The sequence below is a fragment of the Hyphomonas polymorpha PS728 genome (assembly GCF_000685315.1).
Taxonomy (GTDB): Bacteria; Pseudomonadota; Alphaproteobacteria; order Caulobacterales; family Hyphomonadaceae; genus Hyphomonas; species Hyphomonas polymorpha.
Genome location: NZ_ARYM01000015.1, coordinates 55,397 through 97,913, shown reverse-complemented (window position 1 = coordinate 97,913; position 42,517 = coordinate 55,397). Strand labels below are relative to the sequence as shown.

The following is a 42,517-nucleotide window of genomic DNA, read 5'->3' as shown; positions in this document are numbered from 1 at the left end:
TGCGGTCAGGCCGGACGCTTACGGGCTACTCGCCCGCATCGCGCTTCGGGGCTGCCCTCACAGGTGGGCAGGGGTGGCAAGACGGCGTGCTGAAACGCGCGGCTCAAGGCGCGTGCTCTTCTGTCTCCTATGATGTTTGCAGAAGGCTTTGGCCGCCAGGGGTGTTTCTCCGGCCGGGGAAAGAGCCCCGCTGGCCAGTCATACCGGCAGGAGCTGAAGAAACAGCCAGACGATATACCCGCCCAGCGCGATCCATGGCCCGAAAGCGATCATGGAGTGCCCGGAGACAGCCTGGCGCTTGAGGGCCGCCCGGAGAACCACGCTCAGGATTGCGGCGAGCGATGCGATCAGCAGGACAGGGGGAATGCCTGTCAGCCCGGTCCACATGCCGATGGCGCCCAGCAGTTTGGCGTCGCCGCGGCCCAGCCCGTGTATGCCCCTCAGCCGCAGATAGCTGATCTCGACCAGCCAGAGCAGGCCAAAACCCGCCACTGCGCCGGCGAGATGCCAGACCCAGATCTCCTGCCGGAAGAGGGCGACCATGAGCCCGCCCAGAAGGAAGACCGCGAGGTTCAGCCCGTCGGGCAGCAGATAGCTGCGCAGGTCTATCAGCGCGAGCGCCAGAAGAAACCAGCCAAAAGTTATTGTAAAACAAAGAAATATAGGGCTTTCCGGTAATAGGAGTATGCTAGCGGCCGCCACTCCGGCGCCGCCAAGGCCGGCCAGGAACGGGCGCGGCCTGGCCACCGTCTCTCCGGGCGCGGCAGCCTTCCCAGCATATTTCACGGCCCATGCATCGAGGCCGGCGCCTGTCAGGAGGCCGGTGATCACGCCAGCCGGCAGAAGGAAAGGTTCAAGCCAGGTCATGGCCTGTCATAACCCGCCAATCCGGCCGCTGCCATTCCGGCAATCTCTCAGTTGGCGGCGCGGCCGGCATTGGCGGCAACCGGATCGAACGTGTCGGAACATTGCGACCCGGTATCGCCCGCTTTCAGATAGCTGATGCAGTAATACGCGGCGCGGGTGCCATCCTCGAAAGTGGGCAGGCCGTGCCATTGAAACTGTTCTTCCTGCCCGCTCCAGAGCTGGATGATGATCCGGCTGGGATGCTGCGGGATGGGGTGATCGTCATGCGTCGCCGTATGCATCAGCTCGCCGTCGACATACCAGCGGATCCGGTCGGGCTCCCAGTCAAAGGCATAAAGGTGAACTTCCTTGCTGGCATCGAAGGGCAGGGGAATCTCGAGATAGCGATAGGGCTCGCCATCGGTGAAATAGTTGGCGGTAACCATGTTGAGATCCTTGCCGAGGAATTCGATGTCGATCTCGTCATGCTGGGCGCCGAACTGTTCGGAGGTGTGGGTGAAAAGGGCGCTGACCGTGCCCGAGCCGGGCGCCGGCGTCATCACGACTTCGACCCGCCCGAAGGAATAGAGGCCGCGCCGCTGGTATTCGGCGCCGGCGAGCTTCTTGGCGCCCACGCGCATCCGGCGCAGCTCCAGCTCCACCCGGTCGTCGAAGAAATGAATATGCCGCGCCAGCCAGGCCGGATGCGGCGAGGGGTAGGTCATGTTGGCCTTGTACCAGCGGGTGGGATCGTGGCCGTCGCCGAAATTGTGAATGAAGGAGGCGCCCTCTGCAGCGTCGGACGCCATGGGCGGATAGCCCTCCGGAACGGGGATCTGTTCGGCGGGCAGGTGCGCCTCTTCATGCGGGTTAAGCGGAGCAACCACCCCCGGCGCAGACCCGACGGGCGCGGTCAGCACCGAGCCCGCCAGGAGCCCGGTCAGGATTATCCCAAACACAGCGCCAAGCCGGGCGGCGGTATCGTCGCTCAATTTCACCCAGCTACCCACGAACATCAGCCACTCAAAAACAGGCCCCGCCAAGAGCCTGTTCCCTCTAGATCCTGCTTCAAAAGGAAGTTGAAAAAGCGGCTCCCAGCAAGCCGCTTTTTTAGTCCCAGTTCTGTTACCAGGCGCCCTCGGATTTGAGCACTGCCGGGATAGTCTTGAGGATGATCATCACATCGCCCCAGGGGGGTGATGCGCGGGTCGTGCGTCAGCTTCTGTGTCAGTTCCCATTCGCGCTTGGCTTCCGGGTTGGAGTCCAGCAGCGCCTGCAGCCGTTCCGCCGCATCCGGCACCATGGAGCGCAGTTTGTAGCATTTGAACGTGCGGCCATGCTGGCCGTAGCGGGTGTGCGAGAAAATGGCTGCCTGACCGTCCTGAAGGCGGACCATCAGGGCAACGATCAAAAGCAACGGAGCGACAAAGATCAGGCCCAGCGAAGCGGCCATGATGTCGAGCGCGCGCTTCGCCGTGAACGAGTTGCGCGGGTTCGGCCGGCGCGGCTCGCTGATGACAAAGCCGTCCTCCTCGACACCGCCAGTCGTGTCGGTGATCCGGAATTCCATTGGTAGTCCCCTTTGTACTCTACGCCGCGTTACACTTGTTAATCCGCGCGACTGCTTTTCAGCCTTAGTCCCCATATGACCGGGCCGCGCGGAGCTCATGTATTGGCGTTTGCAATTCGTATACCACTTTCGCGTTTGCGAAATAAGGGCTTTCTTAAACTTTCTCCTCTCAGGCGAAGTATTCGTCAAATATTGGCACAGTCTGCCGCCCGGCGGGGCAGTTGCAATGGTTTATCGTTTGTTAAACATGAATGGATCGCAACGAGCTGTCCCATATTCGCTCAAGACACAAAAAAAGCGCCGCAATGAGCGGCGCTTTCTGTCCAGACTGTTGAGGGAATCGGTACTTAGAAAATCCGCTCACCGATTCGAATCGTGTCGCCGGGCTTCACCACCGTGGACGGGGTAAGATCGTAGGCGACCTCCTGATTGCCATCCATGCTCTTGATATACACGACGCGCTTGTTCGCCCGATAGGAGAACCCGCCCGCTGCTGCAACAGCGTTCTGAACTGTCAGACCGCTCGTATACGGATACTCACCGGGCCGGCCGACTTCACCAAGGATGTAATAGGGGCGGTAGTTGATCACTTCCACGCTCACGCGCGGGTCCAGCACATAGCCATCGGCGAGTTTGGTTGCGACGGCATTTTCCAGATCGACGGTCGAGAGGCCAACAGCGGCCACCTGGCCGATCAGAGGCAGCGAGATGGCGCCCGCGCCGTCCACTTCGAATTCACCCGACAGGGTGGGGTGGCCGAAGACGGTCACGCGCAGCCGATCGCTGGAACCCAGCGTGTAGGCTGTGGCGATCTGGGACTGGGTGGTTACGCCAGCGTCGCGGGCGCCGGCAGTGGGGCTGGTGGTGCCACAGGCAGAAACCATCAGTCCGAGGGCGAGGGCCATGGTGGCCAGAAAGGAGCGAAGCGTCAGCATGCTGCAGGGTCTCCTGAATTCGTTCACGGGATGACGGGGTCCCGGAAGCCATAATCACTAAATTTCAGGTATTAAGAAAAGCAACATCTGTGCCGAAAAGGCGCGCGGCCGAGAGCTTTCCGGTGAGGAACGCCCCTGTATCAAGGCCAATCCTGCGGTCATCTCTATGGATTGCGTCTTCCGGCGTGTGCCCGTGAACAATCAGGTGATCGAAGGGCAGTGCGTCGTCGAGGAACTCCTCGCGGATCCACAGCATGTCCCGCTGGCTCTGCTTTTCGAGGCTCAGTCCGGGCCGCAGGCCTGCATGGACGAACAGGTAATCGCCGGCGACATGATAGGGTTTCAGCGACTGGAAAAAGCTGAGATGGCTTTCTGGCAGACGTTCGCGGAAAGCTTCCCAGAGTTTGGTCCAGGCGTCGCGGACCTTGGCCATCTCTTCATGGGAATTCAGGCTGGCCCGGCTGTTGGGCGGGGCGAAGCCATAAGAATAGAGTGTCTCGCCGCCGCCAAAGCGCGTCCACTGGGTGCCGAAATTAACCTCCTGAAGGAAGCGGAGCAGCGCTTCTTCATGGTTCCCGAGCAGGAAAACGGGGTCATACCGGTCCAGGGCGCCGCTGGTGAAATACTCGATCACGTCGCGCGATTGCAGGCCGCGGTCGATATAGTCGCCCAGGAAAATGATCTGCGGCTTAACCCCTTCCGGGAGCTGCGCGGCATCAGCATCGATCTGCTCCACCAGGCGCAGCAGCAGGTCCATCCGGCCATGGATATCGCCCACTGCGTACAAGCACAGCCCTTCAGGAGCCTGGGTTATCCGCTGCAGGACGGGCGGAGCGCTGGGTGTTTCGCTGAAAGCGGCAACGTCTTCTTCGCGCGGGGATGTGCGAAATTGGGAAAGGATATTGCGACGCGCCGCGTCTGCCGAGCGGCTGAACTGGCCAAATCGGGCCCTCAAGGCATCCGCAAGCTTTCCTCTGGTCAAAACCATCATAGTAATCCCCGGTAGCGGGCAACTTATCCGATTAACCTTGTGAAACCAAGAAATCGGATGTGAGTTTTACCGCTTCCCGGCAACACTTTCCCAAGTAAATCCGGCCGCCCAGGCCAGATGCATTATGCCCGCAGCCACGCCTGAGAGCAGGCCGCAGAGCGATTTGTGCTTCCAGGCAATTGCCGCAGAGGCGCCAGCCAGCACGCTTAGATAGCCCGCAGGCAAGATGAATGCCTGCCACTGAAAGAGGCCCGCCACGAGGCCGGTCAGACAGAGTGCCAGTATCAAGATGGGCGCCGCTTGGCGCAGTTTCAATCTGGCCTTGTGTTTACGCAGGTTTTTCGCCCGGCCTTTACCATAGTTGAAATACTGCCGCGCCAGGGCTTTGACCGATCCGCGCGGTGTGTAGGCGATGCGGATATCGGCATCGAGCCACACCCTGCCGCCCCCCTTGCAGACGCGGTAATCGTATTCGGCGTCTTCATTGTGAGAGAAGGCTTCGTCATAGCCGCCCACGCTGCGGAACCAGACAATGTCAAAGCCGGCATGGTGGCCATGATCGACATATTGAGACTTGCGCCCGCCGCGATGGGCCGAGCCCCCCGAGCCGAGAAGTGTGTCGACGATCCAAGCGTTCGCCTTCTCGAAACAGGTCTCGCCGACAGCATCCATCGGGATCACGACGGAGGCGGCGCAGGTCCGCTTCAGCGCTTCGGCGACATGCAGGATGAAGTTTGGCGGATAAGTCGAATGGGCATCACACCGTATCAGCCAGCGCGTGCCGGGTGTGGCGTGCGCAGTGGCGGCAAGGTTGATCGCCGCAGATTGAAGCCGCTTCTCGTTTACCAACAGCCGCAGATTCGGGAACTCTGCCATCAGCCGCTTCACGATGGCGACCGTCTCATCCGTGCTGCCCCCATCGGCGACCGTCAGCGGGATAAGCCGGAGCAGGGGGCTGCCATTCATGAGAGAGCGAATGCATGTCTCAATATGGCGCGCTTCGTTAAGGGCAGGGATCACCGCGAGGATCGAGCTGGGGTCGACGCCTTGCGGTAGAGGTCTGAAAGTTGCCGTGTTTATGGAAGTCAGCATTGGTGTGTTGCCGGTTGATCGTTGCGTTCAAAAAAAACTAGAGCAAATTCCGTTCCACCCAACATAAGCAGGATAACAAATTCTCTAGATATCTGTAACTCCCGCAAGGCTCCGCCAGGCCGATCAAATCCTTGAGGGCTGACGCCGGGATAGGCTTGCCGCCGGGCGCGGACTCCATACTGTAGCGAAGAACGATAATTCGCGGAGGAACCTCATGATTGGCGTAGTCGCAAAGCTGAAAATCCAGGATGGCAAACAGGCTGAGTTTGAGCAGGTCGCCAAGGACCTGATGGCCAAGGTAAAGGCGAATGAGCCGGGCTGCCTGACCTACCAGCTCTACAAGACCAAAGGCTCGTCCACCGAATATATCTTCATGGAACAGTATGCTTCGGCCGACGCGCTGAAATCCCACGGCCAGACCGAGTATTTCAAGGCAGCTGGCCCCAAGCTGGGCGCTGTCCTCGCCGGCGCGCCCGACGTCCAGTATTACGACATCGTAGAATAACAGCCCAACCGGAGCCCCGCGCATGGACCTCTCGCTTTCGCCAGCCGATCAGAAGTTTCAGCAGGAAGTGCGCGACTGGATCGCGGAAAACTTCAATGCCGAACTGCGTGCGAAAATGGCGCTCACCAAGAATGGCTATGTCGACAAGGCAAGCCAGGTGGCCTGGCAGAAGAAGCTGGCGTCGAAAGGCTGGATCGCTCCCAACTGGCCGAAGGAATATGGCGGGCCCGGCCTCAGCGCCACCCAGCGTCATATCCTCCATGCCGAGCTTTCCGGCGCGGGCACGCCCAATGTCGCGCCTTTCGGGGTGTCGATGGTGGCCCCGGTCATCATGGCCTTCGGCAATGAGGCGCAGAAGAAGGAACACCTTCCGAAAATCCTGTCTTCCGATGTCTGGTGGTGTCAGGGCTATTCGGAGCCCGGCGCGGGGTCCGACCTTGCCGGCCTGCAGATGTCTGCGGTGCGCGATGGCGACGAATATGTGCTCAACGGCTCGAAGATCTGGACGACGCTGGCCCAGTGGGCCGACATGATCTTCTGCCTGGTGCGCACCGACAAAACCGGCAAGCCGCAGGAAGGCATCAGCTTCATCGTTTTCCCGATGACGCTGCCGGGGATCACCATCCGCCCGCTGCCCACGCTGGATGGGCCTGCCGAAGGCCAGCACGAGATCAATCAGGTTTTCTTCGAGAATGTCCGCGTCAAGATCAAGGACGCGCTGATCGGCGAAGAGAACAAGGGCTGGACCTATGCCAAATACCTGCTCGAGTTCGAGCGGGGCAATGCTTATGCCTCTGGCCTGCGCAACATGCTGCGCAAGGTGCGCAAGATCGCGTCCAAGGAAGTGGCCGGGGATGTGCCGGTCCTGCGCGACCCTGATTTTGCCCGCAAGCTGGCGCGCACCGAGATCCGTGTTGAAGCAATCGACGCCACCGAGCAGCGTGTGCTCTCGGCCCTGTCTGCGGGTCAGAATGTCGGCCCGGAAAGCTCGATGCTGAAATATCAGGGCTCCGAGGTTCAGCAGGAAATCACAGAGCTCGCGCTGGAGGCTGCCGGCATCTACGGCAATCCCTTCGTGCAGGATACGATTGCGCTGGCCGAGCCCGGCACCAATGCCGAATCTCCGACGCCGGAGCATCTCCTCACGGCGGCGCCGAGCTACTTCAATTACAGGAAGACCTCTATCTACGCAGGGTCCAACGAGATTCAGCGCAATATCATAGCGAAGATGGTGCTGGGCCTGTAACGGCTCAAGCAACACACTCTACATCGGGAGGAATTGAATGGCGGTTACCCAGGCTGGTAAGCCGGGCCTGTTCACGCGCTTGTCGTTTGGAATCGGCGGCGCGGCGGATGGCATCAAGAACAATGGCTTCGATTACGCGCTGTTGTTCTTCTACAGCAATATCATGGGCGTGGATGCCGGCCTGGTAGGCGTCGCCCTGCTGATTGCGCTGATCATCGATGCGGTGTCAGATCCCGTGGTCGGCTACTGGTCGGATAATATGCGCACCCGCTTCGGCCGCCGCCATCCATTCATGTATGCCGCGCTGATCCCGACGGCGATCACCTATTTCCTCACCTGGAACCCGCCGGAAGGCCTGACGGGCAATGATCTTTTCCCCTGGCTGGTGGCCACCACCATCCTCGTGCGGATCAGCTTCACCTTCTATGATGTGCCCAGTTCCGCCCTGTCTGCGGAACTCACCTCCGACTATGACGAGCGCACCTCGCTGATGTCGCTGCGTTACTTCTTCGGCTGGTTTGGCGGGCTGACGATCCAGATTCTGCTGTTCCGCTTCCTGCTTGTACCTACCGAGGAAATCCCGGTCGGGGTGTTCAACGTCGAGGGCTGGAACACCTATGGGCTCGTGTCGGCCATCTGTATTCTGACGGCCGTTGCCATCTGCGCCCTCGGCACGCACAGCCACATCCCCCGCCTGAAGGCGGCCCCGCCTGCGCGGAACCTGACGCTGGGCAAGATCTTTGGCGAAATCTTCGAGACGATCTCCAACCCGTCTTTCCGGGCGCTGTTCATCGCCACGCTTTGCGGCCTGATCGCCACCGGCATCTCCGCGACCCTCAACCAGTATATCAACACAATCTTCTGGGAGTTCGATAACACCCAGATCGCCAACCTCACCATGGGGGTCTATGTCTCAGCCATCCTTGCCCTGATCATCGCGCCGATCGTGGGCAAGACCTTCGGCAAGAAGCGCGGCGCCATGACCATTGGCGCGCTCGCCTTCACTATTGCGCCGCTCCCGGTCTTCCTGCGCCTCTTCGGCCTCCTGCCGCCGAACGGGTCGGACGAACTCTTCCTCATCATCATCTCGATCACGATCTTCGATCTCTCGCTGATCATTGCCACGCAGATGCTGCTCGGCTCGATGGTCGCAGACATCGTTGAGGATTCCGAGCTGCAGACCGGCCGGCGGTCGGAAGGCATCTTCTTTGCCGGCATCAGCTTCATCCGGAAGCTGTCGCAGGGGGCAGGGGTGATCACCGCCTCCATGGTGCTGGCGGTTGCCGGTCTTTCCCAGGGTGGGGGCGTTGACGCAGCCACACCGGAATCGATTCGCATGCTCGGCTGGGGCTATGGCATCTCGCTGCTCACCGCCTGGACCCTGATGCTCATCTGCATCAGCTTCTACCGCATCAGCCGCGAAAGCCATGCCGACAATCTCGAAAAGCTGAGACTGCGGCAGGCAGAACAGGATGCGCAGTAACCCGCCCATGCCGCCGCCGGGGACGTCCTTGCGTCCCTGCGGCGGTATGACCTGTCTGAAATGTCATGCGGGCGCGATTGCGCCATAATTCGCTCCGCAATAGAGCCATGATCATGACCCATCTCAAGATCATGACTCGACACGCTTCCAAGCTCCTCGCGGCCGCCTTCCTCGCCGTGATCATGGCCCTGACCATGGTAATCATGCCCGTCTTCGCGCAGGGCGCGCCGGCCGAGCGCGTGCCCGCCTCGACGGCCGAAATCAGCCTCACCTTCGCGCCCCTCGTGCGCCAGGCCTCGCCCGCCGTCGTCAACGTCTACACCGAGAAGAACGTCGCCCAGCGCGGCATGACGCTGGAACAGATGATGTTCGGCGTGGCCCCGCAAAGCCGGGTGCAGAATTCGCTCGGCTCCGGCGTCATCGTCGGCGCTGATGGCATCATCGTCACCAACAACCATGTCATCCAGGGCGCCGACACCTTCCGCGTCGTCCTCAGCGACCGGCGCGAATACGCTGCCGAACTGCTGCTGGGCGATGAGCGCACCGACCTTGCCGTGCTGCGCATCAACACCGAAGGCCAGCGCCTGCCGGTGCTGCCTTTCGCGGATACGCGTGACGCACAGGTCGGCGATCTCGTCCTCGCCATCGGCAACCCCTTCGGCGTCGGCCAGACGGTCACCAACGGTATCATCTCCGCCACCGCGCGGACGGACGTTGGCATCAACGACTACTCGTTCTTCATCCAGACCGATGCGGCCGTGAACCCCGGCAATTCCGGCGGCGCCCTCGTCAACACGCGCGGCGAACTTGTCGGCGTGAACACGGCGATCTTCTCGCGCACCGGCGGCTCGGTCGGCATCGGCTTCGCGATCCCGGCGGAGATGGTCAAGCGCGTGGTCGATGCTGCCGTCAACGGCGGCACCTTCGTGCGCCCCTGGCTCGGGCTGGCCGCCCAATCGGTCAGCTTTGACATTGCCAAGGCGCAGGGCCTCTCCCGCCCTGTCGGCGTGATGGTCACCGAAGTCTATCCCGATGGCCCGGCCGAGCGCGCCGGCCTGCGCCGCGGCGATCTCGTCACCGCGATTGATGACCGGGAAGTGTTCGACGAAAAAGGCCTGAAATTCCTCGCCGCCATCCGCAATCCGGGCGAGCAGGCAAAGCTTTCGATCCTGCGCGGCGGCAAGAACCAGACCATCAATGTGAGGGTCGAGCCCCCGCCGGGCGCCACCGAGGCCGATGTGGTCCTCCTCACCAACGGGTCGGTCTTCAACGGCGCCCGCGTGATCGAACTCTCGCCGCGCCTGGCTGAGGAAAATGGCCTGGATCCCTTCACGCGTGGCTCGGGCATCTACGTTCACTCCGTCACGCGCGGCACCATCTCGCGCAACTATTTCCGCCCCGGCGACATCATTCGCTCCGTGAACGGAAAGCAGACCAAGACAGTGAAGGAAATTCAGGAAGTCCTGAAACAGAACACCCGCGAATGGGACATCGAAATCGAACGCAACGGCCGCGTCGTACGGGGCACGGTCCGCACCTGATCCGCCCGCAAAGGGGCGTAACCTTCGACACGCGCGGCGGGCGCCAGTCCGTCTGAGGACAGGGCTCCTGCTGTGATCGCGGCCCGCCGTCTCCCCCACATCTTTATTTCAGCCCGTGTGCATCCAAAAGGCCTCCCGGCCGCATCTGCTCTCTGTGATAATGCGGGAGATCGCCATGAAATTCATCCAGGCCCTTGCAGCAGCGTCCCTGTTGCTGATTGCTCCGGCTTTTGCCGGCTCGCCGTCGGAAGCGTTCGATCCGCGCAGCCTGCAACAACGCCTGCATGGCGCGCCGGCACAGCTTCTGGTGTTGGGCACCCCCCACCTTTCCGGCGCGCCGGAGGATTTCGACCCCGCCGTGCTGGAGCCGCTGCTGCAGCGCCTTGCCGCTTTCGCGCCGGATGTGATCGCGATCGAAAACCTCTCTGGTGAGAGTATCCGCGCGCTCAAGGACTATGAGGCGATCTATCAGGAGACGGCTGATGTCTACAGTGGCCGCCTGCTCAAGGGTGCCGCGCTCGCCGCTGGGCAGATTGGTCTCGACCTGCCGGCCGCAGAAGCAGAGGTGCGCCGGACACTCGCAGAGTTTCCAGATGCGCCATCACCTGCGCAGCGGCGCCAACTGGCCGCGCTCTTTGCCGCTTCGGGCGATACGCATTCCGCCCTGGTCCAGTGGTGGCGCCTGCCGGAAGCGGAGCGGGTGGCTGCGGACGGAATTTCTCCGGAACTTGCCGCGTTCTTGGGCGAATATGATGCCCGCCGGAATGAAAGCCATCTGATCGGGGCGCGGCTCGCCGAGCGTCTCGGTCTGGAACGGGTCTATCCGGTAGACGATCATCACAGTGATGACCTGATCTATCCCATCATTCCACAGTTGAGCGAGTTCTTTGAAGCTCAGAACATCGGCGCCGTTTTTGAGATGCCTGAATATCAGCGGCTGATCCAGGCCACAGACCGGCTTCGGACGCCGGAGGAAGCGCTGGACACATATCGCTACCTCAATTCGCCGGAGGCGGGCCAGCTCGACGTCGCGCTGCAATGGGCGCTGCTGATCGACCGGCCCTCGCCGGATCATGCGGGCCGGGTGCGCATGGCCGAATGGGAGGCGCGCAATCTTCGGCAGGTGGCTCATATCCGCGAGGCGATGGCCCATGCGCCTGGAGGGCGCGTGCTCGTGATCATCGGCTCGGCGCACAAGCCCTGGCTCGACGCCTATCTCGCCATGATAAGCGACATCGAAGTGGTCGATGCGGCGGCCGTTCTCGGGGAGCCCTGACTGTTACGCCGCCCCGATCGTCGTGCGGTGCAGCAGCCGGTCATGGCCGGCATAGCCGCCGGTGGCCATGTGCAGCGTGCAGCGATTGTCCCACATCAGCAGCATGCCTTTCTGCCAGCGGTGGCGATACTGAAACTCCGGCCGCGTCTGCCAGCGGTAAACCTCCGTCACGATGTCCCAGCCTTCCTGCTGGTCCATGCCTTCCACGCCGACAATATAACCCGCGCAGCCAAACAGGCTCTCGCAGCCCGTTTCCGGATGTATACGGATGAAAGGGTGGGCGTAGGTTGCCTCGGCCTCGTCGGACGGGCGGATATCCATGCTGCGGCCCTTGTCGCCGGCGCCATACATGCCCTTTGACGAATAGGCATTGCGCGCTGAGTGGATCGCCTTCTTCCCCTCGATGCGGCGGCGCAGGTCTGTGGGCATTTCGGCCAGCGCCTTATACTGGTTCACGAACAGCGTATCGCCGCCCTCGGGCGGTATGGTGATGCCATAAAGGCAGGTGCCCTGCGGCGGCCTCTCCTGAAAGCTCCAGTCCGAATGCCAGCTTTCGGCAAAGATCGGCGAGGTTTCATCCGCCGCCCGTTTCACCGCGATGATATGCTGGCGCCCCGGTATCGGCGCGATGAACGGATCGTCGCCAAACGGACCGAAGGCTAGCGTGAAGCGTTCCAGATCATCCTCGCTCAGCTGCTGATCCGGAAAGCAGATCACCTGATGCCCGAGCCAGGCGCCACGGATATCCGCGGCAAGATCAGCGGAGATGGGCTGTGAAAGATCCACGCCGCGCACCTGGGCGCCGCAGGCCATATCGGATGGGATAACAGTCAGGGTCATTTTATATTTCCTCCCAATCCCCACCTTACCACGCCCCGCCCAAAGTCCTAGAACACACCCATGAGCGATCTTTTTTCCGCCGCCGGCCTCGAAGAAGGCGCGCCCCGCCCGCTGGCAGACCGGCTGCGCCCGAAGAAGCTGTCCGAAGTGGTCGGGCAGGGGCATCTGATCGGGCCGGATGGGCCCATCGGGGCCATGCTGCGCAATGGGCGCCTCGTTTCCATGATCCTCTGGGGCCCGCCCGGCGTCGGCAAGACGACGATAGCCCGGCTGCTGGCGCAGGAAACGGATCTTGAGTTTGAGGCCCTCTCGGCCATCTTCTCCGGCGTCAAGGATCTGCGCGCCGCCTTCGAAAAGGCCGAGGCCCGCCGCCGCATCGGCAAGGGCACGCTCCTCTTCGTAGACGAGATCCACCGCTTCAACCGCGCCCAGCAGGATGGCTTCCTGCCTTTCGTGGAAAGCGGCACGGTCACGCTGGTGGGCGCCACCACCGAGAACCCCAGCTTCGAGCTCAACGGCGCGCTGCTCTCCCGCTGCCAGGTCATGGTGCTCAAACGCCTTGAAGACACCGACCTGCGGGAGCTGATCACACGCGCCGAAAAGGCAATGGGCCGCCGCCTGCCGGCCGTGCCCGAAGCGCGCGAAGCGCTGATCCGCATGGCCGATGGCGACGGGCGCTACCTCCTGAACCTCGTCGAACAGGCCTACGCCATGCGCGGCGAGCCCGGTCTGCTGAGCTTGGAGGAAATCGCCACCGGCCTGCAGAAACGCGCTGCCGCCTATGACAAGGACAGGGAAGAGCACTATAACCTCATCTCTGCCCTGCACAAATCCGTGCGCGGATCAGATCCCGATGCGGCGCTCTACTGGTTCGCCCGCATGCTGGAAGGGGGCGAAGACCCGCTCTTCATCGCCCGCCGTCTCATCCGCATGGCAAGCGAGGATATCGGCCTTGCTGACCCCACCGCCCTGATGATCTGCGGCGAAGCGGCCCGCGCCTACGAACGTCTTGGCTCGCCGGAAGGCGAACTGATGCTCGCCCACGCCGTCATCCACCTGGCCACTGCGCCCAAATCCAACGCCGCTTACGTCGCCTACAAGGCCGCCCGCCGCGCCGCCGCCGAAACCGGCAGCCTGATACCGCCGAAACACATCCTCAACGCGCCCACCTCCATGATGAAAGATCAGGGCTACGGCTCCGGCTATGTCTATGATCACGATACGGAGGAAGGCTTCTCAGGCCAGGACTATTTCCCGGACGCCATGGGCCGCCAGGAATTCTACACCCCCAAAGGCGCAGGGCGCGAGAAGCCGATTGCAGATCAGCTTGCGCGGTTTGCAGAGATGCGGCACAGGCGCGGGGAAGGATGAGGCCTGGCCCGAAAGCGCCATTCCTGCAGATGTCGGAAGCCACCCCCCTCCAGCCCCTCGATGTGCAGACTGCGGCGGATCTGATCAACCGGCAGTTTCCGGAACTGGCGAGACTTGAAATCCGTTTGCAGCCTTCGCTGGGAACGGACAATACCATTGTTCGCATCGGCAGGGATCTTTGCGCCCGCTTCCCCAAAGCTGCGTGGGCCACCGGCACCGCGCAGCGGGAGACAGGTGTTCTGCCTCGCATGGGTCGCGCTCCGATTGCCGTTCCCGCGGTTTATGGTGCCGGTCAGCCGAGTGAAACCTACCCTCATTCCTGGTCTGTGCTGAGCTGGCTGCCTGGAATTCCGCTTACAGACGGCGCCCTTGCTGATCCTGCCGCCGCTGCGGGACAGCTTGCCGGATTTCGCGCGTTCCTGCGAAGCGTGCCACCCGATGATGCCTTCCGTTTTTGCCCCGGCAACAATTGGCGGGGCGCGCCGCTTTCGGTTCGCACCGGGTCATTTCAGGCCGCTCTTGCCCGGTTGCCGGACGTCGATGCTGCCTGGGCAAACCGGCTCTGGTCGCAGGCGCTCCGCGCAGAGGCGCCATTCTCGCCCGCCTGGTTGCACGGCGATATCCATCCTGGAAACATACTTGTCGAAAACGGCCAGTTATCCGGCGTTATCGACTGGGGGCTTTGCGGGGTGGGCGATGCGGCCTGCGACCTTCTCAGTGCCTGGGCGATGTTTGACGCGCCCGCGCGGGAAATTTTCCGCGCCGCGCTTGGCGCAAGCGAAGCAGAATGGCTGCGCGGCGCCGGATGGGCCTTATCAATGGCGGTGATCTTTCTACCATACGCCTATGAGAATGGCCTTCCCTGTGACATGTCGGAAAAGATGATAGAGCGCCTCATGGAAGATTTCGCATGACCCGCAACCGCGACATTCCCTCGCTCAGCGCCGAAGCTGCCGCCCTCGCGCGTAGCCTGCTGATCCATGAGGATGCGGCTGTCCTGGCGTTCAACAAGCCCTCCGGCATGGCGTCTCAGGGTGGGGGCGGGGTGGGCCAGTCGCTGGATGATCTGCTCTGGGCCTTTGCCAAGTCCAATGGCAAACGCCCGCGCCTTGTCCACCGGCTGGATCTTGGCACCTCCGGTGTCATCATCGCCGCGCGCACCCAGCCGGCCGCCGCATTCCTCTCTGCCGCCTTTGCCGGCCGCGATACACAGAAAACCTATCTGGCGCTGGTGAAAGGAAAAATTCCGCAGGCAGAGCATGGGGTGATCGACGCTGCCCTCGTCAAGGTCGAGGAAGGCGGGCGCCCGCGGATGATCCTCGCTCGCGAGGGCCGCAAGGGCGCCCAGAGCGCGCGGACGGGGTGGAAAATTCTCGCCCGCAATGGCGATCAGGCCCTCATGCAGCTCTCCCCGGAAACCGGCCGCATGCACCAGATCCGGGTGCATCTCATGTCGCTCGGCTGCCCCATCCTGGGCGATGGCCTCTATGGCGAAGGGCAGGCAACCGGCGCCCGCGTGATGCTGCATGCCGCCCGCCTGGAAGTGCCCCATCCCGAGGGCGGAACGCTGGCGCTCGAGGCGCCGGTGCCGGATGATTTTCGTCAGGCCGCCGCCCGCGCAGGCGTTCAGGCTGGCTTGTAATAGTCCCGGTACCAGTCGACGAAGCGGGCAATGCCCGTGCGATAGTCCGTGTCCGGCGTATATCCCGTGAGGGCCTGAAGCAGGCGCACATCGGCAAAGGTCTGCTTCACATCGCCCGGCTGCATGTCCAGCATGTTCTTTTCCGCCTTGCGGCCAATGGCTTCCTCAATCGCGTCGATATAGTCCATCAGGCGCACAGGATTGGCATTGCCAATGTTCACGAGCCGGTAGGGCGCCACGGGCGAAAGGGAATCCCCCCGGATAAGGTGATTGCCGATCTGTGGCGGAACATCCATCAGCCGGCGGATCGCCTCTACCAGATCATCGATATAGGTAAAGTCGCGCAAGAGGTCGCCATGATTGAACACGTCGATCGGCTGACCCTTGAAAATCTTGTCCGTGAACAGAAAGAACGCCATGTCCGGCCGGCCCCAGGGCCCATACACGCTGAAAAAGCGCAGCACCGTTGTGGGCACGCCATAAAGATGGGCATGGCTGTGCGCGATCAGTTCGCTCGCCAGCTTCGTCGCCGCATAGATGGTCAGCGGGTAGGGCGCCGAGTCGCGCTCTTCGAACGGGAACTTCTGGTTCGCCCCATAGGCCGAGCTGGTCGATGCCAGCACCAGATGCTGCGTGTTATAGCGGCGGGAAAATTCGATGACATTGAACGAGCCGACGATATTGGCGTCGATATAGTCGCGCGGATGATCGAGGCTGTAGCGCACGCCCGCCTGCGCCGCAAAATGCACCACCATGTCGGGCGTATCGCGCCGGAACACCGCTTCGAGCGCCTCGCTGTCCTCGATGCGGATACGCTCCAGCTGAAACCCTTCGAACGCGGTCAGGCGGGCGGCGCGGTCTTCCTTCAGCTGCGGGTCGTAATAAGGGGTGAAACAGTCCACGCCGGTCACGCTATGGCCTTCTTTGAGAAGCCGCAGCGCCATCTCGCTCCCGATGAAGCCGGCCGCGCCGGTTACGAGGATTTTCATGTCAGTCTCATCTCAAATCGCGCCCGGCGCACTAGCCACCACTTGCCCCGAATGTGCAACACCCCCGCCAGTTGGGCGAGGGTGCGCGGCAGGTCAATTGCAGCCAGCAATCAGCGTTCGCGGATGCGCGGCCCGATGGCCATGGCCTGTCCGGAGTTCATCGCTTCTGCGGTGGCGAGTTCTTCCAGCAGCACCTGGGTGCGCTCGTCGCCTGCGAAGGCGCTGATGACGGCGGCGGCGCGGGCAGTTTCTGCGGAGACGCCGAACAGGTCTTCCAGGGCTTCAAAGCCGGTCTTGCGGTAGGGGTAGAAGGCAAGGCGCGGTTTCACGTCAGCTTCGATACCGGCCAGGGATTTGGCCTTCTCGATGGCGTCCATGAAGGTGCCGATCTCGTCGACGAGGCCTTGCTGCTTGGCCGCTTCCCCGGTCCAGACGCGGCCGCGGGCCACTTCATGCACCTGGTCATAGGTCATGCCGCGGCCTTCGCCGACATGGGCAAGGAACCGGTCATAGCCGCGCTTCAGGCTGGCCTTCACTTCGGCTTCCTGGCTTTCGGTGAAGGGCGCGGTGCCCCAGGCGGAGGCAAAGTCGCCACCAACGGTCACGGTGTCGAAGGTGACGCCGATCTTGTTGAAGGTGCCATCAATGGCCAGCTTGCCGCCGAAGATGCCGATCGAGCCGGTCAGAGTGGCGCGGTTGGCGAGAATGGCGTCCGCGCCGGTCGACACATAATAGCCGCCCGATGCGGCCAGGCTGCCCATCGAGACGACGACCGGTTTGCCCGCTTCCTTGGCCCGCTCCACAGCGCGCCAGATCTGGTCAGATGCCGTCGGAGAGCCTCCGGGGCTGTCGACCCGGAAGACGATGGCTTTCACGTCCTCATCTTCAGCCGCGTCGAGAATCGCGCGGGCGATCACGTCCGAGGCAAACGCCGGCGGGTCGGAGAAGGGCGAGCTGCTGGTCGCGCCGCCGGTGACGATGGCGCCTTCGCCGCCGATCACCGCAATCAGCGGGGCTTTGCTGTTATACTTCGCAGGCGAAGTATAGGCGGCCAGGTCGATCAGTTCGGCATCGTCGCTGCCGGCACGTTCCTTGGCGGCTTCCTGCGCGTCTTCCGGCCAGCCGAGCTTGTCGATCAGTTTCAGCTCGACGGCGTTTTCAGCCGTTTTCGGGCCGCTTTCCAGAATCGTGCGCAGCTGTCCCGGCTCCAGGCCGCGATCTGCCGCGATGTCGCTCAGCGCGGTGGCCCAGATGGAATTGGCCAGCGCTTCCATCGCTTCGCGGTGGGGGCCGGTATAGCTCGTCTCATTATAAGAGTTGGGCGCGTTCTTGTATTCGTAGAGAGGATAGACCTGCGGCTCCAAGGCGATCTTGTCGAACAGGCCCTTGTAGAACTCGGTCTCGAACACGACGCCGGTGACCATCAGATCGGTGCCCGGCTGCATCCAGATTTCATCGGCTGCGGCGATCGAGTGAAACGCCGAAGGGCCGCTGGCCCCGAACATGCCCTGGGAATGGGCAATGACGAATTTGCCCGACCCCTGGAAGCTTTTCAGCGCCTGGCGCAGTTCTTCGGCGCGGCTCGTGCCAAAGCCCATATCGGCGCCGCGGATATAGATGCCTTTCACCGACTTGTCGGCTTCGGCCTCTTTCAGCTTCAGCAGCAGGTCGATGAAGCCGGGCGTGCCGGAAAGGGCGGCGAATCCGCCAGAGGGCGCCTGATCGGGATAGTTGGCGTTCAGGTCCAGCGTCAGGACAATATTGGCGGGGTGGGGCGGCTTGGCGCTGACGGCCATGCCGATAAGCGTGAAAAGAAAAAAGAAGCCTAGGACGATGAACAGGATCATCGCCGTGAAGGCGCCTGCCATGGACAGCAGAAAAGTTTTCATTTCCGGGAGGCCTTCCTTGAGGGCGCGCGGAGTGCGCAAACGGGTTCTGGAATGATATTGTTGATAATCGATAAAATGTAAAGACCTGCTATGCTGCGGGCGCTTGCCGCAGCCTTTCAGATGAAATCCGTGTGCAAAACGCTGGAAGCGGGTGTTGCCAGCGCAATAAAGGTTGGCTATCTGGCGCTTCCACTGTTGGGGTGTCGCCAAGTGGTAAGGCAGCGGTTTTTGGTACCGCCACCCTAGGTTCGAATCCTAGCACCCCAGCCACTCTCTCCTGCATCTGTCTCTTTCTTGGTGCCTTGTCCCGTTGTCTGGGCCGAAGGGGCGGCCTTGTTTCTTCTATTGCGTTTGATTGAAGCCGGGGTTTCTCTGGTTGCGCGCGCCGCTTGTTTTCAGGCTCGGGCACAAGGCCGGTGGGGGCGCGCAGGTTCGCCGATAACCGGCGAGGGGGGGCAATATGAAGAATCTCGCGAAACAGCGCCTGGCGTTTGCCGGCATTGCCGGGCTGATGCTCGGTGTTTTCGGCGCGCCGGTCATGGCGCAGGGGGAGGAAGCGCCCGCCCCCTGGATCCCGATGAAGACCACCAGCGGCTGCACCTTCTTTCTCTACGATTATGATGACCCGGCCGGCTCCTGGTACAAGGAAGCGGGCTGGACCTGGACGGGCGGCTGCGCAAACGGCGTTGCCTCCGGCTCAGGAGACCTGACCACACAGCGCATCGATAGTGGTGGGGGGAGTTATTCGACGGGCTATCGCGGCGCCTTGATCGGCGGATATATGAACGGGCGCATCGAAGAGATCCACAACGGCAAGATGCTGGCGAGCTATTACTGGCAGTCTTTCGACATGGGGTGCGGAGACGCAGCGCACTTTGTCTATTGCGTGCCTGCAACCCTCACGCCGGCATCTGCGCCAGCGCCGGCGGCTCCGACAGCGGCGTCATCCTCCTCGCGCCTGGGCACCGATACCGCCGCAATAAAGGCGGTCCTGTCCGGGGCCTCTGAAGACCGCGTATTCGCCATGCTGGCGGAGCTGATCGAGACCGGCCAGATGGATCTGGCGCGGGAGGCCGAGGTGCAACTGGCCCGGCGGTATCCGAACTCGCCGCTGATCTCTGTCGCGCGCCAGCTGCTGGACGCCTTGAAAACCGGGCCTTCGGTGCCCACCGGCGCCAGCGGGACAAGGGTGACCCATGATTTTCTGCGCCAGGCCGCTGAGGCGACCTACGGCAATGCGACGAATATCAGCTCAGGTGGATTGCCTGCCTATGAGGTGATGGTGGTCCGCGACGGGAACCGCCTTCCTGTTGTTGTCGAGCTTTCCGGCAACATGGAATATCTCTGGGTGTCCGTGCGCCTCACCGATCGTCCGGTGTCTCCGGAAGTCGCCTCGCGCGCCCTGCAGAGAGTGAAGGATTTGCAGCCCACAATGATGTGGGAATTCAACGGGCTGCGCATCGGGCGCGCGATCGCCAATGAGGGGCTCACGGCGGAAGAAGTCCGTCAGGCGATTGATCAGGTGACGGCTGACGCGCTCGCCACCGTTGACCTCTGGGGGAATTGAATCGCCGCGATAAGGTGAGTGGCTTGCCTTAAAAAAGATATATTCAGCCCGACTAATGCCCCCTTATGCGGCATCGCTGCCCCATTAAGCTGCATCTGACATGCCAGCGCATGTAAACTTGTCATGTTCGGTCGCTAGAGGGGCCCAGCCGGTGCTTTGAGTGGCGCCGGAAACGAACTGCGCGGGGCTGGTTGCGTTACAATGTGGTCAGGATATTTTCTAAGGAATGGTAAAGCCTGATTGATCCGAAATTAGAGGATTGTTACCGTCAGGGTTCACAGCTAAGGCCTTTCGGCGCTCCGCAGCAGAATGCCGCTGGGTCTATCAGACAAGAATAGAGGACGGACAGCGTCCCGTTACCATGCAGGGGAGGTGATTGGGTTTTGATTCTCCCATCCACTTCCGGGTTCACTTTGCGGCTCTGTGTGTGTGAGCCGGCATAAGATCGGGACGGCCTCGTGAGCAGGCTCGCCCGCAACCAGGATTTACGCGCCCCGGAGAGGGTGCGTCACCGTTTGTTTGGAGAGTTGAGAGGCTAACCTCATGAAGAAACTTCTTTCACCCGCTCGCAGCGTGATCGCTGCCGCGCTGATCGCCGGGCTGGCCATTCCAGCTCAGGCTCAATTCCGCGAGGCGCTGAACACGGGCGAGCAAGCGACCCGGAGAGCCGAACAGATCCAGGATCAGATCAACCAGCTGGATGATCAACGTTCGGATATGGTTCGCGAATACCGCACGCTCCTGCAGCGTCGCGACGCTGCTGAGCTCTTTGCAAAGCAGCAGGAACTCGTCGTGCAGAGCCAGCGGGAAGAGATTGCCTCGCTCACCGAACAGCTCGGCTCGATCGACGACATCACCGCGCAGACTGTCCCGATGCTGCTCGGCATGATCGAAGACCTGAAGCTCTTTGTTGCCGCCGACCTGCCTTTCAAGATGGAAGAGCGTAACGCCCGCCTTGAAGCGCTGGACGGCGTGATGCGCAGCCCGAACGTTTCTGCCTCCGAACAGTACCGCCTGATCATGGAAGCCTACCAGGCTGAGATGGAATACGGCCGCACGATCGACACCTGGCAGGAAGAGATCTCCATCGACGGCAACCCGACCACCGTGGACATGTTCCTCTATGGCCGTGTTTCTTACGTCTACCTGACGCCGAACGGCAGAGCTGCCCGCTTTGACCGCGCCACCGGTGAGTGGGTCAACCTGCCTGGCAGCTACGTGCCGGAAGTCCAGCGCGCCATCCGCGTCGCTCAGGGCAAGGCCCAGCAGGTCGTTCTGTTCGCCCCGGTCCAGAAGTTCTCGGTCCAGTAAACGGCCCGAACCGTCAGACACAAAGGTTTTCAAAACATGTTCAAGTTCAAATCCTCTCTGAAGGCTCTGGGTGTTTCTGTCCTCGTTGCGGCAACTGCTGCCACGATGGCGCCCCCGGCCGTCGCTCAGACCCTTTCTGAAGTGCTCGCTGCGGTTCGCCGCGACTCCGAGCAGATGTCCGCCGCTGACCAGGCTCGCCTGCGCGAATTCCAGCAGGACACCGCCAGCCAGTCCGCCCGTATGGCCGAAGCTCGCAACGCGCTCGCCGCTGCTGAAGGCCGCGCCGCAGCTCTCAGCCGCGAGTTCGATGCCAACGAAGCCCAGCTCGGCGCTCTGGAAGCAGAAGTTTCGGCTCAGGCCGGTGACTTCCAGGAACTGCTTGGCCAGTTCCGCTCGGCAGCCGGCGCCACGATGCCGGAAATCGCCAACTCGGTCGCCAACTTCGACTATAAAGACCGCGTGGAAGCCATCGCCGAGATCGCTGAAGCCCGCGTCCTGCCGACCCGCGCCCAGCTGGAGCGTCTGCCCAAGGCAATGCTGCAGGAAATGATCGCCCAGTCCGAAGTCAAGACCTTCACCGCGACGGTCAACGGCATCGGCGCTGACGGCTCGAATGGCGAAGCTGAACTGATCCGCGTCGGCGTGTTCACCGCCGCCACCACCGCTGGACGCGACTTCGTCGAAGTCCGTGGTGGCCAGGGTTCCGACACCTTCCTGCAGGTCTTCGCGAAACAGCCGGGCGGCGCTTACTCCTCCGGTATCGCTTCGCTGATCCGCGCGGGTGAAGGCGAAGTCGTCCGCGCTCCGGTCGATCCGTCGAAAGGCAACCTCTTCGGTATCCTCGGCGACCTGCCGACCTTCGGTGATCGTCTGAAACAGGGCGGTGAAGTCGGTGCCGTGATCGCCACTCTGGCCGTCGCCGGTATCCTGCTCGGCCTGTTCAAGATCTTCACCCTCTTCACCATGGGCGGCGCAATGCGCGGCACGGCGAAAACCCGCCAGGCCGGCACCGGCAACCCGCTGGCCCGCGTGTTCGAAGTCTACGAGAACAACCGCAATGCCGATGTTGAAACCCTCGAGCTGAAGCTGGACGAGCAGATCCTGCGCGAAAGCCCCCGCATCGAGCGCTTCAACGACATCATCAAAGTGCTTGCTGCCGTCGCGCCGCTGCTCGGTCTTCTGGGTACGGTCGTCGGTATGATCATCACCTTCACCGCCATCACCATCTACGGTGCCGGCGATCCGAAGCTGATGGCTGGCGGTATCTCGGTCGCTCTCATGACCACGGTGTTCGGTCTCGTCGCAGCTATCCCGCTGCTTCTGATCCACGCTGTTGTCTCGGCCATGGCCCGCGGCAACCAGCAGCTCCTCGACGAGCAGGCCGCTGGCCTCGTCGCCGAGAAGATGGAATCCGTCCACGGGGGCCGGGCATAAGCCCGCCCCTCAGAGCGCTCGAGGAGTAACCCGATATGGGTTTCCAAGACCTACAAGCCTTCCTTGATCGTGGCGGTCCCGTTCTGATCGTCATCATGGCTGCCACATTCATCATGTGGGCCCTGATCCTGGAAAGGCTGTTTTACTTCCGCTTTGCTCACAAGCAGGTGGCAGCTGAAGCGATCGCCGAGTGGCGCGCGCGGTCGGACCGCAAGTCCGTCCCCGCCCACTGGATCCGCGACAAGCTCGTCTCCGAAGTGCGCGCCAAGGCGGAGGCGAATGTCCAGCTGACGAAAGCAATGGTGGCCCTTGCGCCATTGCTGGGCCTGCTGGGCACAGTGACGGGCATGGTGGCCGTGTTTGATATCATGGCCATCACTTCCGGTGCAGATGCGAAGGCCATGTCGGCCGGTGTGTCGCGCGCCACGATCCCGACCATGGCAGGCATGGTGGCCTCCCTGTCCGGCATCCTGTTCACATCGGGCATGGACCGGCGGGTGAACCGCGCTGTCCAGGCGGTCGAAGATGAGATGGAGATCGGCTGATGCGTGGACGTTCCGCAAGACCTCCCGAGGAGGCCAATGTTGACCTGACGCCCATGCTGGACGTCGTCTTCATCCTCCTCATTTTCTTCATCGTGACGTCGACCTTTGCACGTGAGGAGGCGATCGGCCTTGAGCCGCCGCCGCCGCCGTCTCCTGACCAGGAGCAGCAGCAGACCCAACAGGCGATCCTGATCTTCATTGATGAGTCCAATCTCATCACGGTGAACGGTCGCCCGACGGATATCGGCTCGGTGCGTGCAAATATCGAACGCGTGGTCGCAGAAAATCCGCAAAGTGCGCTTATCATTCAGGCTCACCCCAAAACCCGTAGCGGTATTGTGGTGAAGATCCGTGACGAGGCGTACAATGCGGGCTTCCGCGATCGTGTGAACATCGTCATTTCGCAGACCTAGGAGACCCCAATGGCCAGAAAAAAACGCTTGGCAACGGGTGGGGGCAGCGCCGAGGATGACGTGAACCTGACGCCCATGCTGGACGTCGTGTTCATCCTGCTCATCTTCTTCATCGTGACGGCCCAGTTCATCAAGGAACCGGGTGTGCCGATTGTCCGTCCGGATGTGGATAACAAGGCAGCGGCCAAGCCGCTCGCCATCCTCATCGCGATCGACAAGAACAGTGAAATCTACATCGACAAGCAACGCATCAACCCGAATGAGCTCGGCTTCGTGCTCAAGGAAATGCGCCTCGACAATCCGCGGGGCGAGGTGGTGATCCAGACCGATGTGGACGCTGAGGCGCAGGTAATGGTTGACGTAATGGAAGCCATCAACAAGATTGATGGTGACACCGTCATCAATATCTCCGCGAAAACGTCGGGTTAGGGAGGATCGGGCATGTTCAATAATCCTTTCATGCGTCTGCTGGTCGGGGTGGTTCTCGCGATCCCGATCGTGGTGGTGATCTTCCTGCTTATGAACTCGCTGATTTCGGTCGACGAGATCGAGCTTGCCGAAGGTGAAACCCGGACCCTGGCGGCGATCACGCCGCAGAAACAGGACACCGAGGTGCGTACCCGTACACGGACGCCGCCCAAGAAGATCGATGCTGCGCAGAAGCCGCCGCCGCCGCCGAAACAGTCTGCCACGAAGTCGAGCATCAACCTGCCGACTCCGAAGATCGAGGGCGGCGTGCCGCAGAACCTTGATCTTGGCCGGATGAACTCGCTGGCGATCGACCCGGTTGCCGTGTCCGACCGTGACGCGCAGCCGATCCGCCCGCCGACGCCTTCGTTCCCGCAGCGTGCGGCTGAACGTGGCCTCTCGGGCAGTTGCGATGTGCGCTTTGACGTGGATACCCGCGGCAAGCCGTACAACATCGTGGCAACCTGCACCGACAGCGTCTTCAAGTCGGAAGCCGAACGCGCCGTGTCGCGCGTGGAGTTTGCGCCGAAGATCGTTCGCGGCCAGGCGGTTGAGCGCCGGAACGTTGTCTACCCGCTGGAATTCAAGATCCAGTAGGGCCCCCATCGGGTGATGGCTGCTGTTTCAGCGGCAGCCATCAGCCCCTTCGACGGAATTGCCGGTAGGGCTCAGGGGCCGGGCCGGCGATCCATCAGGTCCAGTATGCCGCTTTGGCGGTGAGGAGAAAAAACGATGCAACTCAAGGCAATCCTTAAAGGGGCGATCGTAGCGGGGGCGATGGCAGTCATGGGTGCAGGATCTGCGCTCGCGCAGGCCTGTACGGAGACCACCTTCAGCGCCAAGACGGGCCAGACCTATCTTGAAGCTGAAACCGCAGCGATGGCGAACAAAGACTGGGCGACGGCAATCGCGAAGCTGAACCAGCTGCGCGCCGGCGAGCTCAACTGTTATGAAGAAGGCGCGGTTATCCGCCTTTCTGCCTACATCAAGATCGAACAGGGCGACCGCGCAGGCGCCGTCCGCGATCTTCTGGATGCAATCAACAAGGGCTATATCCCGGCTGATCAGCGCGCCCAGACCTACTACAACATTGCCCAGATCTATCTGCAGGATGAAAACCTGGCTCAGGCGCTCGACTACATGACGCGCTGGATGCAGGCTGGCGGCAAGCCGGACCGGACGCAGAAATGGCAGCTGGCCGTGCTCAACCAGCGCGCCAACAAGAATGCCGAGGCCATTCGCTGGGCCGAGGAAGTCCGCCGTGACGATGGCGCCAAGTTCGACCAGCAGCTCTATGACCTGCTCGTCTTCCTGTACAACGACACCGGCAACAAGGCGAAGCTGGCCGAGGTGCTTGAAGCCCTCGTCGAGCGGAACCCGAAAGAGCGCAAATACTGGGATGCAATTGCCGGCAACTACTTTGCTGGTAACGAGGAGCGCAAGGCGTTCGAAGTCCAGAAGGCTATGTATCTCGGCGGTCTCTTGACCACCGAAGACGAAATCATGCGCATTGTGAACTTCTACAACCGCTTCAACGCGCCCTATCACGCTGCCCGCGTGCTCGAGAAGGAAATGAATGCCGGTCGGATCAAGAAGTCGGTTGAGCGCATGTCCCTCCTGGCAGACTTCTACCAGGTGGCCCGTGAGCATGAGAAAGCCATCCCGGTGATCCGTCAGGCCGCTGAAATGGGCGGTGGCGGCGCGATGTATGAGCGTCTCGGCGCTTCCTACAGCGAGCTGCAGAAATGGCCGGAAACCGAAGAGGCGCTCCAGCGCGCACTTCAGCTCGGCGGCGTAAAAGACCGGGGCAATGCCTGGGTCCGGATCGGCCAGTCGCGCTATGAGCGTCGGGATCGTGCCGGTGCCCGCGAAGCCTTCCGTCAGGCCAATAATGCCGGTGGCCGCGGCTGGCTCGCCTTCATGGACTCCGAAGAATACACGCGCGACGCGCTTGTCTGCTTCGAGGTTCAGGCCGCGATGCTCAACGTTCAGAACGAAGAGAAGATCTGCAAGAAGCTCCAGGCCCTTGGCGACAACATGCCGGAAGGCTGTAGAACCGTTGAAAACCGCCTGAAGGCAGCTGAGGCGAAGTTCAACGAAACGCCTGAGTGCAAGCGCGCCGCCCAGCCGGTCTGATCCGGCAGGCGGGCCCTGGCCCCCTTGAGCAAGTCTAATGGAAAGCCCCGGCCGTCTGGTCCGGGGCTTTCTGCATCTGGCATCCGGCTTGTCACCGCCCGTCCGGAAGTGTCCGAACCTGTCCGGATTTGTCCAGAAATGTCCCCCGCCTGTCCGGGCCTGTCCTGCCCAGGGCGCCTGGAATCCTGTCATTGTCCGGAAAAGTCCAATAAAATCAGGAGACCTATCTTCCGCCTCCGGCCAAACAAAAACGCCGGCAGAAAATCTGCCGGCGTTCTGAAAATCTCTGACTGTCTCGAAACAGCTTCCGCGCAGATCAGCTCGGCGGCGAAGAGCTGGAGATGCTGTAAGGGCCAGGCGTAGCGGAGGAGAGCGCAGGCTTGCTCTCATTGGCCGGCGAAGCCGCCACCGGGCCGGTTTCCCGCAGCGGATCATCCGCATGCTTCACCTGGCCTTCAAACACGGCGTTCGACTGGATCTGCAGCGAGGAGTGGACAATGTCCCCCTTCACATGCGCGCCGGTTTCCAGTTCCACCTTGCGTGCGCGGATCGAACCCTTGATCCGGCCCTTGACCTTGACGACTTCGGCTTTCACTTCGCCGGTGATCTGGCCACTGGCACCGATGGTGATGTCGGTCGCGCTGACATCGCCGTCCACGATCCCGTCAATCTGCAGCGCACCTTCCGAGGTCACCGAGCCGTTGATCTTCATGTCGGCGCAGATGATGGAAGCCGCGCGGGCGGCAGGTTTGGAGGCGGCGCCACGAATGGCATCCTGGGCTGGCACCGGCTTCTGCATCGGTTCGGGCGGTGGAGCCGCCGGCGTTTTGTTATTCTTTGTGAACATGTTTGCCTGCTTTCAGGAACTTCATAGGGTCATAAGGCTTGTCATTGTACCACACTTCGTAATGAAGGTGATCCCCGGTGCTGCGCCCCGTAGAACCCATGCGCCCAACCAGGTCCCCAACTTTTATAACATCGCCCTTCTTCACCGTATACGAGCGAAGGTGGCCGTAACGCGATTTGAAGCCGTGGCCGTGGTCGATCTCGACCAGCAGACCATAACCGCCGCGCGATCCGGCAAAAACAACCGTGCCCGGACCAGATGCCACGATCGGCGCATCCCGGTAGGCGGCAAAATCCGTTCCCCAGTGTGCGGCAGGCCGCTTCGTGAAGGGGTCGACGCGAATGCCGTAAGGGCTTGTATAGCGGAACGGAACGGCGACCGGGATGCCCAGCGGCAGGTCGTTCACGATCCGCTCGTAATGTTTCATCTCGGCGATGCGGGCGCGGGCCTGTGACAGGCGCACCATGAAGGGCTGATCACCGCCAATGGCCGGTTCAGCGGCCGAAGAGGTCAGCGCGCCGATGGAAACCAGAGGGCCGCCAATGCCCGACTGCGGCGCGGCAATCCGGTCGCCGGTGGCCACCTGGGTCAGGTTCAGCACGCCGCGGGCCCGTTCGGCGCGCTCGGCGGCGAGATCTTCCATCTGATTGAACAGCATGTTCATGTCAGACTCGATGGCCTTCGGCGTGCCGCGTGCAGCCGGAACACCGATGGAGGCCAGGGTGAGATAAGCATCGCGCGACTGGCGGCGATCGGCTTCCTCGATGGTGGCTTCGATCAGCAGGGGCGCGCCATCGCCTTCGAGCGCCGACATCTTCATGCCGTCCTCGTCGCGCATCTCGTTCAGCAGTTCTTCCAGCGCGCGCTGTTTCTGCTCGAGTTCGGCGGTTTCCTTGCTGCGTTCTTCAAGCAGGGTGCGCTGCAGCGATTCGCGGGCGCGCAGATCCTGGACCCAGCGCTCATACTTGGCGAGTTCCTTGCCTTCGCCCGTCTGCGGAGTACCCGGCCCGCCGCCCAGCACAAAATTGGCCGTGGCAAACATGGTCCAGCTGGCGAGGGCGGTGACCCCGGCGGCCATCATGGCCTGCTGCCAGGGAGAGATGGAAATGTAGCGGACAGTGCCTCCGCTGCGGTGATAGATCTGGCGTTCCGGAAAAGCGCGGTCGAACGTCGCTTTAAGGTTTGCACTCCACTTCGCCATGCAAGCTACCTGTCAGCTGGAAACTTTTTATGATGACCGCAGAAAAATCTTCCGCAGCGCTCCCATACCCCGCGTTTATACATACCCAATTCGCCTCTTCGCGAAACCCCTTGGGAGCATATTTTTAGGCAATCTTAGCATGATTGGGTAAATCTGCTGTTAACCTGGGCATCTGTTGCAGGAACTACAGCGCCAGCGCCGCCTAACCTGTCAGGGAGTTAATGTTTTCCAGAACATCTTCGGCATGTCCCTTGACGCGCACTTTAGGCCACACACGGATGATCTTGCCATCCGGCCCGATCAGGAAAGTGCGCCGCGCCATGCCCATATACGTCCTTCCGTACATGGATTTTTCCTCCCATGTCCCATAGGCCTCGGAGACCTTCCCGTCCTCGTCGCTGCCCAGTTGAATCGTGAGGGCATGCTTGGCTGCGAACTTTTCATGACGGCTGAGCGGATCGCGGGAAACCCCCAGCACCACCGCGCCCGCCTTCTCGAAGGCTTTCGCATGAGCAGAAAAGTCGAGCGCTTCCTGCGTGCATCCGGGCGTGTCGTCCTTGGGATAGAAATATAGCACCAGATACTTGCCTGCATAATCGGCGAGGCGGCGCTTGCCGGCGGTCGTTTCCATCGAGAAAGCGGGGGCTTTGCGCCCTTCCTGCGGTCCTGTGGTCATGCAATGCTCCTATGGTGCCTGAAGTTCACGAAGTTTATAGTCTTATGATGCCTCTGGACCTGCGGCAGAAGAGACTTTCCTGAGGAGCCCGCTATTGGTCCGCCAGACCGCTTCCATTGTGGTTTTCGAGATTCTCGGCGGATTGATTCTGCTGGCCTTCGTGCTGGCGGCGGTGCTGATGCTGCGCCTCGCCAGTGGGCCGATTGATCTGGCTGTTTTCCGGGATGATGTGGAGGAGGCGCTGGCCGATGCGCGGGGTGGGCGCGGCGTTTCCCTCGGCGCGCTGCAGCTGGAATGGTCGCCGCAGGACAGGCGCGTGCAGATCATGGCGCAGGATGTGCGCCTGCTGGACGGCGCCGGGCGTCCTGCCGCCGAGGCGGAAAATGCCGTTATCCAGCTTTCCGGCTCGGCGCTGGTTTTTGGCGGCATCGAAGTGCTCGCCATGGATCTCAGCGATGGCTGGATCGCGATTGACCAGATGTCGGCGCGTCAATGGGCGCTGGCAGGTGATCCGCTGCCGGAGTTTCGGGAAACCCGGCTTCCCGATACGCCGCAGGGCTGGATCGATTATGTCGGCGGGGTTCTTCCTGAATGGCTGCGCGCCTGGCGCGAGGCGCGCGCGAGCATGCGCCTTGAGGCCGCCGGCTTCGAGAATATCGAATTGCGCGTGCGCGATCAGGCAGGTGCGTTGATCGGCACCGTTGAAGATGCCAGCGGGCGCCTGGCGCTGGGCGCTACGGGAATGGTTCTCAATTTCAGGGGCAAGGGCCTCGGCGAGGGGCTGCCTGCGGCGATCACCCTGTCGATTGCCAACCCCAATGACACGCGCAGCCTGCGCGCAGAGCTTGCTCTCACGGGCTGGCCGCTCGGTGATTTCGGCGCCCGCCTCGGGCTTGACCGCGAACTCACCGAAGGTCTGCCCTCGGACATAAGCCTCGCTGCGAACCTTTCCGAAGAGACCGGCATTGATGAAGTCACCTTGGTCGCGAAAAGCGGTGAGGGCCAGTTCTCCTTTGACGACCAGGTCTGGCCGGTGCGGGATCTGGATCTCTCGCTGCTCTATGATCGCTCCGAGGACCGGCTCAATCTCAAGGTCGCCTCGCGCGGCGCCGGCCCGTTCAAGGGCACGGCAGATATCGCGCTTGAAAAGGCCCTCACCGGAGAGGGCTTCCGCCCCTTCGTGCTGCAAAGCCCGGCCCTGACGCTCGACCTTACGCCCGTCTTCACCGCGCCGATTGATCTGGCCAGCGTGCGCGCGTCGGCTGAGGCGGATATTGATGCCCTCGCCCTGCGCGCGGCGAAAATGGAATTCGTTTCCGGCGGCGCCAGATTTGACGCTGCCGGCGATCTTGCCCGCACGCCGGATCGCCAGCCCGGAGAGGCTCCGGTGCTCGGCGAGGTAACGCTGTCTGTTCCCGGGCCGATGCAGGTACCGACCGTTCTGAATTTCTGGCCCGCCAAGCTCGGCGAAGGTGCGCGCAACTTTACGGCAGAGCGCATCGAGACGGGCACAGTCTTCGATGCTGCCGGCCGCATCACGCTGGCCCGCGACAGCCTACCGGGCGGTTATCTGAAGGACGATCATCTGGAGGTCACCTTCCGCGTGGAAGATGCCAGGGTGCGCTTTCTGGATGATCTGCCTGCGGTGGAAAATGCCTATGGCCATGGGCGCCTGACTGGCAACAGCTTCCGCGTGCAGCTCAGCCAGGGGCGCTTCGCCGGATGGACCCTTGCCGAGGGCCTGGTGGATTTTCCGGCCTTCACGCCGCGCGGCGAGGATTTCCGCGTCTTCGCCAAGGGGCGCGGGCCCGCCCGGAACATGATGAAGGCGCTTGTCGACTCGCGCCTGGAAATAGATTTCGATCCGGCGCGCATGTCGGGCGACGGGGATCTCACCTTCGAGATGTTCCGCCCCGCTCTCAACGATGTGCCGTATGAGGATGTTCGGTTCACCGCCATCGGCACTGTGCGCAATGCGGGTCTGAAAAACGCCGCGCTCGGCTTTGATCTCGCCAGTGGGACAATGGATGTAAAGGTCGATCAGGCGGGCGCCGAGCTTACCGGCGCGGCCCGCCTGGGCCCGTCGCCCGTCACCTTCCGCTGGTATGAAGGCTTCACTGATGAGGGCGCCCCGGCAGACCTCACCGCCACCGGCACCGTCTCGGCAGATTTCCTCAACCGCTTCGGCATTCTCGGCCGGGCCTACATGACTGGCGAAGCCCCCATAGATGTCACCGCAAAGCTGGACGGGGAAACACTTGTTACCTCGAATATCAGCGTCGACCTTTCGTCGGCGCGCCTCGATATGTCCGAGATCGGATGGGTCAAACCGGCCGGCACCGCGGCCCGGGCCGATGTCAGCATTTCCCAGAAGGGAGAGCTTTCCGCCTCGCGGGTGACCTTAATCAGCCCGACCGCGCGGCTGGATGGGGATTTTACCCTTGGCGCCGATTCAAAACTGATTTCGGCAAACCTGCGGGAAGCCTTCTTCCGCAATGTCGCCGAAGTTTCCGGCGCGGTGCAGCGCGAACCGGGCGACCGGCTGACCGTCACGCTGCGCGGCAAATATCTTGATGCCTCCGGCATCATTCCGGGGCTGGGCGGCATGGCGGGCGCGGCCGGCGCAGAGCCTGCCGAAGGTACCCCGCTGACCATCATTGCAGAAGTTGACCGTCTCACCCTGCGCGAGGGGCTCGATCTGCGCCAGGCGAAACTTCGCGCCGTCACCGGCACGCGCGGCCTGCAATCGCTGGAGGCGAGCGGCCTGGCCCTCGGCGGCGCCCCGCTCAGCGCCAAACTCTCCGCCGGCGGATCAGCGCCGATCCGGATCGATGTTTCCTCTGGCGACGCCGGCTTCATCGCCAGCGCCTTCCTGGGCGCAGACTTCATCACGGGCGGGGAAATGGCCCTCTCCGGCACGCTGGAGACAGCCGCCGCGCCGGCAGACCTGCTGCTGCAGATTTCCAATGCGCGGATGAGCAATGCACCTTTCCTGACGCAGATCCTCTCGCTCGCCTCCCTGCGCGGCCTTGCCGACACGCTGAGCGGGGAGGGCGTGATGTTCTCCCGTATCGACATTCCGATGAAAGTGCAGGGCGGGCGCTATGTCGTCACCGGCGCCAAGGCGCAGGGGCCCGCCCTCGGCCTCACCGCGAACGGTTATATCGACATGACCAGCCAGGCCATCGAGATCGATGGTGTTCTGGTGCCCAGCTTTGGCGTCAACTCCGCCCTCGGAGGAATTCCCATAATCGGTGATCTCGTCGTCGGCCGCGATGGCGAGGGCATCTTCTCGCTGACCTATTCCGTGCGCGGCACGCTGGAAAAAGCCAACGTCTCGGTAAACCCGCTCTCCGCGCTCGCGCCCGGCGTCATCCGCCGTGTCTTCGAAAACCCGTCAGACATCAAGATCCCCGAAGCGATCCCCCGCGCCCCGGACCAGGCCCTGCCACAGGAACTCCCTCCGCTGAAGGAAGAAGAGTTCTAGGCGGGTCTTACCCCGCCTTCACCAGCGCATGCCGCTTCTTGCCAGCCGACAGCTTGATCGCCCCATCCTGCATGTCTGCCATCGAGACCTTCGCATTGGGATCAGACACGAGCTCATCGTTCACACGGATCGCGCCCTGCTCAATCAGCCGCCGTGCCTCGCCATTGGACTTGGAAAGCCCCGCCGCCGTACACGCCGCCGCGACCAGCATCCCCGCCTCAAGCTCCGCCTGCGGAACAATCGCCGTCGGCAGCGCGTCCGCCGATGCCCCGCCCGCAAACACGGCCTTCGCCGCCGCCTCAGCCTCCGCTGCCGCCGCCGCCCCATGCAGCAGCGTCGTCGCCGCATTCGCCAGCGCAATCTTCGCGTCGTTGATCTGCGCACCTTCGAGAGCTTCCAGCCGCTCGATCTCTTCCCGGCCCAGATCAGTGAAGAGGCGCAGGAACTTGCCCACATCCGCGTCTTCGGTGTTGCGCCAGAACTGCCAGTATTCGTACGGGCTCTTGCGGTCGGCGTTCAGCCACACGGCCCCGCCCACGGTCTTGCCCATCTTCACGCCGGAAGAGGTCGTCACAAGGTGCGCGGTCACGCCGAAGGCTTCCCCGCCTTCCGCCTTGTGAACAAGGTCCACCCCGCCCACGATATTGCCCCACTGGTCAGACCCGCCGAGCTGCATCCGACAGCCATGGCGCCGGAAGAGCTCCAGGAAGTCATAGGACTGCATCAGCAGGTAGTTGAATTCGAGGAAGGTGTAGGGCTGCTCCGCCTCCAGCCGCCGGCGCACTGTGTCCTGCTTCACCATCGTGTTGATGGTGAAATAGACGCCGATGGCGCGCAGCATCTCCAGATAGCCAAGCTCCCCCAGCCAGTCATTGTTGTTGACCATGATGGCGTCATTGGCGCCGTCGCCAAAGCGCAGGAAGGGCTCAAACGCCGTCTTGATACCCGCAATGTTGGCGTTGATCTGCTCATCGGTCAGCAGCGGGCGGGATTTCTCCTTGTCGGTCGGATCGCCCACCTTGGTGGTGCCCCCGCCCATCAGGGCGATCGGCTTGCCGCCATGGCGCTGGAAGATGCGCAGCATCATGATCGTCATCAGATGGCCCACATGCAGGCTGTCGGCCGTGGCATCATAGCCCACATAAGCGACCGGCGTTCCCGTGCTGCAATAGGCATCGAGCTCAGCCTTGTGAGTCGTGTCCTTGATGAAGCCGCGCCAGCTCAGCTCGCGCAGGAATTCCGACTTGAAATCGCTCATATTCTCGTGTCTCCGATGAGATGCGCGCGCCTAACACAGAAAGGGCCAGCCTTGAACACCGGTCTTGCAAATTCAGGTCCCGTCTGGGTCGCAGGCTTCATGTCCGGCACCTCGCTGGATGCGGTCGATGCCGCCATGATCCTGACAGATGGCGAGGATGTGCTGGAATTTGGCCCCGTTGCGGAGCGCAAATACACGGCCGAAGAGCGCGCCGTCCTGCAGGCCGCCACGGATGCTGCCCGCGCGTGGAACTGGCAGGGCCCGCGCCCCGAAGCGCTTTTCGCCGCCGCCTGCGAGACGATCACGAAAACCCATGCCGATGCCTGGGCGATGATGACTGGGCAGGCGGGCGCGCCCCGGCCCGTCCTCGCCGGTGTCCACGGCCAGACGGTGCTGCATCGCCGCGCGCGCCCCGGCCAGCCCGGCGCCACCCTCCAGCTGATCGACGCGCCCGCCATGCAGGCCGCGCTCGGCGTGCCGCTCGCCTATGATTTCCGCTCCGCCGATGTCGCCGCCGGCGGGCAGGGCGCGCCGCTTGCCCCGGCCTATCACGCCGCCCTGATGCGCCGCCTCGGCGGGGAGCCGGCCGTGGTCCTCAATCTCGGCGGCGTCGCCAACATCACCGCCCGCACGGCGGATGGCACGCTGATCGCCTTTGACACCGGCCCGGCCAATGGCCCCATCGATGAATGGGTCGAAGGCCACGGCAAGGGCACGCATGATGTTGGCGGCAGGCTCGCCGCTGCGGGCCGTGTGCATGAGGGCCTGCTGACCCAGCTTCTCGCCCATGACTGGTTTGAGGAGCCCCCGCCCAAATCGCTCGACCGGTATGATTTCAACGCCTCCATGGCGCGCGGGCTTTCTCTGGAGGATGGCGCCGCCACGCTGACAGAATTTTCCGCCGCGGCTGTCGCCGCCGGTATTCGTCAGCTCCCGGAGGTTCCCGCCCGCCTCATCGCCTGCGGCGGTGGGCGGCACAATCCGTCCTTCATGGCCGCGCTCGCCCGCCAATGCCCCTGCACCGTGCTCACCGCAGAGCAGGCCGGCTGGCGCGGCGACTCAATAGAGGCCGAAGCCTTCGCTCTGCTCGCCGCCCGCACAGCGCGCGGCCTCCCCCTCAGCTGGCCCGGCACCACCGGCGTCCCCGCCCCGCAGACCGGCGGCGCGATGATCGGTTGACGAAGCCCCTCACTTCCCATTGCGCCCTCTCACGGAACAGCCAGGCTGGATGCAACTCGCCCCTCTCCCTCCGGGAGAGGAGGGGCCCGCGCCCGGACGGCGTGGGAGGTGAGGGCCTTCCCGCCCTATCCAACCCATCCCGCTGGCGACGGACCTAAAATTTTCATATATTTCAACCAATTACAAGAAATATCCGCAATCCTTGTCCACCCCCTCCCGTGCCGGGCGTATCCTTGGCGGATGTTCAGCCTTGCCCGCCTCAGAAAGGAACCTGCGCTCGCGCGATATTTCGCGTTCGTGCATCCCTTCTTCTGGCCGGTGCTGATCTGGCAGCTCGCCCGCGCTGTGGAAGAAGTGCGCGCCGCCGGGCGCAGCCGCGCCATGCTGCGCGTGATGTGGTGGGGCGGCGTGCACATCGAATATCTCGGCGACCCCCAGCCTGACCCCTCCGCCTACAGACCAGTCGAGCCCACACGAAAGCCGTGGAGCGATCCCTGCTGGTCGTCAGACTTCCCGGCTGTCGTCAGCGCTGATGATGCGCACCACCTTTTCTTTCCCAGTGGCAAGGCGCAAAGCGCCTTGACGAAGGGGGACTGCACCTTCTCCGCACGTCCCGACACGTCCTAGCTATTCTCGCAACTTCGAACTCAGCCCAAATCCCCCGGCCAGCCCCCGCTGCGTCCGGCCCTTCGTGCTGCCTGAAACTCTATGTCGCTGTCCGCAGCCGGCAAAGATGCCTAAAGCCGTTCCATCACCGCGCTCATCAACGGCCCGATATCCGTGTTCAGCACAAGATCGGCATACGGATCGAGGTCTGTTTCCTCGCGGTTGACGATGGCAAGCCGTGAGCCGGCCTTCTTCGCCACAACCGGCAAGCCCGCCGCCGGATAGACTACCAGCGAGGAACCGAGCACGAGGAACAGGTCTGCCAGCAGCGCTTCTTCGGTCGCCCGTTCCATTTCCGCTTCCGGCATCGCCTGGCCGAAGGAGATGGTCGCGGATTTCACAAGGCCGGTGCAGAACATGCAGGTGATGTCTTCATCCGCTTCCCAGCGGTGGCGCAGCGCCTCAAACTCGTAGCGCTTCCCGCATTGCAGGCATTTGGCATAGCTCGCATTGCCGTGCACCTCGATCACCTTGTCCGCCGGCACGCCGGAGGCCTGGTGCAGGTTGTCCACATTCTGCGTGATGACGCTGGTAACCTTGCCCGCCTCCACCAGCTTGGCCACAGCATAATGCCCGGCATTCGGTTCCGCCCCGGTCCAGCCGGCAGTCTTGTTGAACACGCGTGTCCAGGCTTCCCGCCGCGCATCGCGCGAGGCGACGAAATCCTGAAACATGATCGGCTTCATCTTGCTCCACACCCCGCCAGGCGAGCGGAAGTCGGGAATGCCGCTTTCGGTCGAAATGCCCGCGCCGGTGAACACCACCACGCGCTCGGCAACCTGGATCATATGGGCGAGATTTTTGGCGTCAGTTTCGGTCATGGCCCCGAAACTATACGGGATTTGCGCGGCCTTCTAGCGGAACATGCCTTCCCGCAGATTGATGCCATGCTCCACCCACGCCTTCAGGCAGCACAGCATGTGCATCCATCCGCCCTTATTGCCGAGGGCGGATTTCAGCCCCTCAGGCGTTTGCCGCCAGCCTTCCTCGGCAATCGTCACCAGCGTGCGGCCATCCTCCAGCGCTTCAAACCGCATCGTTACCTGCGTGCGATAGGGGCCTTCTTCGCCGCCGGGCTCTGCGGCCGTATCGCCTGCATCCCAATGCAGGATGATCCGCTTGTTCTTCTCTACTTCGGCCACATATACCGGAAACGCGCCGGGAAAATCGGCAAAGTCCCAAGTCACCGTCGCCCCCGTTTCCAGCCGCCCCTTGGCGCCGCCGGTCGTGAAATAGCCGGAAAGTTTCTCCGGGTTCACCACCGCCTCGAACACCTCGTCGACTGGCCGCGCAATCCGTCCGCTCACCTCGAATTTCAGATCCATGGCAGGGCCTCCGGTCTTGATCTTTGTACCATCATGTTATAAAAACATAACATGTCAAGCAGCAAGACCGCCCCTCGCCGCGAAACGCAGGAAGATCTCGTCTTCAAGGCGCTCGCCGCGCCCGTGCGCCGGGCCATCCTTGATGCGCTGAAGGATAATCCGCAGACCACGACAGAGCTGTGCGCCCGCTTTCCGGAGATCGACCGCTGCACCGTGATGCAGCATCTCAAGGTGCTGGAAGGCGCTGATCTGGTGATTGCGCACAAGGTAGGCCGGGTGCGCTGGAACCATCTCAACGCGCTGCCGATCAAGACCATCCATGACCGCTGGATTGGCCCGCACGCTGCCGGCGCGGCCGACAAGCTCGCCCGGCTGAAAGCAGGGCTGGAACGCGGCTAGACCACCGTGCCGACAGCCCCGCCGATCAGGCCGGTCACAAGCATTGCCGCAGCCCCCCAGAACACGACGCGGACAACCGCCCGGCGCTTCTTCGCCCCGCCTGCCTTCGCCGACAGCCAGCCCAGAATGGCCAGCGCCAGCAGCGAAACGGCCGCCACCACTGGGGTGACCGTCCCCGAGGGCGCCAGCGCCGCTGCGATCAGCGGCAGGATGGCACCGGCCGAAAAGCTCGCTGCCGAACTCCAGGCCGCTTGAATGGGGTTGGCGCTCGCCACTTCCGTCAGCCCGATCTCGTCGCGCGCATGGGCGCTCAGCGCGTCATATCGGGTCAGCTGCTCGGCCACGGCCCGGGCGGTCACCGGCTCCACGCCCCGGTCGATATAGATCTGCGTCAGTTCATCGAGTTCTTCCTCGGGGAATTTGTGCAGGGCCAGCCTTTCTATCTCCAGATCGGCCTTTTCCGTATCGGCCTGCGAGCTGACCGAGACAAACTCTCCTGCTGCCATCGACATTGCCCCGGCCACCAGACCCGCAATCCCCGCCACCAGAATATCGGAAGGCGAGGCGGCAGCCGACGCCACCCCAATCATCAGGCTGGCGGTGGAGACGATCCCGTCATTGGCGCCCAGCACGGAGGCGCGCAACCAGCCGGTGCGCTGGCTGTAATGGTGCTCCTTGGGCAAATAAGGGTCGGGCATTGGGCACTCCACCGGAACAGGGGCTGTAGCAACCGGAAAAAACGGTGCAAAAACGGGCAGGTAAGGTCAGGTTAACCCGCACTTGCGCACGTGGCCACACACCGTTACGCCTTTGCAGGCTGGCAATAGCAATAAGGGGACACCCGAATGAACGTCTTTCTAATCGTGCTCGCGATCGTGGTGGCTGTCATTGGCGCCATCATCCTGATCTATAACGGCCTCGTCATGAAACGGCAGCGGGTCAACCAGGCCTTCGCGGATGTGGATGTGCAGCTCAAGCAGCGCCAGAACCTGATCCCGAACCTCGTGGAAACGGTGAAGGGCTATGCCGCCCATGAGCAGGCGACCTTCCAGCAGGTGATCGCCGCGCGCAACGCCGCCCAGGCGGCCAATACAGCGGGCGAAATGGCCAAGGCCGAAGGGGTGCTCAGCCAGGCGCTCGGCAAGCTCTTTGCCCTCGCCGAAGCCTATCCAGACCTCAAGGCCAACACCAACTTCCTGCAGCTGCAGCAGCAGCTCTCCTCGATCGAGGACAAGCTGGCCGCCGCCCGCCGGTTCTACAACTCGGCCGTCCAGGACTATAACACCGCCCGCGAACAGTTCCCCGGCTCGATCATCGCCGGCAGCTTCAATTTCGAACCGCGCGAATTCTTCGATGTCGGCGTTGAAGGCCGCGCATCGATGGATGAGCCGCCAAAGGTTGCCTTCTGAGGGCCTCGCCGGACGGGCCTGCCCGCGCTATCCTGATCCGGTAGCCAGGGAGGGGAGGCCCCATGTCCATCATTCGTTATCTTCCGGTTGCGGCGGGCTTCATGCTCGCCGCTTGCGCATCCACCACCGACACGCCCACCGTCCGCTGGAGCGCGGCGGCCTGGAACGGCCTGGCCGCGCAGACCATCGGTACGGAGAATTACAGCTTCTTCGCCGCCCCGCTGCACGGGCAGGGTTTCAAGCTGAAGCTGACGCTGGCCACAGACGGCATGTTCCGCATTCAGGAAGAGGGTGAAAGCACGCTGCCGGAGGAACTGCGCGCCGCCGCCGAGCAGGCCGCGCCCGAAGGCTGCCGCCTCGCCTCGCTGGAGGTGGCGCCCGATGGCAGCGCCGAAGCGGCCTATGATTGCCAAACTTAAATGTTGGCAGGCATGGACAGCGCCGGGGCGCCAAGCTCAGAATGCGGAATAACTTTCTTCAGGGGTGGTGCCGCGTGATGCGCTATATGATTGTTGCAGCTTCCGCTTTGCTGGTGGCCTGTTCTCCGTCTGCGCCCGCGCAGAAGGCGGAGGAGGGGGAAACCCTTCAGGCAGAACTGACATCTCCCGTTGAAGCCGCCGAAGACGCAGACGCCGCCGCGCCGCTGCTGGACCCCACGGCGCTGGACTTCTCCCGCATGGCCCTTGCCATGCGCATTCCCACCGCCTTCCAGGCGCGCGAAGAAGGCGCCCGGCTGCAGATCAACGTCACCAATGAACGCCTCGGCGTAAATGTGGCCGAGGAGTTTCCCCTTGTTCAAACGAGCGCGGTGACCAGCCCTTTTTTGGCGTCAGAGGCGCGGGAGGGTTACAGGATATGGACCTATGGAACGCGGCCGGAAGATGGGCCTCTGTTGCAGGCGATCAGCGCCGAGCTTGCCCGCCTGAAGCGCGAAGCGCCTGGGGAGAATGAGCTGAGCTTCGGCGCGGTCGCGCCCGGCTGCTGGAACGAGACAAGCCAGACGCCAGAGAGCCTGCGCCGCACGCTCTACATCCGCGTCACACCGGAGGCAGACTTTGAGCTGTTCGTGCCGGAACAGGAAGTCGGCAAGGGCGAGTTGCCCGGCCTGGAAAGCTTCTGGGGCGCCTGCGATTCTTAAGCGGTCTGACGCGCCGGCTGCGCCGCAAACCACGGCTCCAGCCGCGCCAGCGCTTCCTCGATCTCCGGCGTTGAGAGCGCGAAGGAAAAGCGCATGAAGCGCCCGCCATCGACAGGATCAAAGTCCACGCCGGGCGCGGTCGCCACGCCGGTCTCCTCCAGCAGCTTCAGGCAGAAGCTCAGGCTGTTGTCGGTGAAGCGCGAAACGTCCGCATAGATATAAAACGCGCCATCGGGCGGGGCGATATTGTCGAGGCCCAGACGCGGCAGCGCTTCCAGCAGCAGCGCGCGGTTCTTCCGGTAGACGGCCAGATGCCCTTCAAGCTCGTCCCGGCTGTCCATGGCAATCAGCCCGGCATGCTGGGCCAGCGATGGCGCGGTGAGGAACAGGTTACCGATATAGGCATTCGTCCGCGCCACACCTTCTTCGGGCGACACGAGCCAGCCCAGCCGCCAGCCCGCCATCGAGAAGTATTTTGAGAAGCTGTTGACGACATAGGCGTCGGGCGCAAATTCCAGCATCGAATGGATCTTCGGACCATAGGAAAGGCCATGATAAATCTCGTCGGAAATGATCCGTATGCCCCGGCGCTGGCAGACTTCAGCAATCGCGGCGAGTTCCTCTTTCGGAATGATGGTGCCGGTGGGGTTGGCCGGGCTCGCAATGATCACTCCCTGGGGCGCAGGCTCCAGCGCATCGAGCGCGGCGGCTGACAGCTGGAAGCGCACCTCCGGCCCGCAGGCGATCTCGACCGGCTCAAGGTTCAGCGCGCGGACGGTATTGCGATAGGCCACATAGCCCGGCCGCGCCATCGCGATGCGGTCGCCCGGGTTGAAGGCTGTTGAAAGCGCCAGAACCAGCGCGGGAGAGGCGCCACAGGTGATCACCATCCGGCGGGGGCTGAGCTCCACGCCAAAGCCCTCGCGGTAATGCCGGCAGATGCGCTCTTTCAGGGGAAGGCTTTCCCAATAGCCCATCGCTTCGCTGTCGAGCACATGGTGAGCCGCCGCAATCGCGCCCTTGGGCGCGCCGGTGGAGGGCTGGCCAAACTCCATATGCAGAATGCGCTGCCCGGCGGCTTTCAGTTCGTGTGCGCGGCGGCTGATCGCGATTGCCTGAAATGGCGCAATATTCTGTCCCATCGGGAACCTCTGTGTTCGTGATTACTTCGCCGCCAGCGCCGGCAGCCATGTGGCCAGCGCCGGCATCGACGCCACCATTGCCAGCAGAATGACCTGCAGTCCAATGAAGGGCAGCGCCCCTTGCCAGATCTGCATCGTGGAGACTTCCGGCGGCGCGGCCCCGCGCAGATAGAAGAGGGCAAAGCCGAAGGGCGGCGTCAGGAAGCTCGTCTGCAGGTTCACCGCCATCAGGATGCCGAGCCAGACAGGATCACAGCCGAGCAGGATCAGCGGCGGCGCTACCAGCGGCACCACCACGAACACGATCTCGATGAAGTCCAGGAAGAAGCCGAGCACGAACATCACCAGCATGGCGGCGGCCAGCGCGCCCCATTTCCCGCCGGGTACATTGTGCAGGATGTCATGCACCAGATCGTCCCCGTCAAAGCCGCGGAAGACGAGGCTGAACAGCGACGCGCCGATCAGGATCAGGAACACCATCGAGGTGATGTGGGCTGAGCTTTTGAGTGCGGGCCCGAGCTGTTTTACCCGGCGCAGCACCAGCAGCCCAGCCACCAGCGATGCGAGAATGGCAAAGGCCGCCAGCACGGTGATCGCCATGCCGATGAAATCCGCCCCGCTATGGCCACCCGAAGCGGTGCGCAGGTCGAGCGTGTTCCGCAGCACGATGATCAGGAGGATGCCGGCAAGGCCTGCCAGCATCACCGGCATCAGGCGGCTCTGCGCTTCCCGCGCCGATGGCGGCCGCTTCGGTGGGCGGGGCTACGCCGCCGAGGATCGAGCCGAGCACGGCGACGATCAGTGCCAGCGGCGCGCCCAGGCCGAGGGCCACATCCCGGAAGGTAAGCGGCGCGGTGCCTTCAATCACCTCGGCCGGCGGGCAGGAGGCGGGCCGGAAGACCGCCATGATGGCAATCCACAACAGGTAAAGCGCCACCAGGATCAGGCCGGGGATCAAGGCTCCGGCGAAAAGATCGCCCACTGAGACAACCGCTGATCCGCCCCCGGAGCGAAGCGCGGCCTGGCTGGCTGCATTCGAGATGGCGTCCGCCAGAAGGATCAGCACGATGGAGGGCGGAATGATCTGGCCGAGTGTGCCGGAGGCGGCAATCGTGCCGGTGGCGAGGCGCGGGTCATAGCCCTGCCGCAGCATCGAGGGCAGGGCGATCAGCGTCATGGTGATCACGGTGGCGCCAACGATACCCGTCGAGGCTGCCAGCAGCGTGCCCACCAGCACCACGGCAATGCCGAGGCCGCCGCGCATCTTGCCGAGCAGGCGGCTGGCGATGCCCAGGAGATCTTCAGCCACGCGTGAGCGCTCGAGGATCACGCCCATGATGACGAAAAGCGGCACGGCCACCAGCGTCTGGCTCTGCATGATCGAGCTGCCTTCGATGCGGCTCGGGAAGGCTTTGAGGAAGGTGTCGGGGAACACGCCGGTGGCAATGCCGATCAGCGCAAAGATCAGCGCCACCCCGCCCAGGGTCAGCGCTACGGGATAGCCCGCCAGCAGCGCGCCGATGGCCACCACGAACATCGAGATGGCAAGGATCGCCTCAAGCTCCATGGCCGCCTCCTTCTGCTGCCAGCTGCTCCGGCGTTTCCGGCGGGAGGGCGCCGGTATTGCGCAGGGCGGCCTTGATCGCTTCGGAAAGCCCCTGCGCCATCAGCAGCACTGCAAAGACCGGCACCAGCGTCTT

Annotated in this window: 41 protein-coding genes, 1 tRNA gene and 1 pseudogene (1 of these 43 only partly in view); 24 read left to right on the top strand and 19 right to left on the bottom strand. The window is 62.8% G+C overall.

Annotated elements, in window-relative coordinates; all coding sequences use genetic code 11:
- Window positions 1-198 precede the first annotated feature (198 nt).
- The 6 genes from HPO_RS13455 to HPO_RS13430 all read right to left on the bottom strand — a co-directional run bounded on the left by HPO_RS13455 (window position 199) and on the right by HPO_RS13430 (window position 5,434).
- Window positions 199-867: a prepilin peptidase gene (locus tag HPO_RS13455; protein WP_051612619.1), complete on the bottom strand. Its 669-nt coding sequence runs from the start codon at window positions 865-867 to the stop codon at window positions 199-201.
- Between the two features lie 47 nt (window positions 868-914).
- Window positions 915-1,889 carry a family 16 glycosylhydrolase gene (locus tag HPO_RS19865; RefSeq protein ID WP_157532839.1) on the bottom strand — a complete coding sequence of 325 codons (975 nt, stop codon included), beginning with the start codon at window positions 1,887-1,889 and terminating at the stop codon, window positions 915-917.
- Window positions 1,862-2,416, bottom strand: a complete 555-nt coding sequence (locus HPO_RS19860) for a sugar transferase (protein ID WP_051612617.1) — start codon at window positions 2,414-2,416, stop codon at window positions 1,862-1,864. Before HPO_RS19860 ends, HPO_RS19865 begins: the two co-directional genes overlap by 28 nt.
- A gap of 347 nt (window positions 2,417-2,763) precedes the next feature.
- On the bottom strand, window positions 2,764-3,351 hold the full coding sequence (locus HPO_RS13440) for a polysaccharide biosynthesis/export family protein (protein WP_035599791.1): 588 nt from the start codon (window positions 3,349-3,351) through the stop codon (window positions 2,764-2,766).
- A 64-nt stretch (window positions 3,352-3,415) separates the two neighbouring features.
- Window positions 3,416-4,129 (bottom strand): metallophosphoesterase family protein, encoded by a 714-nt coding sequence (locus tag HPO_RS13435; RefSeq protein ID WP_241767921.1) that lies wholly within the window; start codon window positions 4,127-4,129, stop codon window positions 3,416-3,418.
- A gap of 279 nt (window positions 4,130-4,408) precedes the next feature.
- Entirely contained in the window at window positions 4,409-5,434 is a 1,026-nt protein-coding gene (locus HPO_RS13430) for a glycosyltransferase family 2 protein (RefSeq protein ID WP_035599789.1), read from the bottom strand.
- Between the two features lie 214 nt (window positions 5,435-5,648).
- Between HPO_RS13430 and HPO_RS13425 the strand changes: the two genes are divergently transcribed.
- The 5 genes from HPO_RS13425 to HPO_RS13405 all read left to right on the top strand — a co-directional run bounded on the left by HPO_RS13425 (window position 5,649) and on the right by HPO_RS13405 (window position 11,485).
- Window positions 5,649-5,939, top strand: a complete 291-nt coding sequence (locus tag HPO_RS13425) for a putative quinol monooxygenase (protein WP_035599787.1) — start codon at window positions 5,649-5,651, stop codon at window positions 5,937-5,939.
- A gap of 22 nt (window positions 5,940-5,961) precedes the next feature.
- Window positions 5,962-7,185 (top strand): acyl-CoA dehydrogenase family protein, encoded by a 1,224-nt coding sequence (locus HPO_RS13420; RefSeq protein ID WP_035599784.1) that lies wholly within the window; start codon window positions 5,962-5,964, stop codon window positions 7,183-7,185.
- A gap of 37 nt (window positions 7,186-7,222) precedes the next feature.
- Complete coding sequence (locus tag HPO_RS13415; RefSeq protein WP_035599781.1) at window positions 7,223-8,668, top strand: MFS transporter; 1,446 nt, start codon at window positions 7,223-7,225, stop codon at window positions 8,666-8,668.
- A gap of 113 nt (window positions 8,669-8,781) precedes the next feature.
- The gene (locus HPO_RS13410; RefSeq protein WP_241767920.1) at window positions 8,782-10,209 is read left to right on the top strand and encodes a Do family serine endopeptidase; all 1,428 of its coding nucleotides are present in this window, start codon (window positions 8,782-8,784) and stop codon (window positions 10,207-10,209) included.
- A gap of 175 nt (window positions 10,210-10,384) precedes the next feature.
- Window positions 10,385-11,485, top strand: a complete 1,101-nt coding sequence (locus HPO_RS13405; protein ID WP_035599772.1) for a DUF5694 domain-containing protein — start codon at window positions 10,385-10,387, stop codon at window positions 11,483-11,485.
- Window positions 11,486-11,488: 3 nt separating this feature from the next.
- Here HPO_RS13405 and HPO_RS13400 read toward each other — a convergent pair whose 3' ends face one another.
- Window positions 11,489-12,325 carry a TauD/TfdA dioxygenase family protein gene (locus tag HPO_RS13400; RefSeq protein WP_035599771.1) on the bottom strand — a complete coding sequence of 279 codons (837 nt, stop codon included), beginning with the start codon at window positions 12,323-12,325 and terminating at the stop codon, window positions 11,489-11,491.
- A 60-nt stretch (window positions 12,326-12,385) separates the two neighbouring features.
- Between HPO_RS13400 and HPO_RS13395 the strand changes: the two genes are divergently transcribed.
- Genes HPO_RS13395 through HPO_RS13385 form a run of 3 tightly spaced genes read left to right on the top strand, consistent with a single transcriptional unit; the run spans window position 12,386 to window position 15,338 of the window.
- On the top strand, window positions 12,386-13,696 hold the full coding sequence (locus tag HPO_RS13395) for a replication-associated recombination protein A (RefSeq protein WP_035599766.1): 1,311 nt from the start codon (window positions 12,386-12,388) through the stop codon (window positions 13,694-13,696).
- 29 nt (window positions 13,697-13,725) lie between these two features.
- The gene (locus HPO_RS13390) at window positions 13,726-14,610 is read left to right on the top strand and encodes an aminoglycoside phosphotransferase family protein (RefSeq protein ID WP_162174047.1); all 885 of its coding nucleotides are present in this window, start codon (window positions 13,726-13,728) and stop codon (window positions 14,608-14,610) included.
- Window positions 14,607-15,338, top strand: a complete 732-nt coding sequence (locus HPO_RS13385) for an RluA family pseudouridine synthase (protein ID WP_035599763.1) — start codon at window positions 14,607-14,609, stop codon at window positions 15,336-15,338. The genes HPO_RS13390 and HPO_RS13385 overlap by 4 nt, the downstream gene beginning before the upstream one ends.
- Here the strand turns inward: HPO_RS13385 and HPO_RS13380 are convergent.
- On the bottom strand, window positions 15,323-16,327 hold the full coding sequence (locus HPO_RS13380) for an NAD-dependent epimerase/dehydratase family protein (RefSeq protein WP_035599759.1): 1,005 nt from the start codon (window positions 16,325-16,327) through the stop codon (window positions 15,323-15,325). The genes HPO_RS13385 and HPO_RS13380 overlap by 16 nt on opposite strands.
- Before the next feature lie 110 nt (window positions 16,328-16,437).
- Window positions 16,438-18,216 (bottom strand): signal peptide peptidase SppA, encoded by a 1,779-nt coding sequence (gene sppA / locus HPO_RS13375; RefSeq protein WP_035599757.1) that lies wholly within the window; start codon window positions 18,214-18,216, stop codon window positions 16,438-16,440.
- Window positions 18,217-18,412: 196 nt separating this feature from the next.
- Here sppA and HPO_RS13370 point away from each other — a divergent pair.
- The 9 genes from HPO_RS13370 (at window position 18,413) to HPO_RS13330 (ending at window position 26,090) form a co-directional block, all read left to right on the top strand.
- Window positions 18,413-18,486 (top strand) — tRNA-Gln (locus HPO_RS13370).
- Window positions 18,487-18,676: 190 nt separating this feature from the next.
- Window positions 18,677-19,783, top strand: coding sequence for a hypothetical protein (locus HPO_RS13365; RefSeq protein WP_035599754.1), 1,107 nt, complete (start codon window positions 18,677-18,679; stop codon window positions 19,781-19,783).
- 543 nt (window positions 19,784-20,326) lie between these two features.
- Window positions 20,327-21,094 carry a DUF3450 domain-containing protein gene (locus tag HPO_RS13360; protein ID WP_035599751.1) on the top strand — a complete coding sequence of 256 codons (768 nt, stop codon included), beginning with the start codon at window positions 20,327-20,329 and terminating at the stop codon, window positions 21,092-21,094.
- 36 nt (window positions 21,095-21,130) lie between these two features.
- Window positions 21,131-22,528 carry a MotA/TolQ/ExbB proton channel family protein gene (locus HPO_RS13355; protein WP_035599746.1) on the top strand — a complete coding sequence of 466 codons (1,398 nt, stop codon included), beginning with the start codon at window positions 21,131-21,133 and terminating at the stop codon, window positions 22,526-22,528.
- A gap of 35 nt (window positions 22,529-22,563) precedes the next feature.
- Window positions 22,564-23,073, top strand: coding sequence for a MotA/TolQ/ExbB proton channel family protein (locus HPO_RS13350; protein WP_035599743.1), 510 nt, complete (start codon window positions 22,564-22,566; stop codon window positions 23,071-23,073).
- Window positions 23,073-23,486 carry an ExbD/TolR family protein gene (locus HPO_RS13345; RefSeq protein WP_035599741.1) on the top strand — a complete coding sequence of 138 codons (414 nt, stop codon included), beginning with the start codon at window positions 23,073-23,075 and terminating at the stop codon, window positions 23,484-23,486. Before HPO_RS13350 ends, HPO_RS13345 begins: the two co-directional genes overlap by 1 nt.
- Before the next feature lie 9 nt (window positions 23,487-23,495).
- The gene (locus HPO_RS13340; RefSeq protein ID WP_035599740.1) at window positions 23,496-23,915 is read left to right on the top strand and encodes an ExbD/TolR family protein; all 420 of its coding nucleotides are present in this window, start codon (window positions 23,496-23,498) and stop codon (window positions 23,913-23,915) included.
- 12 nt (window positions 23,916-23,927) lie between these two features.
- The gene (locus HPO_RS13335) at window positions 23,928-24,551 is read left to right on the top strand and encodes a TonB family protein (RefSeq protein ID WP_035599738.1); all 624 of its coding nucleotides are present in this window, start codon (window positions 23,928-23,930) and stop codon (window positions 24,549-24,551) included.
- A 135-nt stretch (window positions 24,552-24,686) separates the two neighbouring features.
- A complete protein-coding gene (locus HPO_RS13330) occupies window positions 24,687-26,090 on the top strand; it encodes a tetratricopeptide repeat protein (RefSeq protein ID WP_035599736.1) in 1,404 nt (467 codons plus the stop codon).
- Between the two features lie 316 nt (window positions 26,091-26,406).
- Here HPO_RS13330 and HPO_RS13325 read toward each other — a convergent pair whose 3' ends face one another.
- From HPO_RS13325 to HPO_RS13315, 3 genes are all read right to left on the bottom strand, one after another.
- On the bottom strand, window positions 26,407-26,937 hold the full coding sequence (locus HPO_RS13325) for a bactofilin family protein (protein ID WP_035599735.1): 531 nt from the start codon (window positions 26,935-26,937) through the stop codon (window positions 26,407-26,409).
- Complete coding sequence (locus HPO_RS13320; RefSeq protein WP_035599734.1) at window positions 26,921-28,138, bottom strand: peptidoglycan DD-metalloendopeptidase family protein; 1,218 nt, start codon at window positions 28,136-28,138, stop codon at window positions 26,921-26,923. The genes HPO_RS13325 and HPO_RS13320 overlap by 17 nt, the downstream gene beginning before the upstream one ends.
- A gap of 202 nt (window positions 28,139-28,340) precedes the next feature.
- Window positions 28,341-28,814 (bottom strand): peroxiredoxin, encoded by a 474-nt coding sequence (locus HPO_RS13315; RefSeq protein ID WP_035599733.1) that lies wholly within the window; start codon window positions 28,812-28,814, stop codon window positions 28,341-28,343.
- A gap of 94 nt (window positions 28,815-28,908) precedes the next feature.
- On the opposite strand from HPO_RS13315, the gene HPO_RS13310 reads away from it, so the two are divergent.
- On the top strand, window positions 28,909-32,301 hold the full coding sequence (locus HPO_RS13310; protein WP_035599731.1) for a YhdP family protein: 3,393 nt from the start codon (window positions 28,909-28,911) through the stop codon (window positions 32,299-32,301).
- 7 nt (window positions 32,302-32,308) lie between these two features.
- Here HPO_RS13310 and tyrS read toward each other — a convergent pair whose 3' ends face one another.
- Window positions 32,309-33,559: a tyrosine--tRNA ligase gene (tyrS, locus tag HPO_RS13305; RefSeq protein ID WP_035599728.1), complete on the bottom strand. Its 1,251-nt coding sequence runs from the start codon at window positions 33,557-33,559 to the stop codon at window positions 32,309-32,311.
- A 51-nt stretch (window positions 33,560-33,610) separates the two neighbouring features.
- On the opposite strand from tyrS, the gene HPO_RS13300 reads away from it, so the two are divergent.
- Together HPO_RS13300 and HPO_RS13295 are read left to right on the top strand one after the other, a co-directional pair.
- The gene (locus tag HPO_RS13300) at window positions 33,611-34,738 is read left to right on the top strand and encodes an anhydro-N-acetylmuramic acid kinase (protein ID WP_241767919.1); all 1,128 of its coding nucleotides are present in this window, start codon (window positions 33,611-33,613) and stop codon (window positions 34,736-34,738) included.
- A 240-nt stretch (window positions 34,739-34,978) separates the two neighbouring features.
- Window positions 34,979-35,365 carry a hypothetical protein gene (locus tag HPO_RS13295; protein ID WP_035599726.1) on the top strand — a complete coding sequence of 129 codons (387 nt, stop codon included), beginning with the start codon at window positions 34,979-34,981 and terminating at the stop codon, window positions 35,363-35,365.
- A gap of 110 nt (window positions 35,366-35,475) precedes the next feature.
- On the opposite strand, the gene HPO_RS13290 is transcribed toward HPO_RS13295, so the two are convergent.
- Window positions 35,476-36,225 carry an SIR2 family NAD-dependent protein deacylase gene (locus HPO_RS13290; RefSeq protein WP_035599723.1) on the bottom strand — a complete coding sequence of 250 codons (750 nt, stop codon included), beginning with the start codon at window positions 36,223-36,225 and terminating at the stop codon, window positions 35,476-35,478.
- Window positions 36,226-36,258: 33 nt separating this feature from the next.
- Window positions 36,259-36,729, bottom strand: coding sequence for an SRPBCC family protein (locus tag HPO_RS13285; RefSeq protein ID WP_035599721.1), 471 nt, complete (start codon window positions 36,727-36,729; stop codon window positions 36,259-36,261).
- Window positions 36,730-36,780: 51 nt separating this feature from the next.
- On the opposite strand from HPO_RS13285, the gene HPO_RS13280 reads away from it, so the two are divergent.
- Complete coding sequence (locus tag HPO_RS13280) at window positions 36,781-37,128, top strand: ArsR/SmtB family transcription factor (RefSeq protein WP_035599718.1); 348 nt, start codon at window positions 36,781-36,783, stop codon at window positions 37,126-37,128.
- On the opposite strand, the gene HPO_RS13275 is transcribed toward HPO_RS13280, so the two are convergent.
- Window positions 37,125-37,826: a VIT1/CCC1 transporter family protein gene (locus HPO_RS13275; protein ID WP_035599716.1), complete on the bottom strand. Its 702-nt coding sequence runs from the start codon at window positions 37,824-37,826 to the stop codon at window positions 37,125-37,127. The two genes, HPO_RS13280 and HPO_RS13275, sit on opposite strands and share 4 nt — an antisense overlap.
- Window positions 37,827-37,973: 147 nt before the next feature.
- On the opposite strand from HPO_RS13275, the gene HPO_RS13270 reads away from it, so the two are divergent.
- From HPO_RS13270 to HPO_RS19855, 3 genes are all read left to right on the top strand, one after another.
- The gene (locus HPO_RS13270) at window positions 37,974-38,537 is read left to right on the top strand and encodes a LemA family protein (protein ID WP_035599714.1); all 564 of its coding nucleotides are present in this window, start codon (window positions 37,974-37,976) and stop codon (window positions 38,535-38,537) included.
- A 62-nt stretch (window positions 38,538-38,599) separates the two neighbouring features.
- Window positions 38,600-38,956, top strand: coding sequence for a hypothetical protein (locus tag HPO_RS13265; protein WP_035599710.1), 357 nt, complete (start codon window positions 38,600-38,602; stop codon window positions 38,954-38,956).
- Window positions 38,957-39,030: 74 nt separating this feature from the next.
- On the top strand, window positions 39,031-39,675 hold the full coding sequence (locus HPO_RS19855) for a hypothetical protein (protein ID WP_206742162.1): 645 nt from the start codon (window positions 39,031-39,033) through the stop codon (window positions 39,673-39,675).
- On the opposite strand, the gene HPO_RS13255 is transcribed toward HPO_RS19855, so the two are convergent.
- The 3 genes and pseudogenes from HPO_RS13255 to HPO_RS13240 form a co-directional block, all read right to left on the bottom strand.
- The gene (locus HPO_RS13255) at window positions 39,672-40,817 is read right to left on the bottom strand and encodes a pyridoxal phosphate-dependent aminotransferase (RefSeq protein ID WP_035599703.1); all 1,146 of its coding nucleotides are present in this window, start codon (window positions 40,815-40,817) and stop codon (window positions 39,672-39,674) included. The two genes, HPO_RS19855 and HPO_RS13255, sit on opposite strands and share 4 nt — an antisense overlap.
- Window positions 40,818-40,838: 21 nt before the next feature.
- A pseudogene (locus HPO_RS21240) lies at window positions 40,839-42,384 on the bottom strand (TRAP transporter large permease).
- Window positions 42,374-42,517, bottom strand: partial view of a TRAP transporter small permease subunit gene (locus HPO_RS13240; protein ID WP_035599697.1) — the 3' portion only. Its footprint extends 528 nt past the window's final position; 144 of the gene's 672 nt are visible here — the last part of the coding sequence; the start codon falls outside the window, past its right edge; it ends in the stop codon at window positions 42,374-42,376. The pseudogene HPO_RS21240 and the gene HPO_RS13240 overlap by 11 nt, the downstream one beginning before the upstream one ends.

What these genes read in the sequence shown, in the direction of transcription:
- HPO_RS13325 (WP_035599735.1), bottom strand. Translation starts at nt 26,937, where the DNA reads ATGTTCACAAAGAATAACAAAACGCCGGCGGCTCCACCGCCCGAACCG.
- HPO_RS13270 (WP_035599714.1), top strand. Translation starts at nt 37,974, where the DNA reads ATGAACGTCTTTCTAATCGTGCTCGCGATCGTGGTGGCTGTCATTGGC.
- HPO_RS13345 (WP_035599741.1), top strand. Translation starts at nt 23,073, where the DNA reads ATGCGTGGACGTTCCGCAAGACCTCCCGAGGAGGCCAATGTTGACCTG.
- HPO_RS13365 (WP_035599754.1), top strand. Translation starts at nt 18,677, where the DNA reads ATGAAGAATCTCGCGAAACAGCGCCTGGCGTTTGCCGGCATTGCCGGG.
- HPO_RS13395 (WP_035599766.1), top strand. Translation starts at nt 12,386, where the DNA reads ATGAGCGATCTTTTTTCCGCCGCCGGCCTCGAAGAAGGCGCGCCCCGC.
- HPO_RS13410 (WP_241767920.1), top strand. Translation starts at nt 8,782, where the DNA reads ATGACCCATCTCAAGATCATGACTCGACACGCTTCCAAGCTCCTCGCG.
- HPO_RS13425 (WP_035599787.1), top strand. Translation starts at nt 5,649, where the DNA reads ATGATTGGCGTAGTCGCAAAGCTGAAAATCCAGGATGGCAAACAGGCT.
- HPO_RS13440 (WP_035599791.1), bottom strand. Translation starts at nt 3,351, where the DNA reads ATGCTGACGCTTCGCTCCTTTCTGGCCACCATGGCCCTCGCCCTCGGA.
- HPO_RS13335 (WP_035599738.1), top strand. Translation starts at nt 23,928, where the DNA reads ATGTTCAATAATCCTTTCATGCGTCTGCTGGTCGGGGTGGTTCTCGCG.
- HPO_RS13290 (WP_035599723.1), bottom strand. Translation starts at nt 36,225, where the DNA reads ATGACCGAAACTGACGCCAAAAATCTCGCCCATATGATCCAGGTTGCC.
- HPO_RS13390 (WP_162174047.1), top strand. Translation starts at nt 13,726, where the DNA reads ATGTCGGAAGCCACCCCCCTCCAGCCCCTCGATGTGCAGACTGCGGCG.
- HPO_RS13275 (WP_035599716.1), bottom strand. Translation starts at nt 37,826, where the DNA reads ATGCCCGACCCTTATTTGCCCAAGGAGCACCATTACAGCCAGCGCACC.
- HPO_RS13430 (WP_035599789.1), bottom strand. Translation starts at nt 5,434, where the DNA reads ATGCTGACTTCCATAAACACGGCAACTTTCAGACCTCTACCGCAAGGC.
- sppA (WP_035599757.1), bottom strand. Translation starts at nt 18,216, where the DNA reads ATGAAAACTTTTCTGCTGTCCATGGCAGGCGCCTTCACGGCGATGATC.
- HPO_RS13255 (WP_035599703.1), bottom strand. Translation starts at nt 40,817, where the DNA reads ATGGGACAGAATATTGCGCCATTTCAGGCAATCGCGATCAGCCGCCGC.
- HPO_RS13455 (WP_051612619.1), bottom strand. Translation starts at nt 867, where the DNA reads ATGACCTGGCTTGAACCTTTCCTTCTGCCGGCTGGCGTGATCACCGGC.
- HPO_RS13355 (WP_035599746.1), top strand. Translation starts at nt 21,131, where the DNA reads ATGTTCAAGTTCAAATCCTCTCTGAAGGCTCTGGGTGTTTCTGTCCTC.
- HPO_RS13385 (WP_035599763.1), top strand. Translation starts at nt 14,607, where the DNA reads ATGACCCGCAACCGCGACATTCCCTCGCTCAGCGCCGAAGCTGCCGCC.
- HPO_RS13265 (WP_035599710.1), top strand. Translation starts at nt 38,600, where the DNA reads ATGTCCATCATTCGTTATCTTCCGGTTGCGGCGGGCTTCATGCTCGCC.
- HPO_RS13330 (WP_035599736.1), top strand. Translation starts at nt 24,687, where the DNA reads ATGCAACTCAAGGCAATCCTTAAAGGGGCGATCGTAGCGGGGGCGATG.
- HPO_RS13340 (WP_035599740.1), top strand. Translation starts at nt 23,496, where the DNA reads ATGGCCAGAAAAAAACGCTTGGCAACGGGTGGGGGCAGCGCCGAGGAT.
- HPO_RS13380 (WP_035599759.1), bottom strand. Translation starts at nt 16,327, where the DNA reads ATGAAAATCCTCGTAACCGGCGCGGCCGGCTTCATCGGGAGCGAGATG.
- HPO_RS13285 (WP_035599721.1), bottom strand. Translation starts at nt 36,729, where the DNA reads ATGGATCTGAAATTCGAGGTGAGCGGACGGATTGCGCGGCCAGTCGAC.
- HPO_RS13420 (WP_035599784.1), top strand. Translation starts at nt 5,962, where the DNA reads ATGGACCTCTCGCTTTCGCCAGCCGATCAGAAGTTTCAGCAGGAAGTG.
- HPO_RS13315 (WP_035599733.1), bottom strand. Translation starts at nt 28,814, where the DNA reads ATGACCACAGGACCGCAGGAAGGGCGCAAAGCCCCCGCTTTCTCGATG.
- HPO_RS13280 (WP_035599718.1), top strand. Translation starts at nt 36,781, where the DNA reads ATGTCAAGCAGCAAGACCGCCCCTCGCCGCGAAACGCAGGAAGATCTC.
- HPO_RS13295 (WP_035599726.1), top strand. Translation starts at nt 34,979, where the DNA reads ATGTTCAGCCTTGCCCGCCTCAGAAAGGAACCTGCGCTCGCGCGATAT.
- HPO_RS13400 (WP_035599771.1), bottom strand. Translation starts at nt 12,325, where the DNA reads ATGACCCTGACTGTTATCCCATCCGATATGGCCTGCGGCGCCCAGGTG.
- HPO_RS13360 (WP_035599751.1), top strand. Translation starts at nt 20,327, where the DNA reads ATGAAGAAACTTCTTTCACCCGCTCGCAGCGTGATCGCTGCCGCGCTG.
- HPO_RS13350 (WP_035599743.1), top strand. Translation starts at nt 22,564, where the DNA reads ATGGGTTTCCAAGACCTACAAGCCTTCCTTGATCGTGGCGGTCCCGTT.
- HPO_RS13415 (WP_035599781.1), top strand. Translation starts at nt 7,223, where the DNA reads ATGGCGGTTACCCAGGCTGGTAAGCCGGGCCTGTTCACGCGCTTGTCG.
- tyrS (WP_035599728.1), bottom strand. Translation starts at nt 33,559, where the DNA reads ATGAGCGATTTCAAGTCGGAATTCCTGCGCGAGCTGAGCTGGCGCGGC.
- HPO_RS13320 (WP_035599734.1), bottom strand. Translation starts at nt 28,138, where the DNA reads ATGGCGAAGTGGAGTGCAAACCTTAAAGCGACGTTCGACCGCGCTTTT.
- HPO_RS13405 (WP_035599772.1), top strand. Translation starts at nt 10,385, where the DNA reads ATGAAATTCATCCAGGCCCTTGCAGCAGCGTCCCTGTTGCTGATTGCT.
- HPO_RS19860 (WP_051612617.1), bottom strand. Translation starts at nt 2,416, where the DNA reads ATGGAATTCCGGATCACCGACACGACTGGCGGTGTCGAGGAGGACGGC.